Source organism: Oligoflexus sp., from assembly GCF_035638955.1.
Lineage (GTDB): Bacteria > Bdellovibrionota_B > Oligoflexia > Oligoflexales > Oligoflexaceae > Oligoflexus.
Genome location: NZ_DASQYZ010000161.1, coordinates 57,672 through 115,342, shown reverse-complemented (window position 1 = coordinate 115,342; position 57,671 = coordinate 57,672). Strand labels below are relative to the sequence as shown.

At 52.7% G+C, this 57,671-nt stretch carries 49 protein-coding genes, 1 tRNA gene and 2 pseudogenes (2 of these 52 cut by a window edge); 25 read left to right on the top strand and 27 right to left on the bottom strand.

Features of this window, described 5'->3' with window-relative positions:
* Positions 1-343 carry the 3' end of a glycoside hydrolase family 36 protein gene (locus VE954_RS15335; protein WP_324954247.1) on the top strand. It extends 1,547 nt beyond the left edge of the window, so only the last 343 of its 1,890 coding nucleotides appear in the window; its start codon lies beyond the left edge, outside the window; it ends in the stop codon at positions 341-343.
* Between the two features lie 104 nt (positions 344-447).
* On the opposite strand, the gene VE954_RS15330 is transcribed toward VE954_RS15335, so the two are convergent.
* Together VE954_RS15330 and VE954_RS15325 are read right to left on the bottom strand one after the other, a co-directional pair.
* Positions 448-1,614: a tetratricopeptide repeat protein gene (locus VE954_RS15330; protein ID WP_324954245.1), complete on the bottom strand. Its 1,167-nt coding sequence runs from the start codon at positions 1,612-1,614 to the stop codon at positions 448-450.
* Positions 1,615-1,747: 133 nt separating this feature from the next.
* Positions 1,748-4,651: a DEAD/DEAH box helicase gene (locus VE954_RS15325; RefSeq protein WP_324954243.1), complete on the bottom strand. Its 2,904-nt coding sequence runs from the start codon at positions 4,649-4,651 to the stop codon at positions 1,748-1,750.
* A 64-nt stretch (positions 4,652-4,715) separates the two neighbouring features.
* Between VE954_RS15325 and VE954_RS15320 the strand changes: the two genes are divergently transcribed.
* Positions 4,716-5,063, top strand: a complete 348-nt coding sequence (locus VE954_RS15320; protein WP_324954241.1) for a hypothetical protein — start codon at positions 4,716-4,718, stop codon at positions 5,061-5,063.
* A gap of 9 nt (positions 5,064-5,072) precedes the next feature.
* Here VE954_RS15320 and VE954_RS15315 read toward each other — a convergent pair whose 3' ends face one another.
* Positions 5,073-5,885 carry a J domain-containing protein gene (locus VE954_RS15315; RefSeq protein ID WP_324954239.1) on the bottom strand — a complete coding sequence of 271 codons (813 nt, stop codon included), beginning with the start codon at positions 5,883-5,885 and terminating at the stop codon, positions 5,073-5,075.
* Between the two features lie 107 nt (positions 5,886-5,992).
* On the opposite strand from VE954_RS15315, the gene VE954_RS15310 reads away from it, so the two are divergent.
* Both VE954_RS15310 and VE954_RS15305 read left to right on the top strand, forming a co-directional pair.
* Entirely contained in the window at positions 5,993-7,411 is a 1,419-nt protein-coding gene (locus VE954_RS15310) for a pitrilysin family protein (protein ID WP_324954237.1), read from the top strand.
* A 62-nt stretch (positions 7,412-7,473) separates the two neighbouring features.
* Positions 7,474-8,139: a response regulator gene (locus VE954_RS15305; RefSeq protein WP_324954235.1), complete on the top strand. Its 666-nt coding sequence runs from the start codon at positions 7,474-7,476 to the stop codon at positions 8,137-8,139.
* Here the strand turns inward: VE954_RS15305 and VE954_RS15300 are convergent.
* The gene (locus tag VE954_RS15300) at positions 8,122-9,987 is read right to left on the bottom strand and encodes a sensor histidine kinase (RefSeq protein ID WP_324954233.1); all 1,866 of its coding nucleotides are present in this window, start codon (positions 9,985-9,987) and stop codon (positions 8,122-8,124) included. The genes VE954_RS15305 and VE954_RS15300 overlap by 18 nt on opposite strands.
* Positions 9,988-10,288: 301 nt before the next feature.
* Between VE954_RS15300 and VE954_RS15295 the strand changes: the two genes are divergently transcribed.
* Positions 10,289-10,576 carry an RNA-binding protein gene (locus VE954_RS15295; RefSeq protein ID WP_324954231.1) on the top strand — a complete coding sequence of 96 codons (288 nt, stop codon included), beginning with the start codon at positions 10,289-10,291 and terminating at the stop codon, positions 10,574-10,576.
* Between the two features lie 120 nt (positions 10,577-10,696).
* Positions 10,697-10,770: transfer RNA gene (locus VE954_RS15290), tRNA-Arg, on the top strand.
* Between the two features lie 162 nt (positions 10,771-10,932).
* On the opposite strand, the gene VE954_RS15285 is transcribed toward VE954_RS15290, so the two are convergent.
* On the bottom strand, positions 10,933-11,706 hold the full coding sequence (locus VE954_RS15285) for a hypothetical protein (protein ID WP_324954229.1): 774 nt from the start codon (positions 11,704-11,706) through the stop codon (positions 10,933-10,935).
* Positions 11,707-11,873: 167 nt separating this feature from the next.
* A complete protein-coding gene (locus VE954_RS15280; RefSeq protein ID WP_324954227.1) occupies positions 11,874-13,286 on the bottom strand; it encodes a hypothetical protein in 1,413 nt (470 codons plus the stop codon).
* A 1,190-nt stretch (positions 13,287-14,476) separates the two neighbouring features.
* Here VE954_RS15280 and VE954_RS15275 point away from each other — a divergent pair.
* Positions 14,477-15,028 (top strand): hypothetical protein, encoded by a 552-nt coding sequence (locus tag VE954_RS15275; RefSeq protein WP_324954225.1) that lies wholly within the window; start codon positions 14,477-14,479, stop codon positions 15,026-15,028.
* 399 nt (positions 15,029-15,427) lie between these two features.
* Here the strand turns inward: VE954_RS15275 and tnpA are convergent, their stop codons facing one another.
* The 3 genes from tnpA to VE954_RS15260 all read right to left on the bottom strand — a co-directional run bounded on the left by tnpA (position 15,428) and on the right by VE954_RS15260 (position 18,639).
* The gene (gene tnpA, locus VE954_RS15270; RefSeq protein WP_324954223.1) at positions 15,428-15,712 is read right to left on the bottom strand and encodes an IS200/IS605 family transposase; all 285 of its coding nucleotides are present in this window, start codon (positions 15,710-15,712) and stop codon (positions 15,428-15,430) included.
* Positions 15,703-17,247: a tannase/feruloyl esterase family alpha/beta hydrolase gene (locus tag VE954_RS15265; protein WP_324954221.1), complete on the bottom strand. Its 1,545-nt coding sequence runs from the start codon at positions 17,245-17,247 to the stop codon at positions 15,703-15,705. The genes tnpA and VE954_RS15265 overlap by 10 nt, the downstream gene beginning before the upstream one ends.
* Positions 17,248-17,367: 120 nt before the next feature.
* A complete protein-coding gene (locus VE954_RS15260; RefSeq protein ID WP_324954219.1) occupies positions 17,368-18,639 on the bottom strand; it encodes an AmpG family muropeptide MFS transporter in 1,272 nt (423 codons plus the stop codon).
* A gap of 365 nt (positions 18,640-19,004) precedes the next feature.
* On the opposite strand from VE954_RS15260, the gene VE954_RS15255 reads away from it, so the two are divergent.
* Together VE954_RS15255 and VE954_RS15250 are read left to right on the top strand one after the other, a co-directional pair.
* On the top strand, positions 19,005-20,210 hold the full coding sequence (locus tag VE954_RS15255; protein ID WP_324954218.1) for a trypsin-like serine protease: 1,206 nt from the start codon (positions 19,005-19,007) through the stop codon (positions 20,208-20,210).
* 186 nt (positions 20,211-20,396) lie between these two features.
* A complete protein-coding gene (locus tag VE954_RS15250; RefSeq protein ID WP_324954216.1) occupies positions 20,397-23,210 on the top strand; it encodes a 7TM diverse intracellular signaling domain-containing protein in 2,814 nt (937 codons plus the stop codon).
* Positions 23,211-23,285: 75 nt separating this feature from the next.
* Here VE954_RS15250 and VE954_RS15245 read toward each other — a convergent pair whose 3' ends face one another.
* Positions 23,286-23,906, bottom strand: a complete 621-nt coding sequence (locus VE954_RS15245; RefSeq protein WP_324954214.1) for a DUF4142 domain-containing protein — start codon at positions 23,904-23,906, stop codon at positions 23,286-23,288.
* A 277-nt stretch (positions 23,907-24,183) separates the two neighbouring features.
* Between VE954_RS15245 and VE954_RS15240 the strand changes: the two genes are divergently transcribed.
* A complete protein-coding gene (locus tag VE954_RS15240; RefSeq protein ID WP_324954212.1) occupies positions 24,184-26,874 on the top strand; it encodes a 7TM diverse intracellular signaling domain-containing protein in 2,691 nt (896 codons plus the stop codon).
* On the opposite strand, the gene VE954_RS15235 is transcribed toward VE954_RS15240, so the two are convergent.
* From VE954_RS15235 to VE954_RS15210, 5 genes and pseudogenes are all read right to left on the bottom strand, one after another.
* Positions 26,871-29,114: a hypothetical protein gene (locus VE954_RS15235; protein ID WP_324954210.1), complete on the bottom strand. Its 2,244-nt coding sequence runs from the start codon at positions 29,112-29,114 to the stop codon at positions 26,871-26,873. The two genes, VE954_RS15240 and VE954_RS15235, sit on opposite strands and share 4 nt — an antisense overlap.
* Positions 29,115-29,248: 134 nt before the next feature.
* Positions 29,249-29,425 (bottom strand): annotated as a pseudogene (locus VE954_RS15230) (SDR family NAD(P)-dependent oxidoreductase); the annotation flags it as partial.
* 144 nt (positions 29,426-29,569) lie between these two features.
* Positions 29,570-30,742: pseudogene (locus VE954_RS15220) on the bottom strand (zinc-dependent alcohol dehydrogenase).
* On the bottom strand, positions 30,739-31,263 hold the full coding sequence (locus tag VE954_RS15215; RefSeq protein ID WP_324954202.1) for a hypothetical protein: 525 nt from the start codon (positions 31,261-31,263) through the stop codon (positions 30,739-30,741). Before VE954_RS15215 ends, VE954_RS15220 begins: the two are co-directional and overlap by 4 nt.
* A 72-nt stretch (positions 31,264-31,335) precedes the next feature.
* Positions 31,336-31,959: a hypothetical protein gene (locus tag VE954_RS15210; protein WP_324954200.1), complete on the bottom strand. Its 624-nt coding sequence runs from the start codon at positions 31,957-31,959 to the stop codon at positions 31,336-31,338.
* A 95-nt stretch (positions 31,960-32,054) separates the two neighbouring features.
* Here VE954_RS15210 and VE954_RS15205 point away from each other — a divergent pair, with 95 nt between their 5' ends.
* On the top strand, positions 32,055-32,891 hold the full coding sequence (locus tag VE954_RS15205; protein ID WP_324954199.1) for a hypothetical protein: 837 nt from the start codon (positions 32,055-32,057) through the stop codon (positions 32,889-32,891).
* A gap of 136 nt (positions 32,892-33,027) precedes the next feature.
* On the top strand, positions 33,028-33,510 hold the full coding sequence (locus VE954_RS15200; RefSeq protein ID WP_324954197.1) for a hypothetical protein: 483 nt from the start codon (positions 33,028-33,030) through the stop codon (positions 33,508-33,510).
* Positions 33,511-33,517: 7 nt separating this feature from the next.
* Here VE954_RS15200 and VE954_RS15195 read toward each other — a convergent pair whose 3' ends face one another.
* From VE954_RS15195 to VE954_RS15180, 4 genes are all read right to left on the bottom strand, one after another.
* The gene (locus VE954_RS15195) at positions 33,518-33,955 is read right to left on the bottom strand and encodes a hypothetical protein (RefSeq protein ID WP_324954195.1); all 438 of its coding nucleotides are present in this window, start codon (positions 33,953-33,955) and stop codon (positions 33,518-33,520) included.
* Between the two features lie 22 nt (positions 33,956-33,977).
* On the bottom strand, positions 33,978-35,606 hold the full coding sequence (locus VE954_RS15190) for a PAS domain-containing sensor histidine kinase (protein ID WP_324954193.1): 1,629 nt from the start codon (positions 35,604-35,606) through the stop codon (positions 33,978-33,980).
* Positions 35,607-35,736: 130 nt separating this feature from the next.
* Entirely contained in the window at positions 35,737-36,018 is a 282-nt protein-coding gene (locus tag VE954_RS15185; RefSeq protein ID WP_324954192.1) for a hypothetical protein, read from the bottom strand.
* Between the two features lie 130 nt (positions 36,019-36,148).
* Positions 36,149-36,571 (bottom strand): DoxX family protein, encoded by a 423-nt coding sequence (locus VE954_RS15180; protein WP_324954190.1) that lies wholly within the window; start codon positions 36,569-36,571, stop codon positions 36,149-36,151.
* 190 nt (positions 36,572-36,761) lie between these two features.
* Between VE954_RS15180 and VE954_RS15175 the strand changes: the two genes are divergently transcribed.
* On the top strand, positions 36,762-37,250 hold the full coding sequence (locus tag VE954_RS15175; protein WP_324954188.1) for a nuclear transport factor 2 family protein: 489 nt from the start codon (positions 36,762-36,764) through the stop codon (positions 37,248-37,250).
* On the opposite strand, the gene VE954_RS15170 is transcribed toward VE954_RS15175, so the two are convergent.
* Together VE954_RS15170 and VE954_RS15165 are read right to left on the bottom strand one after the other, a co-directional pair.
* Complete coding sequence (locus tag VE954_RS15170; protein WP_324954186.1) at positions 37,189-38,667, bottom strand: SIR2 family protein; 1,479 nt, start codon at positions 38,665-38,667, stop codon at positions 37,189-37,191. The two genes, VE954_RS15175 and VE954_RS15170, sit on opposite strands and share 62 nt — an antisense overlap.
* 20 nt (positions 38,668-38,687) lie before the next feature.
* Positions 38,688-38,996 (bottom strand): hypothetical protein, encoded by a 309-nt coding sequence (locus VE954_RS15165; RefSeq protein WP_324954184.1) that lies wholly within the window; start codon positions 38,994-38,996, stop codon positions 38,688-38,690.
* Positions 38,997-39,201: 205 nt separating this feature from the next.
* On the opposite strand from VE954_RS15165, the gene VE954_RS15160 reads away from it, so the two are divergent.
* The gene (locus VE954_RS15160; RefSeq protein ID WP_324954182.1) at positions 39,202-40,038 is read left to right on the top strand and encodes a hypothetical protein; all 837 of its coding nucleotides are present in this window, start codon (positions 39,202-39,204) and stop codon (positions 40,036-40,038) included.
* Between the two features lie 15 nt (positions 40,039-40,053).
* On the opposite strand, the gene VE954_RS15155 is transcribed toward VE954_RS15160, so the two are convergent.
* Positions 40,054-41,157 carry an AI-2E family transporter gene (locus VE954_RS15155; RefSeq protein ID WP_324954180.1) on the bottom strand — a complete coding sequence of 368 codons (1,104 nt, stop codon included), beginning with the start codon at positions 41,155-41,157 and terminating at the stop codon, positions 40,054-40,056.
* Positions 41,158-41,379: 222 nt separating this feature from the next.
* On the opposite strand from VE954_RS15155, the gene VE954_RS15150 reads away from it, so the two are divergent.
* Together VE954_RS15150 and VE954_RS15145 are read left to right on the top strand one after the other, a co-directional pair.
* Positions 41,380-41,886 carry a lytic polysaccharide monooxygenase auxiliary activity family 9 protein gene (locus VE954_RS15150; RefSeq protein ID WP_324954178.1) on the top strand — a complete coding sequence of 169 codons (507 nt, stop codon included), beginning with the start codon at positions 41,380-41,382 and terminating at the stop codon, positions 41,884-41,886.
* A 246-nt stretch (positions 41,887-42,132) separates the two neighbouring features.
* The gene (locus VE954_RS15145; RefSeq protein WP_324954176.1) at positions 42,133-42,690 is read left to right on the top strand and encodes a cytochrome c; all 558 of its coding nucleotides are present in this window, start codon (positions 42,133-42,135) and stop codon (positions 42,688-42,690) included.
* Between the two features lie 131 nt (positions 42,691-42,821).
* Here the strand turns inward: VE954_RS15145 and VE954_RS15140 are convergent, their stop codons facing one another.
* Both VE954_RS15140 and VE954_RS15135 read right to left on the bottom strand, forming a co-directional pair.
* Complete coding sequence (locus VE954_RS15140) at positions 42,822-44,717, bottom strand: ATP-binding protein (protein WP_324954301.1); 1,896 nt, start codon at positions 44,715-44,717, stop codon at positions 42,822-42,824.
* Positions 44,671-45,582, bottom strand: coding sequence for a 7TM-DISM domain-containing protein (locus VE954_RS15135; RefSeq protein ID WP_324954174.1), 912 nt, complete (start codon positions 45,580-45,582; stop codon positions 44,671-44,673). Before VE954_RS15135 ends, VE954_RS15140 begins: the two co-directional genes overlap by 47 nt.
* A gap of 248 nt (positions 45,583-45,830) precedes the next feature.
* On the opposite strand from VE954_RS15135, the gene VE954_RS15130 reads away from it, so the two are divergent.
* The 7 genes from VE954_RS15130 (at position 45,831) to VE954_RS15100 (ending at position 52,490) form a co-directional block, all read left to right on the top strand.
* Positions 45,831-46,676: a PA4780 family RIO1-like protein kinase gene (locus VE954_RS15130; RefSeq protein WP_324954172.1), complete on the top strand. Its 846-nt coding sequence runs from the start codon at positions 45,831-45,833 to the stop codon at positions 46,674-46,676.
* A gap of 53 nt (positions 46,677-46,729) precedes the next feature.
* Positions 46,730-47,029: a hypothetical protein gene (locus VE954_RS15125; RefSeq protein WP_324954170.1), complete on the top strand. Its 300-nt coding sequence runs from the start codon at positions 46,730-46,732 to the stop codon at positions 47,027-47,029.
* Between the two features lie 66 nt (positions 47,030-47,095).
* A complete protein-coding gene (locus VE954_RS15120; protein WP_324954168.1) occupies positions 47,096-47,545 on the top strand; it encodes a BON domain-containing protein in 450 nt (149 codons plus the stop codon).
* Between the two features lie 145 nt (positions 47,546-47,690).
* The gene (locus VE954_RS15115; RefSeq protein ID WP_324954166.1) at positions 47,691-49,130 is read left to right on the top strand and encodes a hypothetical protein; all 1,440 of its coding nucleotides are present in this window, start codon (positions 47,691-47,693) and stop codon (positions 49,128-49,130) included.
* Positions 49,131-49,266: 136 nt separating this feature from the next.
* Positions 49,267-50,229 carry a hypothetical protein gene (locus VE954_RS15110; protein ID WP_324954164.1) on the top strand — a complete coding sequence of 321 codons (963 nt, stop codon included), beginning with the start codon at positions 49,267-49,269 and terminating at the stop codon, positions 50,227-50,229.
* A gap of 104 nt (positions 50,230-50,333) precedes the next feature.
* Positions 50,334-51,356, top strand: coding sequence for a DUF898 family protein (locus VE954_RS15105; protein ID WP_324954162.1), 1,023 nt, complete (start codon positions 50,334-50,336; stop codon positions 51,354-51,356).
* A 3-nt stretch (positions 51,357-51,359) separates the two neighbouring features.
* Positions 51,360-52,490, top strand: coding sequence for a M48 family metallopeptidase (locus VE954_RS15100; RefSeq protein WP_324954160.1), 1,131 nt, complete (start codon positions 51,360-51,362; stop codon positions 52,488-52,490).
* Positions 52,491-52,507: 17 nt separating this feature from the next.
* Here VE954_RS15100 and VE954_RS15095 read toward each other — a convergent pair whose 3' ends face one another.
* The gene (locus VE954_RS15095) at positions 52,508-54,385 is read right to left on the bottom strand and encodes a sensor histidine kinase (RefSeq protein ID WP_324954158.1); all 1,878 of its coding nucleotides are present in this window, start codon (positions 54,383-54,385) and stop codon (positions 52,508-52,510) included.
* A gap of 55 nt (positions 54,386-54,440) precedes the next feature.
* Between VE954_RS15095 and VE954_RS15090 the strand changes: the two genes are divergently transcribed.
* Positions 54,441-55,067 (top strand): DUF523 domain-containing protein, encoded by a 627-nt coding sequence (locus tag VE954_RS15090; RefSeq protein WP_324954156.1) that lies wholly within the window; start codon positions 54,441-54,443, stop codon positions 55,065-55,067.
* Here the strand turns inward: VE954_RS15090 and VE954_RS15085 are convergent.
* Entirely contained in the window at positions 55,064-55,945 is an 882-nt protein-coding gene (locus VE954_RS15085; RefSeq protein WP_324954155.1) for a hypothetical protein, read from the bottom strand. The genes VE954_RS15090 and VE954_RS15085 overlap by 4 nt on opposite strands.
* Before the next feature lie 180 nt (positions 55,946-56,125).
* Positions 56,126-57,040, bottom strand: coding sequence for an MBL fold metallo-hydrolase (locus VE954_RS15080; protein WP_324954153.1), 915 nt, complete (start codon positions 57,038-57,040; stop codon positions 56,126-56,128).
* 171 nt (positions 57,041-57,211) lie between these two features.
* Between VE954_RS15080 and VE954_RS15075 the strand changes: the two genes are divergently transcribed.
* A protein-coding gene (locus VE954_RS15075) for a phosphatase PAP2 family protein (protein WP_324954151.1) crosses the window boundary here: on the top strand, positions 57,212-57,671 show its 5' portion. The gene runs 185 nt beyond the window's last position; the window shows 460 of its 645 coding nt (coding positions 1-460); it begins with the start codon at positions 57,212-57,214; its stop codon lies off the right edge, out of view.

Here is a 57,671-nt window from a genome sequence, read left to right as displayed (position 1 = left end):
TGAAGTGAACGCCGGGGTATGGGTGGCTGCCGCGACAGGAGGTGCGATGGTGCTCTCCGATCATCTCCCTCGCTTGGATCAGCAACGCTGGAGTTGGGGCTATGACGCAAGGCAAATGGACAATGGCCTGTCCGGTCAGCCCGCGCGTTTGCAGAGTTATTTTCCCGCCGACATCCCTGCCGATCTCAACAGTATGAAGGATCGACTTTTTACCGCGGAACAGAAGGTTCCCGAACTCTGGATTATGCCCGATGGTACGCGCGTGCTGCTCAATTTCAGTAATGGCAAGAAAACGGTTGAAGGCATCAATGTGCCCAAAAATGGGGCGCGCATTCTGCCTTAAGCGTGCCGATCGATGCCGGGAATGCTTAAAATAAAGCGCGTCCCGGCTTTTCCTTGGAATGCCGCAGCGACTGCATGGACTCGGTGAGATGGAGACGAACTCGCTCAGGCCGCTGAATTCCTTTTGCGAAGCTCATTCAGTTTTTCCCGGGCCCTGGGAAAGGACGGCGCATACTGCAAACAGGCTTCCAGATAGCGCACCGCAGCATCGTTACGTTTCATTTGAATCGAACACATCGCAAGGTTGAAATAAACGCGCGCATCGGTGGGCTTCAGGCGCAGGGCCTGCTCATAGCAATCAATCGCCCGATTGTGATCACCCATTTTTTTGAAGCACACGCCGCGGAGATTATACATCTCAGAGGTCATGTCAAAGGCACTTTCATGCTGCTGCGTGAATTCCAGCGCGCCTTCCACATCACCTTCATTGTAGCGATCCTTTCCCAGGCACAGAAGAAATTCAGGGCGCTCGAAGCCGGCTCGCATTGCGGCGTGGCACAGAGGAGCAGCCAGACGAAACTGTTGAAAGTCCATGAGCAGCTGGATAGCCTTGGTGTAGTAAAAGCCGTTGGGAATTTGAGCCAGTATCTTTTTCAAAAGATCGATCGCCGGATCCGACTGGTTTTTCTGCAGCAGTATCCTGGCCTGGAGCAGGGTTCGTGATGGCGAGGATTCATCACTGCGTGCGAGCTCTTCGAAGACCTTATCCGCTTGCGCCACCTGCTGGGCCTGCAGAAAGGCCTGGGCCAATCCCATGGAACTTCGCGGGCTGTTTTTCGTCAGACCTCGCAGTTCTGAATAGAGTTCAATGGCTTCCTTGGATTTATTCTTCAACAAGGAATCCTTGGCTTTGGTGTACTTGTTTTCCACGGTGCCCGAGGTGGTAAAGAGCGACAGCGTCGAATGAATGGCGACATCCAAATCCGAAGGCTGCACGGGAAACTGCAGATATTGAACGAGGCCATAGCGCTTCAGAACGTCATCGCTTTCCGGCTGCTCGTCCTTGCCAAACAGGATAACAGGAATGTTTGGAATGCGATCCGAGGTTTTGATTTCCTTGATCAGGAGCCAGCCGGAAATAAACTGAATGTTTTGATCGAAGATCAAAAATCCAAAGCTTTGCTCGGTCATCAACTGCAGGGCGTCGATGCCATTATCCATCAGCTGAATCTTGTTAAGTTCCAGTTTCTTGAGTGCCTTGACGATGGTTTCCCCGTGCTCTTTTTGCGCCGACAGAACCAAAACGCTCAGATCTTTATCGTAGTTTCCCAAGATGAAACCGCTCCTCTCGCATGGACTTCAAAAAGTCATTTCATGTTTGATATCGGCTGATTGCGGTCTTTTACTGATGGGTTTGCGGTGGACAAAGCCTGGTTTTTCCATAAAACCAGGCTCTTTGTCCTGTTTAAGCCAAGAGATGCAGAAGGTCGTCCCGCGTCAGGGATGGAATGACTGCGCCTTCGCCCACAGCGGCTGCTGCCAGGGCCCGCTTGACCGCTTGCAGCTCCAGAATCTTTTCCTCGACACTGTCGAGCGCAACAATCGGATGAATCATCACGGTGCGATCCTGACCAATGCGGTGGGCACGGTCAGCAGCCTGATCCTGGGCGGCCGGGTTCCACCAGGGGTCCAGGATAAATACGTGATCGGCCTGGGTCAGATTCAGTCCGACCCCGCCTGCTTTCAACGACATGATTAGGATAGGCGGCCCGTCGACGCTTTGGAAGGCATCCACTACGGCCTGACGGTCGTTTGTGCTGCCGTCCAAGCGTAGATAACGCATCCCCGCTGTTTGCAGTATCGGTTCCAAAAGATCAAGCAGGCTGGTCCACTGGGAAAAGACCAGAGCCTTGTGGCCTTCACTTAAAGCTGTCTCCAGATTATCGATCAACACCGTAAGCTTGGACGAATGCGCGGCTTCCTGATGGGGCAGGAGGCTAGGGTGACAGCACGCCTGCCTCATGCGCAGAAGCGCCTCCAAAGCTTCGATGACGGAACCGCCGGCTTGCAGTTTTTCCACGACATCCTTCCGCGTGGCCGTTTGAATTGCGGTATAAAGCTGTCTTTCCTCGGGCCAGAGTTCAGCATACAGAACTTTTTCAATGCGGGGTGGCAGTTCGGGGGCGACGTCACGCTTCAAACGCCTTAAAATAAAGGGTCGAATGATATGCCGAAGACGCTCCGCGACCACCTCCTGGCCATCCTCGATCGGGCGGCTGAAGCGTTCCCGGAAATCCTTGCGTCCTCCCAGGAGTCCAGGATTCACGAACGCGAATAGACTCCACAGATCATCCAATCGGTTTTCGACCGGTGTTCCCGAAAGCGCCAAACGGAATTTACCTTTTAATTTTTGAACAGCCTGCGCAATCCGGCTCTCTGGATTTTTAATGGTCTGCGCTTCATCGAGGACCAGAGTATTCCAGAGCGGCGTTGCAAAACGCTCCTCTTCCGTGCGAACCAATCCATAACTCGTCAGCACCACGTCTGCCTTGGGATCCCACTGCCTTTGCGGTCCGTGGTAAAGTGCCACGCGAAGATTGGGCCGGAACCTTTGCAGTTCCCGCTTCCAGTTGGGCAGCACACTAGTCGGGGCGATGATGAGGTTGCCGGACGACGCGAGCGTGGCGATAGCCTGCACGGTTTTGCCAAGACCCATATCATCGGCGAGCAGGGCGCCCAATTCCAAATTCTGCAGATGCTGCAGCCAGGCTACGCCCTGTTTTTGATAAGCCCGCAGGTCCGCTTGAAAATTCGTTGGCAGTCGCACATCAGCATTATGAAAATCAAAATGCCTGAGACGACGGAAGGCCTGAAGGTCGGGAGGACTCGCCTTGTTTTGCTCATCGAAGAGTTGAATGACTTGCGGCAGGGCGGCTTTGGGCAGCTGATTTTTTTCCTCCTGGGCCAGCAGCAGATCCAGGACCTGTTTACCAAAGCGGGCGAACCAGTCACGCGGCAGTTCAGCAAAACCACCGTCGAGCAAGGGCACCAGGCTATCACCGCGTTCCCAGGCTTTCAAAGCCATGGTTCCATCGATTGGCGAGGTTCCCGGTTGTCCTTCCAGTTCCATATCCAGATGCAAACGTCCGTCTTTCCAGGCGACATCGGCTTTCAGGCGGCCCACCTTACGGAATTGCCGCAAGCCATCCCCGCTTATGGATCCATCCCATTTTTTGAAATGTTCCACCATGCGAATCGCTTCTGGCGCTGCATACAGGCGGCCGTGATAAAGTTCCATGCCCCACTGTCGCCACAGGTCATCTTTCAGTTTACGCTCGCTATCGGGATCGCGAATCGGCACTTCAGAGCCCGTCGGTCGGAAGACTCCATCCCTGATAACGGCGATGGGGGGATCCCCATAGACAATGCCGGGCTGAAGCCAAAGTTCCGAGCCACGCGTTTCCAGATAAAGATCCAGGCGTGCCTCGGCATGGACGAACTTCGGCATATTGCGGGCGGTGTTCTCGACTTTGAATCGTCGTTCCCATTTAGGTAACGTTTCGCTGGAAAATTTTTCAAGATCGCGCAGCGGCACCACAAAACCTTGCGCCAGCATCTGCCGTTCCTCGGGATCCAGCTGCAATTCGCCCTGAGGATGCAATCCATCTTCGGCGAGGACGGCACCGTTACTGAACGTTTCTTTGATGCGCGCATCTTTTTTCCCCTGAACGTGGATGCCAATGCCTTCATCACGCACGACAATGACAAGGCCCAGGGGCTCGCGGATCACAGCGCATGGTTGGCTGTCGAGGGTGACCTCAGCCTCGACCAGCAGGGGAAGAATGCGCGCCAGCGTCCCAGCCTGCAAGCGACCGCGACGATCGCCCTGCAAGGCGGACTCGACCGCCAGATCCACTTTGGTCGGGGTCACTGGAAGATTGGTGACGCGCCCTGTGGAAATACTGGTCAGGGGAACCGTGAGGAGCTGCAGCTGACCATCCAGACTGATCACGCGTTCGAAGTGCAGGCCTCCCTGATCACGCGTGAAGGCGTGCACAATGGTGCCGGCTGCCGCCTTGGATTTGGGAAGTTCCTGGCCCTGCTCCTGGGCCCTTTTCAATGCTATAACCGCAGCCGTCACATGCGGACAAGGATCCACCTTGCAACCACAATCGCGATTCCAATCCAGATCGATCGGCAGAAGCGTCACGACTGCGCTGACACCGGTCTTTCGATCCAGCACGCGCAAGACAATTTCTTCGTCGCTGCTACGGTCACCAGTCACGGCATCCTGTCGCGCAAGTTCCACACCGCGTGACCAGGCATCCTTACTGGCGTTTTCGCGTATCGCTTCAAACAGATCTTCCATAGCTTCCTGCGACCTCAGTGTGTTAATATGGCTTTTAAAATCAGCCCATCCTGGAGGAGTAAAGATGCCTAACCGCGGAGTGTCTCGCAAGCCCTCGACGTTGACTGTTCAGCTTGATGGCACACTCCTGGCGCAGCTTGAACGTCAGGCTGCCCAGTCGCTGATCACTGTGGATGAGCTGGTCCGTCGGGCTATTCAACAAAGCCTGGCTGCCGAAAGTCCGAAGGCTTCCAAAAAAACGCGGCCGAGTGCCACCCAGCACGACGAGGCGCCTTTGGATGCCTTTCTGCCCGAGGGTGTGAATCCCTTTGCGCCGGCTGATGTGGTGACCGGTCTGGCCTGTAATTTTGAAGAGATCCAGGCCCGCATGCGCTTTGCAGGTACGCCAGCGTTGCTAAGAGACCTGGGATAAACCGCGACTTTAGCCCGCTTCGAGATAGTGCTTCAAGCGTTGATAGTGGGTCTGCAGAATAACAAAGTTCTGATCGTCCCCGCCACGATCCGGATGATGGACGAGCGAGAGTTGCAAGAATTTACGCCGCAGGTCCGCGGCACCCGCATCGCGCAATTCCTGAACATCACGCACACCAAAATAATCCATGGCCTGGGCCAGATCCTCAGTCGAATGGATCCGATAGCGTTTCCAAAACGTGCCCAGCATGGTTTCAAGATCCGCTTCGCCATACAATGAGAAATTTTTGAGATCCGCATAATAGCGAAACATGATCGCCTGCTGCGTTTCGCCTGCTATCGAGAGCCAAAAAGCTTCAGCGGCATGCGGCTCGCAAAAAATTTCGGATGTCGCTTGCCCACAGAAAGCGAGCGAGAGCGCATCGAAGGCGCGACACAGTCCCACCCGCCTTGAGCTCGCATAAATGCCCAGCGGGGAAAAACCGAAAAGCGGCAGAACGTCCTGGCCTCGGGCTCTTTGCCAGCTTTCGAGCAAACATTGTCTCAGGTCAGGTTCCACATCCTGGTACGACAGATGAAAGATCTGCTGGAGCTGAGTCGCGCGATGACGCAACGCAAAACTCAGCGCGTGAACTCCCATCCAACCCGCTTGCATCGCTTCTCGATAAAGTTCGGCTGGAACAAATTTTTTTAAAAGGATCTGGTCGGGAATTGCCGGCGGACGAGCCATGGGAAGGTCAACATTTTCGTGACCCTGATGAGAGTCGACCAGGACGGCAAAGAGCTGCTCGATATCCATCCACTGCAAGAGCGCCGCGATCATAAAGAAGTCCCCAGTTATTTCCGTACATTGTATCACAGACCGGTGGCACGGGACCTGCTTCACTTCAGCTGTGCGAACATGTGGACGGCTGCTCCCTGGGAAGTTTTATGCTGCATAATATGATGATAATATTCACACTTTTGGCGTTGGCAGGCAGCCCCACGGTCCTCATGAAGGCTGACGAACTTTCCGTCAAACCAAGGCCTGCACCCTTCACGCTGGATCAGGTGACCGCTTATACTCTGCCTAATGGCTTGAAAGTTTTGCTCTATCCTGATCCGTCCCAGGCGGAATTAACTGTCAACACCGTGTACAAGACGGGAGCCAAACACGAACATCCGGGCGAATATGGAATGGCTCATCTTCTGGAGCATCTGATTTTCAAGAGCACCCGGAATCATCCTAATATTCCACAGGAACTGGAACGTCGTGGCGCCCGATTCAACGCCAACACCAACGCTGATCGCACCAGCTATTATATGTCCCTGCCTGTGACGGCGGATACCTTGGACTTTGCCCTGGCGCTTGAAGCCGAACGCATGACCGGGGCCATCCTAACTGATACTGCCCTTCAAGCTGAACTTCCTTTAGTGAAAAAAGAATACGAGCAAAGCCATGGAACGGGTTTTCAACCCCTGCTCAAAGCCATGCTGCAGATCACCTATCCGCATCACGCTTATGGGCGCGACACGCTTGGGATCAACGAGGGCGTGCTGCAGACCCGTATTGAAAATTTGCGGGCGTTTTACCAGAGGCGTTACGGACCCAATCGTGCGGTGCTCAGTCTGGGAGGGCGCTTTGCCCTTGATGATGCGAAACGTCTGATTGAAAAATATTTTGCCTCCGTCTCCAGTCTTGCGAAAGATCCGGATGTCGAGCCGCCGCCACCTCAACCGCAACGAAGTGAACGGCAGATCATTGTGCCTCGACCGGGTGGTCCAGCGTATGTCGGCGTTCTCTATCGCGCCATGCCAGGTGCCGATTCACGATTCGTCGCCGCGCAGGCTTTGGTGCATTGCCTGGCGGGTGGTGCACACAGTATTTTACACAAGGAGCTGGTGGATCGTGGTTGGGCGGGCGACGTGTTCGGCTTTGTCCAGCAATCCGTTGGCGAGGGCTTTATCGCCTTCATGGCTCAACCCGCACCGGGCCGGGATCCCGTTCAGCTGATGCAAAAACTCGCCACCAGTTTGGAGACAGGATCGACCTCGTGCAAGGACCATGATCTGGCTCATTTTCAAAAAGAAAACCATAGCGGCTGGTCGACGCTGCTGCAGGATTCCCGTTCCCTCACCATCCAGCTGGGAGAATATGAAGTGCTCGGTGATTGGCGCATGATAGCCAGTGAACAGCAGACGGGACTCAAGCTTCAGATGCGTGACCTGAACGAAGCGGCACGCTGGATTACAGCCCACACACGCACAGCGGGTGTGCTGGATCCTCGCCCTTTAGTGCCTCTGCCTGCAGGTCTGCAGTCCAGCCTTCCACCCAAGCCCGTGGGTTCGCGCCTCTTCCGACAGCCTTGACCTTGTTTCTAGACGTCCCACTCATCCCTATTCTATAATCGGACCAACCAGGTGGGTGGTATATGGAACAAGGCCGCGTTCTTCTGCTCGATGATGACCGGGAAATTCTTGAAATCTGCAGTGAAATTCTGACTGTTCAGGGTTTTGAAACCAGTCTTTTTGAAGATCCGCAAGAGTCTATCCAGGCTCTGGTCGCCGGGCAGCAGACGGATGTGATCATAACGGATTTTCGCATGCCTGCCATGAATGGCCTGCAATTTCTGGAGCAGGTGACCCGCCATCATATTCGCAAGCCCGTGATCATGTTTACCGGGGTCGCCGATAAAGAGCTGGCTATCAAAGCTTTGAATGCCGGCTGCTATGCGCTGCTGGAAAAACCCGTGCGGAATCAGGAACTCGTGCATTATACCGAACAGGCGATGATCTCCAGTCGATGGGAAAACATCTCGACCCGCTTGCTTCATGAATGCCGGGATCTGATTGGTCTCTTGCGGAATCTTTCCACGGTTTATGAAACCCGATTTACGCAGGCCGAGAATATTATTTATCATCATAAGGCGGGTGTTCAACCCAAGCCGGCTGAGATCCAGGGCTACCTGAAGAATGTCGCGCAGGGGGTATCCATTGAAACGGAAATTCAACAGGCCAACCAGCTGGTCGAGGCGTTGAGCCGGGAACATGCGGCGCTGCAGGACCGCGAGAGTCGCTCATCAACCGGCTCGTTTTAGAGTCACGGTAAACTGGGTCCAATGATCATCTGGAAAATCTTCCTCAGCCTGCGACTTCACTTCGATACAACCACCAAATTTTTGAACATAGCGCTGCGCCAAAGGCAGGCCGAGTCCGGTGCCTTTTTCGCCGACGGTTCCTTTGCGGCTGGTCTTGCAGCTATGCGAGAAGAGCTTGAGAATCAATGTTTTAGGAATGCCAATCCCATGATCTTTGATCTGAACCGCGATTTTTTCCTGATCCGTCATCACGATCGAAATATCAATCCGGTTTTCCGCCTTGGAAAATTTGATGGCGTTCATAAGTATGTTATGGAAGATGGTATTTTCCAGCACCGTACGCTCGGCCAGCACCATGACCGTGGCTGGAATATCGGCTTGCAGCGTGATCTGAATCTGCTTGGCATCGGCTTTGGATTTCAGCACGTCCAGAGTGGAATGAATCGTCGCCAGGAGGGGGACTGGTTTTAAAACCAGATCCAGTTTGCCCGCTTCAATGGCTTCGAGTTCCTTGACCACTTTCAGGATGGATTGAGCCGACAGAGCAGCTTTGCTAATTTTTTCAAAGGACTTTTGGGCTTTGGGCTCCAAACCGGCCTTGCCGGATTGCAGTTCGGCCATGGATTGAATGATGAAGAGAGGGCCCGACAGATCATGGGTCAGCACCTGCAGCAAAGCCTGGGCCTCCTGCAGCTTATATTCCTTCTCATCCTTATCCATGGTCAAGGAGCGCAGCCGGTCCTGGATCCCAAAAGGCATCAGGAGGAGTTGCAGAGCGGCGCCGGTCATGATGCAAAGTACGGGATCCAGAGGGTCGGTGTTGATATCGAGGGAACCCAAAAGTGTGACGGTGGACCCCAATAGAAAAAGCCCCAAACCTCCCACATAAAACCGGGCCGAACGGATGTCCTGCCACGAGAGTCGCAGTCCGATGGTCACGAGGGAAATCAGCGCCACGATCAGGGATATCTGACTGAGGAAGAGCAGACTGCGGTCGGTATCGAGGCAGGCGGCCACCGCCACCAGACCCAGCGCGGCCAGGGATTGTCCGCGCAGGATCAGGTAGAACCGGCGCTTGTGATATCGTACGTGGAGAACCAGCATGGACAGTTCCAGGAGGCCCAGGATGGCCATCTGCGCGGTCAGCATCATATGACGTTCGAACCAGTCGGTCAGCTGTGGCGAAAGAATGGATCCGAATAATCCGCTCAGGTTCAGGAGCAGCGGCAGCAGGGTAAAACTATAGAAGGCATAGACCAGCAGCATCTGATGCCCCAGGGTCGCAAACAGCAAAAGGGCAGAAACCATCATGATGGCAATGCCGCCCAGGATCAATCCCGCGAGGAACGTAAATCGACTGTCCTCGATTTCCCTTTGAGTTGACGGAATGAGTTGAAAGTTGGCCATATCGAGAAACGAAGAAACACCCAGATAATAGGTCGTCATGCCTGGAGCCAGCGTCAGGTCCATGCGCATCCGGCGAAATTCGGCGTCCGGCGAGCGATCCCTGCGGCTGATCATTTCCTGCGGGGATGGGTTCGCAAGATCGGACGAGGGTTCGACGAGGACCAGCCTATGGGTGGCGGGATCCAGCGAATTGAGTTGCAAGGTCGCGGCGGATGATGTGCGGTTATCCACACGCAATCGGAACCAGCGTAAGGGGGAGCCCTTTTCATCCTGGTCCTTGCGGGCTTCAAAGGGATAAGCGCCCAGGGCTTCCAGCTGGCCGGTGGCAATGAATACGGAAGGTTCCAGACCGTCCCAGATGATGATGGAATTTTCACTTGCCGCCTGGGCCCGAGTGCCCAGAATTAGCAGGATAAAAATAATTTTTTGGAATGACATCATCAATATTCTCCCCCAGTGCTGTCGACCAGTTCCTTGAAAAGTTCAATGAGTCTTTGGTAAGATAATGCTTTATTACCGAACAAAAAGAGTTGGCGTTTTATTTTGCGATTGTTCTTTGACAGAAGCGTGATAGAATAATAAGAAAGCCAGAGTTCAATTGGAAAAGTCGCCTCGCAAGCGTCCTCATGAAGGTCAAGCAACCGTTGTCTCTTTTTCCCTTATCATTATGAATTCAGGTTTTCCGTGAAACTGTCCCCACAGTTTTCGCTTTTTAAGACTCTTTTGTTAAGGTTTTGTTAGTATGAGTAAAAAGTTGTTTATCGGTGGCTTGAATTTTAAAACCAGCGAAGAAGGTTTGCGGAACGTGTTCGAATCCATCGGTCCGGTTGACGAGGTGAAGATCGTCATGGACTACGAAACGGGTCGTTCCAAAGGCTTTGGTTTTGTAACCTTTGCTGATGCTGCTCACGCCAGCGAAGCCATCGCGCAATTTGATGGTCAGGAAGTCGATGGACGCCAGGTCAAGGTCAATGAAGCCATCGACAATAGAAAGCGTGGTCCACGCGACGCGCGTTCCGAACGTTTTTGATCGAAAGTAGTCTCAGGATTATTTTTGTTTCAAATATTCAAGAGGCACAGGGTCAGTCCCTGTGCCTTTTCTCTTTTCGGGTTGACCCAGAGACGCTGTTCCGATAGGGTTAGCGAAATTGGTCGGTTAGCTCAGCTGGATAGAGTACCTGGCTTCGAACCAGTAGGTCGGGGGTTCGAATCCCTCACCGACCGCTTTTTTCTTTTTTTATACCCTAATTAAGTTGTATAAATCTGGCGTATTGCCAGATGCGATGCAGACCCCGGGCAGCGAGATGCTGGCGGGGTCCGGCTCACACGCCGCTTGCGTTTCGAGCACGAGACTCACCCTCAGGTCTGCACGATTATGGATGACCATCATTCTTTTGAGAGACTTATGGAGCCTTTGAGGTTCCACTTTTCCGTTCTGGAATCCCTCACATAATATTTTCCAATCAGTCTCGCGCCTGAAGCTTTCATCTGGAAAATCCGGCCGGCGGAGTTCCCCTTGAAAGGCACGCCGTCGTCAAAGAGAATTGAATTCCCATCTGGCATAAGCCGAATAAAATCGAGTTTTCCGCTGCGAACGAAAGTGTCAGTCATACCATTGGGTCTTTCAATGTTCATGGACTGTCGCCCTGTGAAAGCTGCTTCGCGTATTTCACCTTGCAGGCTGTATTCCGCAGGAATGGTCTCCCCGGTGATAAGAATGATGCTTCCACGGTATGTCCCACTCAATTCTTCAACGAGCTCAGGTGATGTTAGGGGTCTTGCAGTGGTCCAGTTGAGCTCGGGGTCTTCGAGTGTTGGAAGTGCTTTGTTGTCCATCTCGTTAGGATGAGGGCTTGGGGTTGACAAGGGTTGCGGTTCTTCTTCTGTTCCCTGGCCTGCGGGCGTCATGGCTTCATGCGAGGATCCGCTTGGGGCTGCAGAGCCATGGTCAGCTGCTGCGGAATCCTGGATCCGGTTTTCTCGATCCTCTGGCTTGGGCTCACTTAACTCTGATGCGATCTCATTATTTTCATAAGACTGCCTTTTCTCAGCAACGGCCAACTCTTTTTCAGGACCGTCGGTTTCATCTGCGCGATTGAAGTGATAGACGCCCCACACGAGGCCCATGACAACACCAGTGAGAATAATGAATTTATACATGAACTGCCTTCATCTCGAGATTGTTATGAATTCGGTTGTTGTAGCCGAACTTGGAAGCCTAGGGCAAAATAAAAAACCCCCAAACCTCGCGGCTCAAGGGGCGTTCGACAGTCTTACTTTTCTTAGCTTAACCGAGGCGTTCGCACAACTACAGCCAACATCCGCTATTAATTGCGACCGGGACGAACAATAATCTTATCATCCGAATCGTCAGGCGATGTCTTTGGAGTATGGCTGAAGTCGATAGGAGTCTTGTCTTCATAGTCTTTGGGATTGCCAAAATCCATCTTTTCAAGGTCCTTCAGTTCATCAAGTTTCGTTGTCTTTTCATCCTGCGGATCTTGCATCTGACCCCCGGTAAGCTTGAATGTCTTATGCTTCTGGCAGAAAGCTGGACCAAAGTATTTCGCATTACAGATGCCTTTTCTCAAAAGACCCTGGGCTTCCTTCTTGCGCTGTTCTGTAGTTTTGTTGGGGCCGTCAGGGTTATATGACTTGTTTGTATCCCTTGAGACCTGTTCTTTGTACGTTTCAAAAAGACATTTTTCCACAGGGTTGAGACCAACCTGATCGTAAGACGCCAACATCTCTCCAGGCTTCGTCACTGGCGAAGGGTCTCCAGCATAGGAGCCGACGAATTTATGATCGATTTTCCCAGTCTTATCAGAATTACTGGAAGGCGGTGGGGGCGACTTGCTGCTTTTGTCGGAACTGCAATGGGAAGTGCATTTGGAATCGTCTTTGCTACCTGTATCAGACGACTTTTCATCCGACTTTTTAGGTTTAGGAATGAAGTCTTCGTTGATAATATCGCGCGAGAAGCTGCTTCCGCACTTGGGCTGGTCTTTCTCACACATAATGTCTGGACTGACAGTTGTCACATTGGGATTCGCTGCGCCCAACTTATAAGCAACGTCATAAATTTTCTTGGCTTCTTTATCGCCTATCGGCCCTGTTTCAACCGATGTTCCTTTTGATGTTCTATGATCCACTCCAGCTTCGTGAGCAAGGTTTGCAGCTCCCTTTATTCCAAAATCCAATCCGAATTTTCCTAAGAAACTTGTTTCGCTGGCGGCCTCGGTCGTCGTCTTAATTCCAGCAGCACTGTCCTTTGCCTCACGAACAGCTGCAGTACCATTTTCTCGGCCAGCTTTATCCCTTGCCGCAGCGCCCCAGTCATGGCGGTGCCAGCCGTCCTGTTTGCTATAGCGATATTCCAAGTGCCAGTAACCACCTTCAGTCGAAGTAGGTCCACCGCCTACTTTATGTCCATGAAGCTCAATTTTTAAATCAACCAGATTCTGCAAAGCTTCATCAACACATTTTCCCGCAGACTCTGCCATGCCAAAATTCAGAAGTCTTGCGGTACAGTTCGTAATGTCAGTGCGGCTTGTAAATAGACAGAACGCCGTTGCTGCCGCTGTCTCCTTTTCTTCCTCAGCGCATAATGGAATTTCTTCAACATCAGCCTCTTCATCAGTATTCGCACAATGGGCTGCACCAAAAGGAACCTTATGAGCAAAACCTGTTACAGGCATGATGCTGAGAATTGCTAGCGGCAAATATGCAAGTCGCTTCATGGCGTATCCAGCTCCTAGAGCAGTTTAGAGACAGCAGTCGCCAGGTTAATATCGCTCGATTGAAGTATTGTCAAAGAATATGACCGTTTAACCGGCAAAACATGTACTCCTCACCTTCACAGTCTTAATTGCCTTACGTCCTCAAAGCTGTATCAAAAACGAAGGTATTTATTCCAGCGCCAAATTTGAGCACGCTGCTTCCAGCTCCATGTTCATCCATGGCTCCTGCACGCCGAACAGAAATACACTTCACCAGCCCTTTTACCATCTCATGCCTCAATATCCGCAAGCCTCCCGACTCCTTGTGGGGCAGGGTCACTAACCAGAGAGGATTTATGAGCGAGCAGTAGCACCAGTCTAACCCGAACACCAGGCCCAAAGGGTACCTATCTCAAGGTTATGGAAGTCAAACGAAACTCACTCGACATGGCAATTGCTGAGCTTGATGAAACCATTCGACAACGCGGTGACTATCTTATGTGGCGCAATAATAAAGACAAGAATGAAAAGAAAGTTAGTATGTCAACAAGAGCCATAGTGGCCAACGGCGCAATTTTTCTTGCTCATTGGATTTTATACTTTTTCACTATGCAAATTGCTCAGCGGAACCTGGAGTCGGCCGTACATCGGTTAATAATCTTGGCTTTAGGCTTTTTTGTGGTGACATACGGGTTAATGGTCGTACGTCGACGATATAGTTCTCTGTTCGAATAACCAGGCCCGGTAGTAATTCAGTTGGTCCGTAAAGCTATCTAGTATCCAGCCATTCATCGTTCCTATTCCAGGCACAACCAGGTTTAACCACATGCGTGAGAACATGGGGGCAGGCAACGTCCAGTTAAGCGCCGAAGACATGAGAGAGCTCGAAGAAGGTTTCTCGAACATTCAGATCGTTGGGAAACGGGCTCCAGAAGCATTGATCGCCGTTCACGATATTGGCGTAAATATAGGGTCAAGTTCCAAGGGAACGCATGGAGTTTCACCGCTTCCAGCAACTAAAAAGTAGAGATTCTGAATATCAAGGCACCGGTGATCGTGCTGCTATCTCGAACGAAGTCGGATGTGGGCTCCTGAGTGCAGGTGCTGGTCTCCCCAGGGGGGTTTTCCCCTGGCCCGTTTCCTGCAATGGCATTTGCCGATGCTGGTCATCTGTGAACGGCATTGTAAACATGGATAGAAGGGGCATTAATATGCAAACAGAGACCACAACCCCAGGTGCCAAAAAACAGAAAAAAGCAGGGAAAACCGACAAATCCCGCCCAACGCGCAAAAAAGTTACTGCGGCGAAAGACGGTAGTAGCAACTCAAAAAGATCAGGCGCATCTTCTGCAAAAAAATCGTCCGTGGCCGCCTCATCCGCGGCGTCAACTCAAAATAAACGGAAAAAAACTAGCAGCAAGAATGCTCGAGCGACCCATGAAAAGCATTCTGCGAAAAATGCGACCCAGGACCTTTTGGAATCAATTTCAGAAACTCAGGAGACTCCTTCCCAAAAGCAGCAGCCTCATGAAAAAAATCATTCGCAAAATGGTAAAGGGAAGCTTGGGAGTTTGGAATCCTGGCCCCATCTAAGTCTCACCTTACATAACTTTGAAGATAATGCCCGTAACTCATGGGAGCACATCTCGGAAAATTTGCGAGGGAAACTCTACGATGTTGATGGCACGATAAAAAAGAAGCCCTATGCCTACGTCATAGGGGCGCTTGGCGTTGGGATTGCGTTTGCGACTGTCCTTTTATAATGACAGCAGTTGGGGCTGGGAAGATGGGCACACCACTCGGACCCACGATCTATGCAAATTCCCGAAGCGGCGAGTTACCAAAGTTCGCCGATAGGGACTGCATACAGACTCTGCCTGAATATTTTATGCTCAGGTGAAGATTACTTCTTGATATGGTCAATAAATGCGCGAAGCTTCGGCAAGACCTGAGACCCTTTAGGATAATACAAATAAAAGCCGTTTCCTTTACAGGCATATGGCCTGAGTACGACTTCAAGTTGTCCCGTCCTTAACTGATCTTCTATCGGATTGTCGGCAAGTACTCCAGCCATAGCCCGTCCCGAGCCGGCGAGGAACCAGACGGGTTTGGCTGGTGGTGAAACAGGGCTGCCGTGATCCGAGCCAAGCGAGGTGAGCGGCCTATTCCACTTCGGCCTGATTTTCAATGTATTGCTTGAGCACTGAAAGTGGAGCGCCGCCAACGGTCAGAAGGCAATACGTCCTGCTCCAAAAAATCGGCTTCCAATAATATTTTTGAATGTGTTCGGCAAATTCCTTGCGGATAATGCGGGAGCTTACCGTTTTCAGATTGCCCACGAGTTTGGATGGCTGCGCCTTTGGATTGAGTGCCATCAAAATATGGACATGATCAGCCTCGCCATTGAATTCCAAAAGACAGCAATCGGTGGAGCAGTTCATTGACATGAAAACGATTCGTGATGGTCGACGTTACCTTTACCATTCCAGCGGGCGCGCTCGGGATAGGGGCAAAGCGGGCGGGTTCTTTGCACCTTATTTTTTGGATTATCGCCCTGAAATTGAGTGGCGATCAGAACGTCTGGCGCTCGTCCCTTTTCCACCCACTCCAAGAGCGCTTGCAGGGCATCATGTTGCGGGTCTTCCGGGGCCCCTTGATTATCGACGCCATTAAAGATGTGAGGGCCGGCTCCTGTCAGGCAATGGCCCATGCCCGGAACCATGAAAAGCCGATAGAAGTCCTGCGCCTTGGGATACTTTTTTAACACCTGCGTGTAGTAATCGATCGCATGCTGCGCGGGAACAGCTGCATCCGCCCAGCCGTGGTAATGAATGATTTTGGAGTGCGTGGGTGAAAGTTGGGTGCGGTCGGCATTCAGGATAGCAGCCAATTCCCGATCGGCCTTGGCCACGGCCTCCCTGATAGGAAGCTGTAGAATATCCTGCCTGGGATTTTGATACACCATCGGTCCGAAGAAAGCGTAGGCGAGGCCCTTCGCAAGAGGCTCAGGTGCGCCCCACATGGTGGGTCCGGTAAACCAGGTCGGCCATTGAAAAGCTCCAGCCTCAAAGCCTTGTGTAAAACGAAAACCATGAACGCCCGGGGGACCATCGTAAATGGCCTGCACGGCGGCGATTTGAGTTTTCGACAGACAGTCTGTTGAACCTGGGCACAGAAGGCTTTTCAAGTTCGGCTGACAGGTGGCCAGAGGATCGATGATCCCATCCTTTAATCCATCAGCGGCATCACATTGCCGGAGAGCCTCACGACTCAGGGCCTGGATGTGGGGCTGCTGCAGCTTATCAGGAAGTTTGGCAAGGACCTGATGGACGTGAAGCAGAGCGGTGAATCCATGCGTCCAACGCAAGGCCGCGGCGCCGGCAAGGATGCCATCAAAATCCTCGGGATAACGCTGCGCTTCCATAAGCCCCTCGCGCCCACCGTCCGAGCAGCCCGTCATATACCGATAGGTTGCGGCTTTGCCATAGAATTTTTTCACGATGCCCTGGGCGACTTGATTGGTTTCATGCACAGCCCGATGACCAAAATCCACGATTTTTTCAGGCTGTCCGATCGACCAAAGTGTGTCGTCATCATAGGCCTTATGCCCGTTGTCAGTCCCGGCGACGGCAAAACCACGTTTGAGATAATGAGCGAGCGTATGATGATGGATGGTTCCGGCAAAGCCACCATTACCAATCTGCAGATAGCGACCATTCCAGTTTTTTACCGGCAGCCAGATTTCGATGCCTATGTCGGATGCTGGTCGAGGCCTGTACTGCAGCAGGAGCCGACAGAAAGCGGGTAGGCCCGTAATCTTGAGCTCGCTGCGGAAGGTCGCTTCACGCGCCGGGATGGTCAAGGACCCTTGTTCAATGCTCTGGAGGATGGCCGATGGATAGGCTTGCAAGGTCTCACAGGCCGCAGCTGAGGCTCCGGTTGCATGGGCCCACAGCAGAACAGTAAGAATGAAAGCGCGCATCAGGCACTCCCAAATCAAAGGTGATGAATTTTGATGCAATCTCCCATCTTGTTCGATCTTATAACAAACTAAATTCAAGATATGAAGGCGGTTTTAGAACCGCCATTTTGAATAATTTGTTTAAGAGAGTGAAGAATTTGTGGAGGCCTGGGGGGGAATGGCGGCGACGTGATCGCGGCGCCAGGGAGCGAAACGGGCTAACAGGATCATGCCCGGAATGGCAATGACGGTGCAGAAGGTAAAAAACCAAAACCAGCCGAAACTGCTTGCCAAAAACCCTGTGACGGAACTGAGGAGCACCCGCGGCACACCCATTAAACTGGTAAGAAGCGCATATTGTGTGGCGGTAAAACGTTTGTTGGCCAGACTTGCCATGAAGGCAACGAACGCCGCCGTTCCCATTCCTGACGCCAGGTTTTCAAAGGAGATCACAGCACCGAGCGTAACAATATCATGCCCACGTGCGGCGAGGATCGCAAAACCTGCGGTCGATGCCATCTGCAGAAATCCACAGAGCCAGAGCGCGCGGTTGATACCGGTCTTCAAAAGAACCACGCCTCCAAAAAAGCCACCAAGCAAAGTGGCCCAAAAGCCGAAGAGTTTCACGATCGCACCCACCTCAGTCTTGCTGAAACCAAGGTCCAAATAAAAAGGTGTCGTCAACGCGGCGGCAAGATTATCGCCTACTTTATAGAGCAGGATAAAGCACAGCATCAGCCAGGCTTGATCACGGGCGAAGTATTCTTTGAAGGGTTCCACGACGGATTCACGCAGAGTACGCGGCGGTGTTTCGGTCACCACGGGTTCGGGCGTAAATAATGTGTTGATGATGGCGGGAATGATGCAACAGCCCATAATAAAAAAGACCATGGGCCAGGACAGAATATCGGCCAGAATCAAGCCGCCGCCGCTTACGGCCAGCATGCCGAGGCGATAGCCGTAAATATAGTAGGATGATCCCAGACCCAGTTCGGCTGTTCTCAGATCCTCGCGGCGAAAGGCATCGATCACGATATCCTGACTGGCACTAAAAAATGTCACCAGGAAAGCCATCCCGACGAAGAGCCACAATCCAATGGTTCCCTGAGCCGGGTTGGTGAACCCCATACCCCAAATGGCCAGCATGAGCAGCACCTGCGTGGTCAGGATCCAGCCTCGACGACGACCCAGAAAGGGCAGGGCGTACCGGTCGAACAGCGGTGCCCAGATGAATTTCAAAGTGTAAGGCAGTCCGACCAGCGACATCAGACCGATATTTTCCAGGCTCACCGACGCATCTTTCGCCCGCGCCTGCAAAAGAGTAATCGTGATCAAAAGCGGCAGGCCCGAGGCCATACCCATAATAAAGGCCGTGATGAGGCGGCGATTGACAAGCTGGTTCAGGGGCAACATAGGCCGTCTTTCAATAAATGATTGAAATTTCCATTCTACCAAAACTCCCATCCAACGGAAAGTTTTCGTCAGAAATATCTGCCAACAGGTTCCCAGGCCTGTGTCAACGGACGAGACACTGTCGGCTTTATCTCCGCATTTTCAACGCTGGAACCAGCCAGCATCATACTCCGCTCTGACTATAAGGCCAAGGGAAGAAGAATCGCAGCCCATCCTGTCGTGAGTTGATGAACTTTACAGACCGGAAAGAAAACCCCGGCTTCCCTGCGACCATGCCTTCCAAGGCTTCGGGCGCCCTGCATCCGTTGTGACGGCGGTGTGCATATTGCACAGGCAAAAATTGCAAGCTATCGAATGGAGGCACTATGAAAGTCGGATTGAAGCATTTGAAGGGCGCCGTGCTTATGGTGAGTATCGGCCTCGCCAGTTCCCACTGCAGTCGACCCGGTCCGGAAGATTCTGAACTTTTGATCCGCAACGGCGGTCAGGTTGCTGAAAACAGCACGGGACCCGAACGTGTGTCAACGGTTGGTCTTTCGATTGGTTGTACTGGTACCGTCATCGCGAGCAATCTTATCCTGACAGCTGCTCATTGTGTTTCGAACAAAGCCATGAGCGTGGTCTTTCGAACGAACATGTATCAACAAGGTACAGGCGTTGTGATTCCTGTGGAACGCAAGGTCTATCATGCCCAGTATAAACCCACAGGCAAATTCATTGTGCCTTATGATATTGCCATGCTGAAGTTAGCCTCGAATATCCCTGCCACGTATAAGCCGGTCAAGCTGCTGCCAGCCGGTCAGCCTTTGAAACCCGGTGAAGCCGTCGTGCAGGCCGGTTACGGTGAAACCATCCAGCGGGGTGGAGGCGCGTTTGGTCGCCTGCGTGCGGTGGCGAACACTTATTCCGGTCGAGGCTCGTTTGGTCGCGTGATCGTTTCCAATCAAAATTTGAAAGGAACCTGTGCCGGTGATTCGGGCGGTCCTGTCTTTGTGAAACGAGGCGCGGAATGGTATGTGGCCGGAGCCCTCTCGGGCGGAGCGGAATCCCAGCAGCATGGTTGCCTGGGCGGCGGGACTTATACGGGCGTGGCGGAATTTCAAGACTGGATCATACGAGCGGGCCAGAATTTGTCCGGTAAGACCAATCCCTTCCCTGCGGCGCCTGCTGCGGCTGCACCCATTGCCCCCAAGGTTTTGAACTTTGGTCCTTTCGGCAGTAACGAAAGCAAACTGCTGGCGACTCTTGAAAGCCAGGATGGAAAATTCGTGAACTTCACGATCACCATCGACACAGAAACCCATCCCCAGTGTGCTTTCGATCATGTCGCCATTCAGGATGCTGCGGGCAATACCCGTAAAATCTGCGGCAAAGGATCCTGGGTTGCGAAAAATTTCCTGACCCCCGTGAAAGTGATTTTTAACTCCGACCCTTATGAAAATTCGAACACGGTGAAGGTGAGCGCCATCAATTATTTTGATGTCATGGCCCAGGATGAACAATCAAGTTCGTCCGATGTGACGGAAGAAATTCCAGTTGAGTCGCCCGATGGATTCAAAGAAGAAAGCTGAAAATATCAGGGCCGCCCCTTACGGGGCACCTGGCTTCCCCTTACGGGGCACCCGGCCCCGCCGCACCTGCGGTTTCCTGTAGCCAAAGCACCTTTACCTAAAGGCCATTTTTAAAGGTTTTTGTAGATTTTAGTTCACTCTGAAACTGGATGTGTCGATAGATAAGACAGTGGAAAGGGTGATTTCATGTTGTGTAAAAAAACAATAACTACAGGGTTTTGGCTCCTGCTGAGTCTGCTCACGAGTCAGAATCTTGCAGCGATATCGAGTCCGCCTCTGGTTATTTCAGACGAAATGCTGAGACAGCAGGACCCTATCGGGAAATATGTAATCACGGCCTCGGATGACAAGGCAGAGATGACGCCAGCCGGGATCATGCGTGGTGATTTTGATGCCAGGTTTACTGCCCATGGCGACAAGAAAACCATCTCGTATGGATACAATCGTCGCTGGCCGCACTGGGGGTATTTCGCTGTCACGAATCCGGATTCCACAGCGAAGAAGCTCTACCTCGAAGCAGGTTACAGCGCCATCGACCAAGTCAGTTTTATGAAAGTCAGTCCTTCGGGTGAGGTGATCAGCCAGACCATACTGGGTGATAAGCTGCCATTCACCGACCGGCCGATTGCCTACCGCCATCCCATTTTCGAAATGCATCTGGACCCAGGCGTCAACTACTTTTTGGTAAAGGTTGATACCACCTCCGGGGTTGTATTTGACTTTACGCTTTACGATGAAACTCTGATCAAAAATGCCAAGCTGAAAGAACTGATCATCGTCGGTCTTTTGCTCGGCGGTATCCTGACCATTTTCCTTTATAACCTGTTCCTGTTCGTGACGACTCGCGACAGCAACTACGGTCTCTACATTATCTATGTGGCCAGTTACTTTTTCTTTGCCATGGCCTATTTCGGTATCCTGCCTTACATCATGTTTTCCACCTGGGCCGATGCTCCCCTCACAGGCTGGGACCTCTACCTCATGGTCGACGGCATTTCCGTTGGCTCGGGCTTGTTTGCCATCGGGTTTCTCAGTCTGAAGCGCGAATCGCCCTTCTTTTATCGCTTTGTCATGGTGCTGGTCGGTATCTGCGCATTGAATGCCCTTAGCAACCTTCTTTTCCTGCATGGGCGGTTTCACCAGCTGCTCAGCCTGTCGATTGCCATGTCGTTCTTTTCGGGAATCTGCCTGGTCGCCGTTGGTGTGCGGATGTGCATCAAAGGCTATGCCCCTGCGGTCTACTACACGATAGCCTGGTCCTTTGTGATCGTCGGCAACTGTATGGTGATTCTGTCCGGTGTTGGTATCCTGGAACGTAACTTCATTACGAACTGGAGCCAGCTGATCGGCGCCAATGTGGAAATGATTCTTCTGTCCTTTGCTCTGGGCGCCCGCATCAACCTGATCAAGAGCCAAAAGCTCAAAGCCGAGCGGCAGATGCTGAGAGACGCCGAAGAGAAAAAGCAGCTCCAGGCCTCGCTGATTGCAACTCAGGAAGACAATATCCGTACCCTCGACGGTAAAGTCCGGGAGCGCACCCGGGACATTCGTGAGATACTCGCGAATATCAATCAGGGTATTTTTACCTTTCGCGAGGATATGAAACTGGGTGCCGAGATCTCGGATCACCTTCTGAAGATGATCGGTCGGAGCAACCTTACGGGGCAAAATTTAAGCGAAGCCATTTTTTCGCATACCAATCTCTCAGCCAATCAGGTGTCCCAGGTGATCACATCCCTGGAATTCTCGTTCGGGCAGGATATTGATATGGGATGGGAAGCCAACAAATCCCGGCTGGTTCGCGAATTTCAGCTGCAGGATCAGGGCAGGACGCTCCATATCGAGGCGGAATGGGGTGCTATTACGAATGAAGACGGCGAAGTGGACAAAGTCCTGGTCGCCTTGCGGGATATCACCGAGCTGAAAGAGCTGCGTGCCAAGGCGCAACGCAATGAGCTTGAAACGGCCATGCTGCTCGAGATCCTGGCCAACGATATTGAAAAGACGCAGAAGTTTATCAGCCGCACCATTCATGCCTGGCGGGAAATCGATCCCAACCTGAAGCGCTTGGCTACGGAGAAGGATCTGGCCTATCCGATTCTTTTCCGGACCTATCATACCATCAAAGGTAATGCTCGTTCGCTGGGCTTCGCGCGTATTGCTGACAGCGTGCATGACGTGGAAAGCCTGCTGAAAGATGCCGGGACGGATCCACGCGGGGAAAAACTTGAAAAACTCGTGGCGGCTTCGAACGCGTGCCGTGAATTCGTCGAATCCTATGAAACCATCTTTAACGAAAAATTTTCCAAATTCTTCAACCAGAAATCGACCCCCAAAGGACGCCGTCTCGAAGAATTCTTTGCCGACCTCGTGGCGCCTTCGCTCGAGAAAGTCGCCAAGGATACCGGCAAACCCGTGCCTCAGGTTGTCATCAATAACCCGAATGGCTTCATGATCCTGAATGACGAAATCGAAGACATCGCCCAGAATATCTTCCATCACCTGATCCGCAATTCCGTTGACCATGGGCTTGAGAACGCTGAAGACCGGAAGCGGTTGGGTAAAAGACCGTTTGGCGAAATCACCATTGATGTCTCGATCGATTCCAACAAGAACGCCAGCGTCATCTTCCGCGATGACGGCCGAGGTCTGAACCTGTCGCGCGTTTATCAGGTCGGCCTGGAAAAAGGCATACTATCCGAGTCGGCGACCGTGGACGACATGGTCGAGGCCATCTTCCAGCTCGGCTTCTCAACCGCCCGGAAAACCACGCTCATCTCGGGTCGCGGCATCGGTATGGACGCCGTTCGGCACTACTGCCGATCGCTTGGCGGGAAGTTCCGGGTGGTTCTGGACCACGAAGTGGACGAGGTCATGTTGAAGCGCATCAAGTCCAAAACTGAGCATGACGTTCATGCGACCTTCTCGTTCCGATCCGAGTTCAATCTAAGGCTTCCCGTCGCTTCCCATGAACAAGCACCAACCGCGAAACTTGCATAACCATGCTTAAGCTGCAATATGCAGATGAAGACCGAAATCTTCATCTGCACGCAGCGTGTTTAGGATAAAAATCCGTTATTCAACTGGCATTGGTTGTGCAGGCTGAGTGGGTTGCGTAGGCTGAGTTGTGGCGGTTTGCAGCGCCTTGATATCATCCAGGTGCTTCTGGGTGATGGGGCGGAACTCAGCGATGGCGATTTTCAGACCTTCATCGGTGGTGACTTTCTCAACTTCTGTGTAAAGTTGCAGAGCTTGCTCATACTTTTTGACCAAAGCTTCGATGACAGCAGGGCGGAACTCGCCTTCTTGCTTTTGGGTCAGGGTTTGCAGTTCTTGCGCCATCTGCGATTCAATCATTTGCGCATTTTCAGACAGTTGCTCAGGAGCCAGGCTCACGCTCATGTTGGACGCCAGCTCTTCCAGCCTTCTGTTGAATTCAGTTATGTCTGTGGAGAGTTGATCGATGAACTTGACCATCGCCTCGTCAGGATTTCTTTCCCGCACGAGATCGATGATTTTGGATTCAGAGCTGACGCCCACATGGAGCACCTGAATCACTTCAGAGGGACTCGAAAAGTCGACTGTGGGCTGAGCTGGCTCCTGGACGGGAGTTTGGGGTTGAGTTTGGGCGGCATATGCGGACATGCCAAGGGTCGAAATCAAAAGGCCAGCGCAGATTTTTGTAAAAACAGACATAATGGGTCTCCTCAATGTTCATAAAAGTGATGTCGTTACCATTTAAACCTTTCCACCCTTTTAAAGGGATTCTTCTATAAAACATATCCGGGGTATCCCTCATCGCAGAGATTTTTAGAAAAAAATGTCTTCGTTTTCGACGTGTGGGAAATAGGATGTATTTGTATGCGGATAACGACAAATCTTTCCTTATGAGCATTTTCCATAGGATTCTTCAGACCTGCATGGAAAGCGCCGAACAGGAGAATTGGAATCGTATAATTCGAGATAATGCTTGATGACGCCAAGGCTTCCTTTCAACCTCTTCTTGATGTTCACCCTGCTGTGGCCAGCCCAGGCGTGGGGCCATGCGGCTCATTGCCCGCAGGTGGACAAGGGGCTGCAGTATAATCTGGTTGATCAAGAAGGTGTCCCCAATATCCCGCCCACGAACAAAGTCGAATGGAAAATCTTTCGCGGTCATTCTCTGGATCTTAATTTTACTTCGCAAACCCTGTGGGTAAAAATTCAATGGTTGTCGAAGGCTCCAGGCGAACAAAAATGCATTCTCGTCGTGGATTATCCTTTCCTGGATAAGATCACGTTGTATGAGTGGGATGACACGAATTGGGCTGCGTATCATTCCGGCGATAGGAGTCCCACGAGCGATGCCATCGCCTATGCCCGGCATCCTTCTTTTGTTTTTCAAAGTGCGCCTGGCCCCAATGTCATCTATTTAAAAGTTACAACCCGCGGCCTGCTGCGACTCCCCCTTGAGGTGTATGATTATGAGTCGGGTCATCAGTCGTTTGTCACAAAATCGATCATTTCAGCTGCATTGCTTGGGGCAATTTGCCTTATCATTGTCTACAGTCTTTCCCTGTTTTTGACCTCCCGAGAACCTAGCATTTTTTTCTATGCCATTTTACAAACCTTGGTGCTCTATAAAAACGCCTGCGATTTAGGGTTCACACGCCTGCTGTTTCCCGATTCATGGCTGTCGTTTCTGAATAATGAGCTTTATGTCTTTGATGGCTCGGCGACACCGCTGGCAGGCGTGATATTCAGCCTTTCCTTTTTGGAGCTCAGAAAGCGCAGTCGACGTTTGTATTACTGTGCTGTTGGTATTGGTGGGCTGTCTCTGCTGGGCATACTTTTGCTGCCGTTTTCCTATCGGGGCTCGGCAATGCTGGCGATCGTTTCCATCCTCCTTTGCAGTATTTTTCTCACCGTGGCCGGATTAGTCATGATGGCCAAGAACTACCGGCCTTCCCGCTTTTTCACACTCGGCTGGCTGGTCATGATCCTCGCGTCCGCGGTGTGGGCGCTGACCAACCTTGGGATTCTGCCTTACTCAGCGTTTTTTGAATGGGGAACGGCGATCGGTGGGGTGGTGGAAGCCTCACTCACGTCGCTGGCCTTGGGTGATAAGATGCGCGACAATATTCAGGGTGAAAAGCATAAAGTCAAAATGCTCAACCGAAGCCTGCGTGAGCTTAACCTGAATCTCGAACACGACGTGGAACAGAAAACGCGGCATATTCGTTCGATCATGGCGCATATCAAACAAGGCATTTTTACGATAGACAGCGACTATAAGATCGGTCGGGATTATTCAAGATTTTTGGAAACTGTTCTGGCCCGCCCGGGTTTGCAGGGATATTCGCTGATCACGGCCCTGCGTGCGATTGAGGCACCGGAGGCCTTTCTCGATCGAATTCAAAATATCCTCTTCATGATCTTCGATGAACCGGTTGTGGCCTTTGAATTGAATGAATCCCATCTGTTGGGTGATGTGGTCATGCGCGATGGCAAAGTTTTAGAGTTCGACTGGTATCCGATGCTCGGAACGGAAGGCCGGGTTGAAAAAATGCTGGTCTCGATCCGCGACGTGAGCGAGATCCGACGCTTAACGCTCGCATCCGAGTCGTACAGCGAGACCATGCATGTCGTGGCCGAAATCCTGGCGACCAAGGACTATGTTTTTGAGCGTTTTGTGGATGAAGCGGAAGCGCTGCTGGGGGACAGTCTCAACGCTCTTTTAATGCCTCTGAGCGAAGCCTTGAGCGCCATGCCGGTCCTGAAGATCAATGTGCATACGTTTAAAGGTATGGCGCATTCTGTTAACTTTTTGGCCATGATCCAGGCCGCCCACGAACTCGAACAGAGCCTGGTCGACTGGAATGGATCAGCGTCCCAGCAGTTGGCCTTACAGCATCAAACTCGATCCCTCCTGGAGCTGGTCAAGCATTATAAGGAGACGGCCCAAAATCAACTGGGTCGTCAACTGGATCATTCCGTCCTACAGGTTCCTATCAGGACCATTCATGAATGGCTTTACGCCAGGTCGCAGGCTGAAGTGTACGAGAACCTAGTGGCGATGAGCACGGAGTCGCTCCATGACATCATACAAGGACTTGGTCGTGACCTGAAGGCCCTGGCTCGGGTGTTGGGCAAGCCGAATCCGGATCTGGTGATCGAAGGGGATGATGAAAGGCTTGAGCTGCGCATGGCAGCCCGACTGCGGCATTCGCTCCTGCATGTGGTTCGCAATGCACTGGATCACGGGATTGAAACCGCAAGGGAGCGCCAGGAACAGAGCAAGAGTGCCAAGGGCCAGATCCGCTTCCAGATTCAACGCAATGCGGGTCGCATCACCTTGTGTGTCACCGATGATGGACGCGGCCTGAATCTCGAAAAAATTAGAGATCATGTGGGCCGCCCTGCAAGCGCAGGTCCGATGCCTGAGAGTCTGGAAACGATGGCTTCCTGGATCTTCCTGGACGGGGTATCGACGGCCCCTCAGGTTTCTCACATCTCAGGTCGTGGCGTGGGCATGAGCGCCGTCAAACACTTTGTGGAAGAAATGGGCGGTCAGGTCTCCATCCGTCTCGACCAGCCGCTTGCCAATGGCTGCTACCGCTTTTCCCTGATTATCACCCTCGAGGGTGAGGCGCTGCGGCAGCAGACCTGGTCCGTTGCCAGTTAAAGCGACGAGGCACGTTGCTCAGCGGCTTCCCACATTTGCAGATAGGCCTCGGCCGAACGCATCAGCGAAGGCACCGCGTCGGTACCCTGTCGCGCATCCAGTTGTCGGATCTCTTCAATCCATTCAGGCAGCAAACCGTAATGCGCCACCCCTTCGCGATCGAAATCAAAGCGACGGTTGCCGGTTTGCGGCGGCAGGAACTGGACTTTACCGTCAACCGATGGGAACGGGTAGGTGATGGTCACATCATCTTCGCCGCTGGCCTGGGATGAAACACCCTGAATATCGCTCCCGATGCCAACGCCGGACGAAGGGAAAAACTCGCCACGCTCCCGTTGATACTGCAGAATCGTTTGCACAATATCCCGGGGCCGACCGTTGGAAGCTGCCATCAATCCACCCAAACGGAACATGCGTTGCCGAATTTCGGGAAGATTTTCAATCCAGCCATGCGATGAAACAAAGCCCGGATACTGAAGGGTTTCAAGCGTGCCCAAGGTATCCAGCAGGGTCGGGTAACTCAAGTGATCGATTTCGAGGATCATGCCCTTTGCAGCCAGGCGTTGGATCAGATAGCGGCCGATATCCTGCAGTGGGCGTTTGTTACAAGCGGAACCATTGCCTTGGAATTCGGTATATTCGGGCAGAGGTTTCAGCTTATCGATGAACACCCAGCCCAGGAGTTTGGCGGCAATGCCACCTACGATAGGAACCTTGCTGACCGTATCCGTCAGGAAACTAAAGTCCTCTTCGATAAAGCTTTTCATGCTGCGAATGCCTTGGGTACCGACCACGCCGCTGGGGCATTTTTCGAGTTCCCAATAGTGTCCGCCGATGGGTTTAAACAGGAGTTTGGCCGGATTCAGGAGGTCACCCAGGTGCTCCACGTGACTGGTGCTGAGCTTGCTGGTCAGATGCATCCATGATCCACCGGTTCCGCCTGCGGGGCGCGTGCCACCGAAAGCGTTATCAAAGCGATGGATGGGGAATACCGAGCGAACGCCCATGTTATACAGCTCGTCGACTTTTTGATCGATGTAGGCTTCATTGCACTTGGATGAGGACTCCGTACAGTCGAAAAGAGTTCCGTATTCGCTGCCCAGGACGACCGCCAGCTTATTATTTTCGAGCACGGTCCGCGCTTCCCGAGCCGAGCCTACGATGCGGAACCAGCCTTTGCCGGGACCACCTTCCTGGGCATCGATATAGTCCTGAAGGTCACGGATATAACGAACCTGCATTTCTGTATCCGCATCGCTTTTGCAATCACCTTCGGCCTCCAAGGGGTGAATCACAGCCAGCAGCTGGCAAAACGTGGGATTGCCCGTGGTATTGGTCACCATTAAGCGAAGGCCGGAAAGATAAGCCCGTTCGATCCAGCGATAGTAAGCTTGGATATGGGTATTGGTCGTTCGATTGGGCCAGTAGGGGAAATCAGGATACCCCTGGACCGCATGGCCGGATCCATCTTTGGTTGATGTTTGACCTTCCAGAAGATCCCATTCGCCATTTTTTCCATGAAGCTTGGAACATTCACCCAGGGCTTCGGTAACTCCAAAAGGATGGAAAATTTGACCTGACATGGCCGTGGCACCCAGCGCTTTGGGAAAAGCCAGATGGGTATGATAATCCACAAAACCGAATACGCCTTCACTCGATGGCTCACGTTGATCAAAATCCGGGCTGACCTCAGCGTTCAATTCAGCTTCGGGAAAGGCCCGGCAGGCCGAAGCGTCGAGTTTCACAAATTCCAGGGCGACTTCCTCGGGCTTCAGAATATCGAGGGGCTGCAAAGCCAATGAGCCCTGACGCATGGTTAAGCGGGACTGACTCGCAGCAGCAATCATCGTATAAGCACCGGTGTATGTTTCACCTTCGTGAACCACTTCGAGTTGGCGAATGGTCCATTCGGCTTTTTCATCGGCGTGCCAGCGTCTTTGCAAGGCGCCGTGCTCCGCCCCCAGCAGCGCACCTTCCGCGTCTGACAAGAGAAAACGGCCGAGGCCTGTCGGCTTCAAAAAAAAGGCCGAGCCTGCCGATCGTTCTTCATCCGCCAATAAACGATAGCTGGATCGGCCGCTGGCGCCCAGCCTTTGTTCCGTCAAGGGTTTGCGAATGGCAAAACATCCCTGAGCCAGTTCATAAGCTGGAGGCCCTTCCTGGGCCGGTTGACAGCCACTGATCAATCCCCCGAATGCAAAAAAGAAAAGCCAAGGTCTGCGCTTTTGCATCACCAACATGTTGTGTCCACCTGCATTGAGTTTTTAAGAGATTCTTAAGGCTTGATAGCTGAAATGCAGGCTCGGGACAAGTGAGGGTTAGGCCTATGCAGAGGAGTCGCATATTTTTTCGGCCGCTCGCAACGTCACGCATTCATACCACGGAAGATTCCATCCAGCTCGTCGCGGTTGGCCCGACTGACCTTGCTACCCAGGTCCGTGTTCACGGTTGGGGGAATGATCTCAATCACTTCGACGGAAGTTTTCTGGAGCGTATGCCGCAGGGATAAGGTGAAGGAATGAAGGGCCGCCTTGGTCGCGCCGTAGACCGGCATGGACGAGGCGGCTGGCAAGACCTACACCAATCCCCGATCCGCCGCCTGTGATGAGTATGGTGTTGCCTTGAGTTTTCATCCTTATCCTCTGCGATGGGGTTCTGCGTTTTCGGTTCTTATACCATGCCGCCGTTTGACCTGTTAGGCCGGAACAAAGACTGATCTTACGCAGCCGTTTTCCTTCTTTTTGAACATCTCATAGCCTCTGGGCGCTTCCTCCAGCGAGAAGCGATGGGTGGCCAGATACGAGGGGTCGAGGGCTCCACGGGCTGTGTAATCGAGCAGACGTGGCAGATATTTTTGCCCGTGTTGCTGGGCCGTTCGAATGGTCAGGCCTTTGTTCATAATGGACCCGATGGGAAATTTATCCATAAGACCATAGATGCCCAGGATCGACAGCGTCCCGCCTTTACGGCAAGCCAGGATTGCTTCACGCAGGGCGTCACCGCGATCGGTTTCCAAATGAAGGGCCTACTTCACGCGATCATAGGCATAGCCTATACCTGTGCCATGGGCCTCCATACCCAATTCATCGATACAGGCATCGGGACCACGGCCTCCCGTCATGTCTTTGAGAGCCTCCACGACACTGTCGACTTCAGAGTAATCGATCGTTTCCGAACCAGCTTTTTCACTGGCCATCTGGAGGCGCTCGGGGAAACGGTCGATCGCAATCACGCGTTCGGCGCCGAGCAGTCTTGCGCTTTGCTGAGCCATCAGACCCACACCACCGCTGCCCCAGACGGCGACGGTGTCACCTGGCTTAATGGAACAGAAGTCAGCGCCCATAAAACCAGTGGGCACGGCATCCGAAAGAAAAATCACCTGCTCATCACGGAGGCCTTCGGGGACTTTGAAACAATCCTGATCAGCATGCGGCACGCGCACATATTGGGCATGGGCACCGGCATAACCACCAAACGCATGACTCGCGCCATAGGCTCCCGCAGTGTGATAACCCAGCATTGGTTCCTGCAGTTCGGCATTGGGATTGGTGTTGTCGCAGAGCGAAAAGAGATTGTGTTTACAGTACCAGCAGCCGCAGCAGCAAATAAAAGACGGCACAACCACGCGATCACCCACCTTCACTTTTTTCACGGCTGCTCCGGTTTCGACAATCTCTCCCATGAATTCATGGCCGAGGATATCGCCCTCACGCATGGTGGGAATATAACCATCAATAAAATGCAGATCCGACCCGCAGGTCGTCGACATGGTCACCCGCAGGATCACATCATGAGGGTTGACGATCGTGGGATCCGGTACGGTCTCGACGCGAAGGTCATTGACCCCATTCCAGCAAAGAGCTCTCATAGTCTGGCCTCCTCGGATGTGTGGCGGCGTTTGCGCGCGTCGGGATTGTGGGCAAGCGTCGGCATTTCGCCTGATTCAACAAGACTTTTAATATGACGCAAAACTTTGCTCACAGCGATCTCGGGGGCAGCGCTGAAGGTTTTCGCAACTTTAGCGGCGGCGTGCACGCCGGGATCGAGATGAACGCTCAAGCGAACTTCGGTGCCGAAGTCACCCGGCGCAGGCGTAAATTCCAGTCGAGCTTCCAATAAAGCGGAATCACCGCGCCAGGTGAGGACCTTGGCCGGAACGTCTTCCACCAATTCCGCATCGCCTTCGAGCAGGATTTTGCCGTGGTCTTTGGCAGGAATTTTCCAATGAAGATGCGAAGGGTCCTGAATGTTAATGTCGATGGCCGCTGCCACCGATTGGGCCAGGTGCGTGGGATCCTGGCAAAATTCATAAAGGGCGTCGGCGGAGGCCAGCACAGTCAATGTGCATGAAATGGATGCGGGCGAGTCATTGCGGTGTAGAAAAGGCATCGGAGTACCTCCTTTCCATGGCGTGCGATGCTCAGGAAAGAGGTTCAATTCCGGGTCCAGCGCGTGGGACTCTTAGCGCTTGGATGTTTGAGTCTTTTTCAGCACCCAATATTTCCAGCTGCGCGGATGCGGTTCAAAACTGAGAGTCAGCCGTTCGTCCTTGATGCAGTATGAGGCTTGAAAATCAGCAAAATTCAGCACATTGGATGATGCCGTATAGGTGACTTTATCCACCGATGGTTCATCTTCCACACGTGAATCACAGACACACAGGTCCTTTTCCAACGTGCAGCTCATCAGGGGCGGACGGGAAAGGGCCGCGCATCGTTCGGCCGGCAAACCAGCGTCGGGACGGACGGCCGCTGTGCACAGATCGGTTAATGTATAGCGGGCCACGAGGGCATCCTGGGTCTGGATATGCATGGTTTTTTTGGTGAAGCTGATCTGACCTGTTCCATCCCAGTGGCATTGAACCGTATTCCCAGCCCCTTGACAGGCGTCAATATTATCAAATGGGAATTCGCAGGGAATGGCTTCCGATGCGTCCGGGCATTGGGCTTCAAGGGACCAGGACCCCTGGAGGGAACCGCCACAAGCCTGGAAATTTTCCACCGGGCAGAAAGGTGGTAAAGGATCGGGACTTAGCGGGAGTCCCGTGACGAAAGCAAATGCGGCGAGGGAAATGGGCTTTTTCATGTATTTTCTCCTGAGGACCTTCGATACATTTTGTTTGTAGATTAGTCCAGGACGGAGTAAAGGAGCTGTCTTAATTTTATGAAGGACAGGTTCCCATGCGTCTTCGAATTTTCGTGCTGGCTGGCATCATTCTGGCTTCCCCTGCGGCCTTCAGTGCGGTTCACAATAAACCTGAGTCGTCGTCCGCAGAAAGGGATATCCATTCACTGCCTCTGAAGCCGGCCGAACTGTACCGCCTCAAGGCCAAGGTGCGCAAAGCTTTGCGGAACTCTCTTGGAATCGAAGCGCCCGTGTTCATCACGGCTCTGCATGATTTGGACGGTGTGACCTGGGTTGAAATTCCAGTGTCGGAAGGCAGCGTCCGCTTGCGCCTGGATCCCAACGCGGACGCGGACTTGATGGATGCGGTTTTTATAGTGCAGCCGTCTATCGTGGCAACGGAGCAGGCCGAATATTTCCAGGAGGTGTTGGCCAAACTCCATGCTCCAGGAAAAATTCTGGCCCTGGGTCAAGTCAAGAGCCAGGGTGATAGTGTTCGCCGCATGCAGCTGTGGGTCCAGCAGGGTGCTGATGAAAGTGCGCGGACAATGTTGCAGCTGGAACGTCGGGGCAGGGCCTGGTCGCTGGTGCCTTATCGCTATAATGAAGCTGCCTTTCGTGAACTTGCGGGACAGGTGGCGACCCAGGCTGCGCTTGATCTGACCACAAGTTTTGAACAGCCTTGGAATCGGCTTGGTGCGTTGGAAGTCACCCTAAAAAGTAACCAGCTGCAGCCCAAGACTTTTGATTTTGTTTCGTATGACGATTCTCCGATCGGCTTCGATATTCAAAACGAAAAGCAACTGAGCCTGCCGCCTTTGGTAAGTGATAACGTGCCTTATGTCACAATTAACCCGACCACCGGCGCCATCCGGGCTGAACTTTTCAACTGACATTGCATGCTGGCACACCTTGTCGGGTGTGCTGGTCCCGCCCGTATCAATCTTATATTTTTCAGAACCTTCATCCTCTATCGTAAGATCAGGCATATCCCATGCCGGTGTATCGCAGTTGATAAAGGATGGCGCTATGATCAAATCAATATCCCTGGCCTTGTTCCTCGCAGCCCCAGCCTCACTGAATATGGCCCACGCCGCGGTCAAGCCCACTGTGCATAAAGGTGTCATGGTTCTGGAAGCCAATCAAATTCAAGCTGAAGGCCAGGCTGATTATAGGATTGAATCGAGCGGGCGCCTTCTGGTCAAAGGTTATGCGGATGCGCCTGCGCTGCACATGAAAGGTTTGAAATTTGATCAAACCTATCATGTCGCGCCGGAAAACCTTTTGTCATCACAGTATCAAAAGGTCGGCAACACCATTGACTTCGATAAGGTGAAGCTGAAGGTGACGGCGGTCGATAAAAATCGGAAGCTGAGTACAGCCGGCGGCACCAACGCCAAGGGCGAGGTCACCTTCGTGTTCGATACATCGAAAAAGATGATCGATCTGCAGCGTATCTCGGTGACCAGCCGCACCATGCCGATTCCATTGAGTATGAAACGCGCCGGCTGATCCTCGCTCAGGTATTCGGCATGAATTTTTCCAGGCCCTCCATACGCTGCGCCTTTTCCTCGTCGGACATCGACTCCCATTGACGTTTAAGATTCTCAAGGTCGGCGGGAGGAATGTCCTGCATCATGCGGGCAATCTCAGCTCGCTGTTCTGGAGACATTTGCTGAAAGATCTGCGCCGCCGTCTGCTGCAGATCAAAGTCATTGAGGCCCGCGTTTTCGGTCAGCGCCTCTGTGAAAATCACCCGTTCCTCGGTGAGTTCAGTTTCAACGCCCTGCTCACGAAGGATGTCGCGTACTTTGTTGAAGGAAAATCCCCTTTGACTGGCAGACTGATACATCTTTTCCAGTGGGAATGAAACGGCCTTGTCGGGAAAACCATTTTTAGTCAGGTTGGTCAAGACGAGGCTTATGAAGTCATTGATGTTGGAATCATTACTGTCCATAACCAGCTCCTTGGGTGAGTGCTCAAGGCGTTTGTCGCCGGGGCAAGTCTAAAACGAAACAGGTATTCGGACAGGATGTGTCCAAAACTAAATGACCCTTATGAGCGTTGGCAATGGCGACTGATATACTGAGGCCAAGGCCAGTTCCATGCTCCAGGTCTTTGGTCGTGAAGAAAGGTTGCATGATCTGCTCGCGCAACGGTTCGGGTATACCTGAGCCGCTGTCCGTCACGTTCAGGGTGATGCGTTCCGCATGCGCTTTCACGCCGATGCGAATCCAGCGTTCCGTGAGCGATTGAAGGGCGTCGTAGCTATTGTTCAGAAGATTCAGAATAACTTGCGAAATCTGCACGGCGCGACATTCCAAAGTCAGATCCGGGGGCACGTCGTCGACTTCAAGTTGGATCCCGTTATTCAGGATTCTCTCGCGACACATTTCCAAAGTTTCCTGCAAAATGGTTTGAAGACTTGTATCCTGAAAGGGATCATTCTCACCATCACGTGCAATCGCCCGCAGGCCCTTAACGATTTTGGTAATCCTGAGGGCCCCCGACTTGATGGCCTGAGCCATTTTTTGGACGGATTCACCGTTCAGGTCGTCGCTTTTCACAAGATGTTCCAGCTTTTGCGCGTAACCCTGGATGACGGTCAAGGGGTTGTTGATTTCATGAGCCACGCCGCCGGCCATTTGTCCAAGCGCTGCCATCTTTGAGGATGAAACCAATTTCATCTGCTGCTGCAGGATAATATCCTGCGCCTGCTGACGCTCAATGGCAAAGCCCATCAAACGAGTGGCCACGTCGACCAGAGCGAAATCCCGCGACGTGGGCTGACGCAATTCACGCCAGCACATGCTTACGGTTCCCAGGACCGATCCATCCTTGCTGAGAACCGGGGTCGACCATGCGGACCTGATGCCGTAAGAAAGAATCCACTCTCGATAGTCACCCCAGCAATCGTCCTGCGTCACATCCAATGAGACGATCCGTTTACCGAAATACGCGGCGGCCCCGCATGAACCGGCTTCAGGACCAATGCGGGCGCCATCAACGGCGCGCACGAAACTCTCGGGCCAGCTGGGAGCGGCTCCCAATCGCAGACACCCTTCCTGATCGATCAGATAAATGGTGCTCAGGACGCCGTTGGCCTGCTCCTCAATCAATTGGACAATGCGGGCCAAAGTCTGATTCAAAGGTTGGATCCGGGCAATGCATTCCAGAACCTGACTCTGCTGGTGCAGGAGTCCTTCATTAAGCTTGCGCTCCGTAATGTCCTCGAAGATGCCAATGTAATGACTGAGGTCGCCTGTAGGGGCATAGACGGGCGTTAGAGCGGTACTGAGGGCAATGATTTGCCCATGTTTGTGGCGGATGAGGGCCTCATCCTTGATGTTCTGATAGGGGCGCTCTCGTAACCTTTGGGACCAGGACTGCGCATGCTCGCCATCGGATGGCATCAGTTCAAGAAGGCCAATTCTACAGAGTTCTTCCGTTTCGTAGCCGCAGATTTGTCCCAGCTTGGAATTGACGTGAAGAAATGAGCCATCGAGGGCGACCCAGCCTATGCCAATGTCAACTTTGTCATACAGAAACTGGGAGCTCACGCCGCCAAAAGGCAAATCGAAATGTAAATTTTGCAGTATTTTACTCATACCCCAGGCAACGTAGGAGTTCTCATTTGAATGGGATCTTAATCCTGGATTTGATTTTTGTCGCGGAAAACTGCGAAGGGGGCTTGAGGGCGCTGGATGGTCCAACGCCCCACAGCTGGGATGGTTTTCATTAGAATATCGATTGATCCCTTTGATCCGAACCAGCCACCTTCACCAATTTATTGTAGAGTCCAAGGATCAGCAAAGTGGGTGCCCACTGGCCTACAAAGTTACTGGTGTTTTTCTGGCCACGAACCTGCAGAACGGCGGATGCCGCTACGGATCCCAGCGCAAGCCACAGGAAGAGGTCAGACGGAAGCCGAGCCGTTTGCTCTTCGATGGCTTTCGCGACCGGACCTTCGGTGTGATCTTGTTCGTCAGTACCCATCAGATTTTTTTTAGCGAGTGACATGGTTTTTCCCTTTCCTCGATTGTTTCAAAAAACACAGGAAAGTCAGAGTGCAAATACATTGCCAAACAAATTCAAAGGCAGAACCCGATTTTTACTGATCGTAAATGACATGGGTTTGAACGCGCGAGGGTTAAGGTTCACGACGGAAGATCTTATCGTCCAACGCATAGCGGCCTGGTCCCGTCAGAATAAAAAGTAAGGCAATCACGCAATACACCGAGGCGAGTTCATAGGAACCGCTTGGTCCAATGAAGGGATCACCCTTGACACCAGCGTGAAAGTAAACCGCGACCGCCATGGTGATAGCAACCCCCAAGGATGCCAACGGCATGACAAGACCGAGCACCCATGCCAATCCGCCTCCAAATTCAGCCAGTGCCGCGAGACCCTGTAAAAACCCTGGGACGGGCGCATCCGGACCCATCCAGCCAAAGGGTGATTGTATCTTGCTCCAACCATGCATCATCATCGCAACTCCGACGAGGAGGCGAAGCAGAAGCAAACCCAAAGATGTGGGGTCGGGAAGAGTCAGCGGTCGAAAGATTGCCTTCATGAGCCTTGTCCTTTTCATGTCCTAAGTTACGTGTGTCTGCCCCCCTTATGCCTGATAGCTGAAGAGGACAGCAAGACTTTTGAATATTATCCCCCAAACAGTCCCTCACTTATTTTTACCTACTGTCCCGGTCTGGAGAACTGATCTATAGTGACTTTCGGCACAATCGATTCCAAGGAAGGAACGACTTATGACGGAGACGACACCATCGGCAAACCCACAGCCTGAGCTGAAACCAGCGGGACAGGAGTCGAGCAGGAATGCCCCGGAACGCAGCAGTTTTGAAGAAGCTGGACACCTGTGCAAGCTTTTTATCAGCACGCTGCATCAAATCGAGCAAACGCCGAATGTGGATCTCATGGCGAGTCTGTTCGATGACAACGCGGAACTCTGGCGGCAATCGTTCCGGGAACCGTACCATGGCATCCCTGGCGTCAGAAGGTTTTGGAAGGAATATCTGGATCAGTTCGAGCATGTCCACTCCAACTTCCATCGCGTGGTGCAGCGTGACAAAATCATTATATTGGAATGGTTGAGTGAGGGCGCCTTGCTCGGTGGACGACCCATTCACTACGCAGGCGTCTCGATTTTGGAAAGCGGTGCCGATGATAAAATTGTCAGCTTCCGCACCTATTTTGATTCCGCTCATTTTCTAACACCGCAAGCTCTGGCTCATTAACGGCCTTGAGGATATCCAGGATCGCCTGCACCCATTGGTCCACGTTGCGTTCGCTGTCGGCCAGCTGCTGATAAAGGGCCTGGACCTGGGGCGGCAGGCCCCAATCATCCCAGCGTTCCTGCACACTATCCCAAATCTCTTTGGCCGCATGACCGCTGACCGCCAAGGGAATCGGAATACGGCCGAGCGCCTTAGTGAGAGCAAATTCTTCATGCACGCCCTGGGCGCTCATGATGCGATTGGATCGTTGTTTGTTGCCCGCAATAAAAATGGTGGAGCTGCAGGTCGAGATCAAGGAACGCCGATAAAACGTTAAGGTTGCCGGGACCTCGTCGGGACTGCAGTCATGAGGCGGGAAGGGACGCAAGAGGATCCGCTCTTCCACTTTCTGGCCAAGCGATTTCAAGCAGGCGCGTATGGCTCCCGTCACCACCTGGTCGCCGATGCCCGGGCTCATCGCCGACACCAGATTGTAACCATTTTGAATCAGGGCTTCGCCGAGGGACGCCGCCAGCTGAAAAACTTTCTCCTTGCCGAGTGGCTCGTATTGCGAGGCACTGGTTGAAATGAAGACACTCCGCGTCGCCACATATTTCTGGATGGTTCGCAGGATCGTGGTGATTTCCGCGTAATCATCGATTTCCACGGCATGGATTCCATAGCGTTCCAGATCCTTGATGCGGTATTGAAATTTCCTCCGCTCATATTCCCACTCCTCGTCCTTATGCCGTCCAGGCGAGGGCCGTTTGACGATCCAGAAATGCGGGCCTTTGAGATCCCCAAAGAGAATGCGCAGGCGTCCCAGCACATAATCAATATTGGGGTCCATGAAATTGAAGCCGAGGAACAGAAACGTTTTGGAAATCAGGTCCCCCTGCAGGTGCCGCATAAAGAATTCCCGCTGGAGCTCATAGCTCTCGTAATCCTCCTTGGTGATCACGACGTCGTCAGGGCTCTCCGCATCGCCGTGCATCTTGAAAAGGACAATGTCGCGTCCTCGCACCGATCGCGAAAAATGCTCGCGATTGTACTTCCGGTCAATCCGCTTGCCGCAGCGTTCAAAGGCTTTTTCTATCAGATGATCGTAGTTGGTCGTCCAGACCGTCTCGATGGGGAGGCTGGCGATCAGGTCATGATTCTCGGTGGGCTGCGCATCGCGAATGAATTCGGAAACGAGAATTTCGTTCAGCGTACTGCGGTCCATATTGAGGCTATTGACGTGGTATTGGGCGATAGCCACCAGGTCGTGTTCTTTTTCAATGTCGAGTTTCAGGTCATCAGCGATGCCTCGCATCATGCCTTTCCAATCGACGAATCCGGCCGCAGCAGACAGACCGGCCCCTATAAAAAGGGCCGACTTGCCTTTGAGCACCTCATCTGCGAATATCCGACAGAACGTGTCTTTGCTGTAAGTCAATGTCAGCCTGTCTCCATCATTCACTCATCAAAATCTTCATCTTCGTCGGCAACGATCAGCAGATAATTGTTCCGCTCTTTCTCGCTGGCTTCTTCGTCGGCTGCCAGACAGAACCCAAAGTCCGCCAGGCAATCCGATATCTCTTCCATAAAATTCAGGTAAGGCCCAGGGTGTGCCTTGGATTTGGGTCGCAACGCGGCATTGTCCCAGACCAGGAGCAATTCATCATTGTCGTTGTTTTCAATGCGATGAAGCGAACCAAAGAGTTTATCGTTTTTTAAAACTCTTTCCACTTCAGCTCTCAAATGAATCAGAGTGCTCGAGTCCATAGGCAGCACGTCTCCAAAGTTGCTATACTGGCATCACTGAACCCAAACGGCTCAACCGTGACACCCGTGTCATTCCCGGAATCCATCTTAAGAAGATTACGCAGGAACTCAAGGGAATCGATGAAAAGAAAGCAAATCCTGGGCCGTCTGCCTTTGTAAATCAAAATGACATATGAAACGCAATGCCAGCATGAGGAACCAGCCTTTGAAGTCGAAACGAAACCTTCTGTTCGTGATAACGATTGTTCCTGCGGTTGCGGGTCTCGGCTACCTTGGCTATCGCTCTCTTGGTGCCAGGTCAGGCGATGATGCTGCGCCCCCCATTGAAACGGTCGAGCCCTTGCCACAGACGTTCAGTCGCGAGGATCAGGGCTTTGTGGAGTGCCCCGAGGATTTAAGTGAAGATGATGAAGGCGGCAGTGAACTCATCCAGCCGCCTCAGGGGACTTACTGCATTGCGGACCTGCTGCCATGGGGCGTGGCCCCGAGCCCTTTCCAGCCAGACAGCTCGTTGGACAGTCTGCAAAAGATGTGCGGTGATGTGTTTGCGGATTTTTTATTTTATCATGGCGAGGGTCAGTGCCAATGGGGAACGGCGATGTTTCACGGCACAAGTCGGGAAATTCAGATCGCCTGGAACAACTGGGCTGATAAAAAACAGCCGGCGGCCCTGCGCTTTGTAGGAAGCGACCTGCATTTTGCCCAAGGCGTGAAACCAGGCCTGTTGGTCAAGGATCTGGCTCAAATCAATGGCAGGCCGCTGACACTGGCGGGCTTTGGTTGGGCTGAATCGGGTGTTCATCGCAGTTTCCAAGGCGGAACTCTGCAGATGTTCGATGCCCCGAACACGCCTTATTTGATTCACTATGGTTTGGATTGGGAGTTATTTGATTCCGCCGGCGAGGATGAACACGCCAGCATAATCGTGGGTGAGTCTGACCTGGAATCGACGACTCCGGCCTTGGAAAAATTCAAGGCGCAGGTCGAATATATTGAGTATCGCTTCCCGAGCGGGCCAGCGTCGCAGCCGCTGACCCCCTAAGCCGCACGATCCGGATCACCTGGTGTCGGCCCAGTGGAGGAGTCGCGGTTCGATGACCTCTTCATAGAAGATCTTCACGCAGGCCGTGATGGGAATGGCCAGGAGCAGACCAAAGAAACCTGCAATTTCGCCCCCAATAAAGACCGCGATCAAAACGGTTGCGGCGCTCATATCCATTTGATCACTCTGCACCCATGGACTCAGGACCCAGCCTTCCAAAAACTGGACAACGAGGAAGACCACGCTGGGCCACACCAAAATCGCCAAGAGACTGGCGCCGCCGTCGCCACCCAGCGACTCCATGTATTTGACCAGGACCGCCACGGGCCAGAAAACTCCTGAAGCAAAGGGAATAATATTCAAAGCGCCGGCAAGGATGCCCAGGATAAACCAGTACGGAACATCAGCGAGAAACCAGCCCACCGAGTAAAGAGCAGCTACCATGACCGAAACGAGCATGCGCCCTCGGAAAAATGCAGCTGTCGCGACGTCCATCTTTTTCACGATGCCTTCCACCCGAGCCTTGCGAGTCCTGGGAATAAAACGGTCGAAATAAGCCATGATGTCGTCGAAGTGCCAGGCAAAGAAAAAGAAGTAAAGTGGGATCAAAAGAAACAGAAGCAAGGCATAGCCCGTCGCGCCAATAAAACCTTTGATCATTTCAAACGCGCGTCCGCTGCGTGACAGGACTTCCTTGATCAGGCCCATATTGTCACCACCATTGGCCTGGCTGGTCCATTTATCGAGCTCGGTGTTGAAGTCACCGATTTCAATATTGCTCCGTTCCGCTGCTGTTTTCAGATAGCTCGGAAATTTTTCCAGGAGCGATCGGCTCTGTTCTGCTGCAATGGGCCAAAGCCATACAAAGAAAGCCACCAGCAGGAGCGTTGCCGCCGCGATGATCATCCCCGCCGTCAGGGGACGCGACCAGTTCCATTTTGCCTTAGCTCTATGGAGTGTAGGATTAAAGAGATAGGCGAGCATCAGCGCCACAAATATAGGCATAAAGATGGGCCAGAGCCAACTGATCACATTAAACAACGCAACAATCACCGCGATAATAAAAATGTCTCTGACAACGCGAATCTGCCAAAGATGAGGTCCATACAGATCTTTCACAAAACAATTCCTCCCAGGCGGCTGAGCCTGAATCTGAGCCTAGCAAGGTCCATACCCAAGCAGGACCATGCGTCTGGCGCGACCACGATCGCAGTTGGGCAAGTGGGGCCCTCTGAATTCCGACGAAGTGGAACGATGCGCTGACTTTTAACTTTCATCAACCAAAGTTTTTTCCTATGGTCGCTTCCATCTCGATTATTCATCGACAAACAAGGAGGCCTTATGCGCCTGCCCATTGCATTTCCATCGGTAAAAACCTTGTTCTGCTTCACCTGCGTAACGGCATCCGCACCTGCCCTAGGACACGGATGGATCACGTCACCACCCAGCCGTCAGGATCATTGCGCTGAGGGCCGCACCGCATTTGATTGCGGGGCCATCGCTTATGAGCCGCAAAGTGTGGAGGCCCCAAAAGGCTCCATGCAGTGCAGCGGGGGAAGTCAGTTCAGTGTTCTTGATACAGTGGGACCTTGGCCAGTGACGTCAGTTGGAGACGATGCAACCTTCACCTGGCAGTTGACGGTGGCGCATCGGACCCAGAGCTGGGACTATTTTGTGGATGGGATCGGGTTTCTGTCGGTGGATGATGGTCATCAGATCCCAGCCCTGAATGTCTCGCATCGATTAACAGGATTACCCAGGGGACGTCACACTATACTCGCGCGATGGAATATAGGTGACACGGGGATGGCCTTCTATAGTTGCGTGGATGTTCAGGTCGGGAGCTGATCGCGATTTGAGAGTTTAATTCCATCAGGGAAGGGACCGGATTCGATCTCGTGCCCGTCGAGTCTGGTTTCTTACCTTGGGTCAATATTCCTTCCAGGTTTGTGCTTATGGCCATATTCTGTGTATAAAACTGCACTGTTTACTGCCGGATAACCTATGAAAATTACAAAATAAAATGGAACGGCTAAGGAAAATGCTAAGCCGTTCCGATACGTTTTTTGCACATTGATTGAAAGGAAACACAGCATGGCATCGAATTCGCACATTTTCCTGCAAGTTGTTCTTCTCATTATCATCGGCGCTTGCGCGCGAAAGAAGCAAAGCAGCCCGGCCCCCAGTGCCCCGCTTCCTGCTGCTGCATCGTCGGATGATGCTGTGGCGAGTGAGGACGCGACAGTGGGTTTGGATACGTGCGAAAAAGAAGATGAAATAGAGGAAGAAGAAAAAGAAGAAGAAGAAGCGGAAGTTGAAGACGCAGATGATGACAGTGCGGACGAGGCTGCCTTGAAAGACAAAGACAAGGCCCCAAAAGTTAAGAAAGACTGCGTTCCAGCCACAACCGGAACCACACCTGCGGCGTCAACCACGGGCGCTTCATTAGCTGAAGGGCAAAAAATCTATACCGCCAATTGCCAAGCCTGCCACGGAGCCCTGCCGGGTGCGAAGCAAGGAGCCTCTGGGGACACCATACTCGCATCGTCCACGCTAGGCCCCCACAAAGCGGTCACGCCATGGCCTGCAGGTCAAGCTTCCACGCTTTCAGCTGCGGCGGCTGCGGAATCTCTGTCGATGGCTATGAAGTAAGAAAGAGATTAAGGCGGGCTGTAAGGTTTAGCAGCCTGCATCTTGTTTCGGCGGGCTGTAAGGTTTAGCAGCCTGCATCTTGTTTCGGCGGGCCGTGAGCTTGAGGCGCCTGCTTCGGCTGAGCAGGCTGTTTAAGAAGCCTGCTCGACCTTCGGATGGGCTGTTTGTGCCAGCTTCGGACGCAATTGTTTTGGCAGTTGGATACTGAAGCTGAAAGGCAACGCCTCCCGAGCTGGTCGCGCCAGAACAATAGCTATGCTGCCCCCAATATCATCCATCATCTTTCTGACGGCAAACATGCCGATACCGCGTCCTGAGATATCGCTCATGGTTGCAGCCGTGGACAAACCCGGCAAAAACATCAGATCCGCAATCTCGGCCTGAGTAGGTTGGGCGTCGCTTGCCAGGGCGCCTTGAGCCCGCGCGCTCTCGATAAGACGATCCACCAAAAGACCTCGCCCGTCATCACTGAATTCAATCCGGATGAGATCCCTGTCCTCTTTGATTTTGAGCGTGAGGTGGCCAACCGGGTTTTTGCCGAGGCTACGGCGCAGCTCAGGATCTTCAATGCCATGATCCATCGCATTGCGGATCAGGTGGAGGAATACATTCCGCAAGGTGATGTCCTGCTCCGGAGTCAGCAGGAGGTGCTCCCTTTGAACATCAAAAATAGGCTCAGGCTTGTGCAGATCACGAGCCAGGCGCCGCGCTCCGGCCTGAGCTTCTTCAATAAATCCATCCACGGAAACCAGACAAAGAGCTTCCAAAGAAATTTTCACAGCCTCCCAGGCTGCGTATTCAACCGGCGCAACAGGAGGCGGAAGCCGCCGGAAATTTTGCAGGACGGTGGACATTTCTATCTGCTTCTGCAGGCTTTGGCCGTGGTGACTGCTGTGGAGACTTTCCGACATTTGCCGGTAGCGATCCACCAGATTCTGGAAAGCCACAAATGAAGGCGGAAATTCCGTACCGGTCAGTTCACCTTCGATTCGATGAATCAGTTCGGTCATCATCCCAAGATTCAGGGATCGAGCCAGACCCTTCAGTGTGTGGGCAGGGATCAAAAATTCATTCAGGGACGGCGCGCGGCCCGCATGAATCAAGCGTCGGTAGCTTTGTCCATGGAGGACCAGCTCAGTAGCTTGCTCAATGAACCTGTGGAAAAGCCTAGGTTCGATGCCCAAAAGCTCGCTCAGAATCTGGGAGTTTTCCGTTTGCCGCGCGGTCTGCATCAGGAGCTTACGGGTCTCGGTGACATCCCGGATACAAACCAAAATCCGATCGATGAGTCCCTGGGTATCCAGGATAGGACTCCATTCGCACTCCAGGATTTGAGTTTCTCCTGGTGAAAGCTGCCGCGTGATCTCGGTGGGGAAAGCGTCTTGATTCAAATCGAAGGCCACCTTGGGCTCGCCCAGGACGACCAGGATTGCGCTTCGGATCTTGTCCATTTCGTCTTGTTTGCCCGCTGTTCCTTGATAGAGAAGAGCAACAGGATCGCTATCGATGCGAGAAACCTGGAGGACCTGTTCCAAAAATGCGGAATGTTCCGGGTCGATGCTCAGGTTGCGATTGATGGTAAAAATGCCTTGTTTGATGTTTTCCATGATGGACTGAATCTTGGCCGTTTTAGCCGCGACGATATCTTCGATATTCAAAATGTGGACCCGCAGGTCCTGGTTCAGCTGATCTATTTTTCGTGCCGAGGCCTCTTCCCTGAGCCTGGTTTCCTTGCCCACAGCCATGGATAAACTTATGGCAAATGCTGTCATGCCAATGGGAACTCCCAGTTCCTGGAACGAGAGCAGGGGCAAATTAAAACCTAGCAAGGCCATCTGATAAAGGTTTCCTGCCACACCGGGCGCAGCGCCATAAACAAGGTAATAGGCGTGTGGGTGCTTATGTCTGAGGCCATGAACGAAGGCCAGGATTGCAATCGCATTGGCGAAGAGTGGCGAGGCAAAGATATAGATAAACGACTTATGAAACGGGACAAATTGGATGGTGACGAGCACCAGGGCGTTGATGGCGAGCCAGGTGACATAAGCTGTTCGCAGTCGGGGTGCGAACTTGATATTGATGTGGCACCATGGTCGATGCCAGCAGATAGCTGGAATATATCCCTGTGGTAAAAATCCATTCCAGAGCGGAGCTTGGGACCACCATTCTAATGGTTCCCGTCGAAATAAAACTCGACACCCATACTGATGAGATGGCCAGAATATAAATGAGACGCAGCCGATCAAAACCGGTGAGGAAGAGCAGAAGCTCATAAATGATAAGGACCAAGGGGAAGGCCATAAACATCATGAGCAGCGTATGTTCATGCAGGCCGCGGCTCATAAAGGATTGGTGGTCCCAAAGGTAAAGTTTAAGGCGCTTGGGAATACCCTTGATTTCAATCCAATACCGATTCTTGCCAGGCTTCACATCCAGCTGAAAGACATGGAAATGGTAATTCTGCTTGAACTCACCTTGAAATGTTGTCAAGGTCGCGAGCTGCGAGTGACCGGTATCATCAGCGGTCAAACGTATGAAAGGAACGAAGACTTCTCTGTGCTCCAAAAAAATGCGGCGGGTATCAGGGCTATTATTTTGAATGTCAACGCGCAGCAAAACCCGGCCGTCCACGAAACCCGCATCCAGGTAGCCTCCCTGGTTCGGCTTGAAGACGAGTTGATTTTTATCGAGTTCGGCTAAGGGTTTGGCATCGTCGGGCAGCAGAACCGCTTGCAAAAACTGACCAAGGGGTTCCGCAATATGAGTTTCCTGGAGAATCAGGGCATCCTGCGCGAGCAGCCCCTCGCAAGGCCAAAGACCAAGGGCGACGGTCAAACCACGAAGAATGACGTGATTCCAAACCATGATCCAAATGTGATACGGGGACCGCATGCTCGACTTTATCCCAACTGCCATTTTGCGAAAGATTCCAGGGGTCTCATCGGCAAAATTGGGGCAGGACCAAGCCTTGAGACCCGCGGCACCGTGTCGAATGCAACGCGCGTCGGATCAAGGTCAGGAAATCCGTACACATTTTTAGCAGGTTTGGCATAATTTAAAATGGCCAACTTTATTGATGCGTGTTTTTATGGTATGGGACAGGTGTATCGTAGACGTTTGATCAACTCCAAATGGGTCCTATGAAAATACCGAAGCGTTTGAAACCACTCGTCGATGCCCTCATGATTGAGGAAATAGTCGGCCAATTGCAAAGCGGCAAGGAAGCCGAAGTCTATATCGTGCGCGCCGAGGGACATCTTTGCTGTGCAAAGGTCTATAAGGAAGCGCAGAATCGGTCATTTAAGCAGAAAACGCAGTACACCGAAGGTCGGAAAGTTCGCGGTTCACGTCGCGCTCGCGCGATGGAAAGCAGCAGTCGCTATGGTCGGCAGGAGCGTGAGGCCGAGTGGCAAAACACCGAGGTCGATGCGCTGTATCTACTGGCCGCAGCGGGCGTGCGGGTGCCGAAGCCCTTGGGCTATTACGAAGGCGTTCTGCTGCTGGAAATGATCACCGATGCCAATGGACAGCCGGCCCCACGACTGAATGATGTTCAGCTCACGGCCGACGAGGCCCGCAGTTATCATGCCGTCCTGGTCAGGGAAGCCGTGAAAATGCTGTGTGCTGGTCTCGTTCATGGCGACTTGTCCGAATTCAACGTGCTGGTCGCGCAGGATGGATTGGTGATCATCGATCTGCCTCAGGCCATCCAAGCCACAGCGAACAATGCCTTCGGTTTATTTGAACGCGATCTGGTTCAGCTCGCTGCTTATTTTGGTCAGTATGCGCCCGACGTTCTGGAAACGAAATACGCCAAGGAAATTTGGAAAATATTTGAAAATGGCAAGCTGAAGCCTGACACAAAACTCACGGGCCTGTTTGAAGAAAGTGGCAGGAAAGCCGACGTCAAAGCCGTTCTGGATGAGATTGAAGATGCCCGAGAAGAAGAAATGATCAAGCGCGGGTTTCGAAAAAAGCCTGAATGAGGCCTCCTGAATGTGCTAGGATCATGCTGAACCTAGGAACAGCGGAGAGGTCCATGCCAGTCTATGACGTCGAATGTAAAGCCTGTGGCTATGCGGGTACGGCCACCATCACCATCAGCGGCTTGACTGAATGGGATCAGCAGGCTGCATGCCCGTCGTGCCATGAAGGGAAGTCCAGTTATCGCCGCATCATTAAAACGGCTCCCTCCAGCGTAGGTGGCGCTCGGCCCACCGTGCAGAGCAAATCCAGCGACACCGATGATATGCGGCACAAGGCACTGAAACGAAGAAATCCGGATCAGGTGGCCGCCGCCGTCGAAAGTGTACGAAAGGGTGAATTTGAGGGTTTCTGATTACGGATGAGGCATAACTCCTGCATAGGTGAAGGCAGTCAAAATTTCACGAATGCTGGAGTAGATATGTATTCGAAATCATCAATTCTGTTTGCAGGCGCGGCTCTTTTGTCGGTAACTCTTGCGCGGGCCGAAAACAAAGTGCCGGACGCCATGAATAAGCCTATCTCCTCCACTTCAACCCCGACCGACACCACTGGCAAGAAAATTCAGGACACGAAGCACGGAGATGACAGCCGTCGCAACGCCATCCATGACGGCAAGACTGCGGTCAGCGCGAGTCAGGCGAGCAATGATCCAGCGGATGTTGAGATCACCCGTAAGATCCGTCAGGCTGTGGTGAAAGAAGATGGCCTATCCATTTACGCGCAAAATATAAAAATCATCACCATCGAAGGCCGCGTGGTCCTGAAAGGGCCGGTTCGCACCAATGATGAAAAAAAGAAAGTGGAAAGCATGGCCATGCAAGTGGCGGGCAAGGATAACGTCGTCAGCGAAATCGAAGTGACTCACTAAGATCGACGAAACGTTCCTCATCAAACTTCATTATCTTAAGGCGGCCTGACCGGGTCGCCTTTTTCATTAAAATAATTGCAACATGAGGCGAGGCCAACCGTCTTTGAATAGTCTTTATCGCGTTATGTTTAAGGAGATGAAGTTTATGAGATTCAATACAGTGGTCCTGGGTCTGTTGGGAGTGGCGGCATTCCATGTGTCCTGCTCGGAAACCCGGGCGGAGTTGAAAGCGGGCCGGGATGTCCAATCGTTTCAGAAACTGGACGACGGAAGCTATGCCGTGGTTTGCAAGGATGGTCTCGCCGAGACTGTGAGTGAGAAGGACCTGCTGGCCAACGCGGTCTGTCAAATCAATAAGTATCCCTATGTCCTCAAGAGTCGCCTGGCCACCTTCCTGTTTAGCGAAGATGGCGAACAGGCTAATTGCATGCTGGGCGCGGATCAGATTCTGCGCTTTGGAACTCAGGATCAACCTTTGAGCGTGAGCGAGGATCATTTTTTAATTCCGATCGCCCCGAGCAGCCTTGCTGATTGTACACTGGACAAAGGTCTGGTGCTGAAGTCCCATGTGCAGCTGGGACGACATGTCGGAGCCAAAGTTATTTGGGATAATGAAGCGCCTGAAGCTGGTGTCGCGGCTCTCTGGAGCGACCCTGAAACGGTGACTTCGTCCAGCTCGGGAACGTTACAGCTCGGGCCCGTTGACGATATCGTTCCTCTGAGTTCCGGCTGGCTCCTGGCGGGTGACAGTCGCACCAATAAGGTTATGAAGATCAATGCCATCACGGGCCAAGTCGCGGAAGAATATCAGCTTACAGTGGCGCCTGGTCGCATGCTTTTGGATGAAACGACAGGCATCCTGACGGTCGCGACCCGTTCCGCCAATAAACTGGTCCGCATCAACCTTGTGTCCCGCACCATGGAATCCCAGTCGGTGCCGACACCGGTGGTCGATATGGCTTTGGCAGGTCACGGTCAGGTCTTTATCATCGGCAGTAAGGATTCGTTCACGGGACAAATTCTGCTGGTCAATGGTCAGGGTCAGGTCTTGAAAGAATGGACCACGGACCGTTCGCCCAGCGCCGTGGCCTACGATAAAACGGGAAAGAATTTGTTTGTCTTCAGCGGTCAGCTGCAACGCTATGAATTTGATGAAGCCACTTTGAATTTGGTCGCAAAGGAAAAGGTTCAAGCCGGAAATGTGGGTGTGCTCCTGGTCTCGCCCGATGGCAGTCAGTTGGCTGCGCCGGCCGGCGGTGGCAATGGCAATGGTTATTCCATCTTTGACTTTAATGCGAAGAATCTAAACGAAAAGAATGGTGAGTGGAATGTCGGGGCCTATCCCACCGGCGCTGCATTTTTCACGCAGAAGGATCTGTTCGCTGCTCACAATCGTGAGACGGTCAAGATCTTTAACAAAACCACTCATGCGCTGGTCAAGGAAATTGACGTGAACGTGAATGGCTGCAGCTACGACGACGCCCGAGGCATGGCCGTGTCTCGCCAGGAAAATATGGTGTTCGTGCTGTCGCAGTGCGGATTCGATCGCGACAGCGGCGCCTTATTCTGGGCCAAGATCGACTGATCCAGCCCCTTTCTTTATCCCTCCTTGCGCTGATGCGTCGCTCGCATCAGCCTATGAAAAAAAAATCACCTCCCCTGCAATCCGCGGCGCTTTCGCACGTCTCCGTGTCGTCAAAACGATGATTCGGAAGAACAACATGATAGCGCAACGCCAAACACATCAACGAACGTATCCAAGAGTTCTGCTGCCCCGTGATTTGGGGCGGATGCAGGGACTGCTGCTTAAAGTCCTGCTGACCCTGGGTTTGGGGTTGGTGCAGGGACAGCTGCAAGCTGCGGACTTTGGTTTTGGTACCGCCCGCGTGCATGGAGCCATCGGTGAAACAGGACATCTGTTTCTGGTTCCCAAGGGCCTGCATGCACGTCCCCTTTACAATGACATCTTTGGTCAGACCGATAAACATCTGAGCGGTGAAGCCCAGCTGGGCTACGTCGCAGCCGGGCCCGACATGTCATGGGAAACGGTAGGCAGCTGGCGCTTTCTAACTCCATGCTTCCGCGAGGATTTTTCGAAAGATCCCCTGCCGAATCCGGTGGGACGTTATGCCGACTGGCTGGAATTGCAGGGAGCCTGGGCCGGGGTGGTCGATTGGTCTGGTTATCAGGTGCGGTTGCAAGGAGGCTTGGGCTACGGGGATATCAGTGACAAAGGCGCGCGCTCAGTTCATCGGTTGATTCACACCAAAGTCGGTTCCACTGTGGAAGGACTGGATTACATCAATCAACCGACCGGCACTGGCATCAGCCGTAACCTGGAAATGGGCCTGATTCAAACCTGGAAACTTTGGCCTCAATGGAAGACCGAAACCCTTGTAAATATGGGTTATTCCAGCAACCTGATGATTGAAGAATTATATATCAACGTCAACGCTCTTGCGTCCAAAACGGAATCCTGGGCGTGGGCTCTTGAGGCGAATTTGATTCAGCACGTGTCCAGTCGCGCGTATGGGGACGGCGTGCATGATCAACGTTGGGAGGCGGCAGTGGGCTGGCGCTGGGGTTTCTGGCGGCCGACCTTGAAGTTTGTCTCACCGTTTCTGAAGGGGGATCAGGTCGGTCAGGTTTATTTGGATCCCCTGGCCTTCGCGGTCGATTTTTAGCTTTGAACCCCCTATACCGGTCGGGTTAGGTGCAATAAGCAGGGCCGGCCGCCGTCCTTTCGCACGAGTGTATGTCAAAACCCTCTTCATGTGAGATTGCCAAAATGACTGATATCCGAGTCGAAGGCCAGGACGAACAGGTTGCCACACCGATCCAACCCGAGAATCAGGCCACGTCCCTTGATCTCACTATGAATTTCCATGGCCAGGCCGTCGATTACCTGCTCATCCTTCTGAAGACCACATTTTTCATCATCATCACCGCAGGCCTTTATTATCCATGGGCCCGCGCCGCTCGTCTGCGTTACCTTATCAATCATACGACACTGGGTCCGCATGCGTTCTCGTTCAATGGAACGGGCAAGGAAATTGCTGTGAGCTATTTCAAGGGACTTTTCATTTATGGATTGCTCTATGCGGGTCTGATGTACAGCAGCCGCGTTTCGCTGGAATCACCGATGCTTGGTGCCGCATTGTCGTTTCTTTTTCTGAACCTTCTCTATGCCCTGCTGCCTCTTGCCATCTGGGGCGCCAAGGCCTATCGCCTGTCCCGCATGCGTTACCGTTCCATTTATTTTTCCATTGATCGTCGTCGGCGCAAAGCCTTTCTCAAGCGCTACTTTATCGATTTCCTCTTGATGATGGTAACACTGGGTTTTTACCTGCCCGTGCTCATCTATAATATGCAGAAAAATTTGACCAATGCCACACGCTGGGGCAACGTACCCCTTCACTATACCGCGCGCCTGTCCGACTCCTACTGGCTGTCGATTAACAACTTCCTGTTGTGCCTCGTCACCTTGGGCCTCTATATGCCTTTTGCTTTCGCCAAACGTCTGAATTTTGATGCCAATCATACCCGCGTGGGTGATGAAATATTCGTGCGGGCTCAAATCACAGCAGGCGATGTTGTGATGCTGGTCGTGGTCCCCTTGCTGCTGACGACGCTGACACTTGGCCTCGCGTATCCCTGGGTCACGGTCTGGGCCAGACAGCGCATTTTGCAGCGTTTTGCCGTGATCGGACGCCTGGACCTGGCCAGCGTTCGTCAGAACAAGGACCTCGCGTCGGCTGATGGGGAAACCCTGGGCGACCTGTGGGGCGTGGACATGTCGATGGGAGTCTGACCAATGCCTCACTCTTATCGCGGCCTTTTTTGTGATGGCTTGACGCCTCTGGATGAAGAGGTTGAAGCGCTGTTTGCTCATGGCCAATGGACCATTCAACGTTCCAACGGCAGTACCGTTTACTGGCCTATGACGGCATTAAGCTGTGAAAAGCAGCCGACGGCCGTGCTCTATACCCATCGTAACACAGACGCCACGCTCCTTATCGAGGGCATCGAGGCGAATCTATTGGATCTGCCTGGCCTGGATGCGTCTGTTAAAATTCGCGGCTTGCGCCGCAACTCAATCGTCGCTGTCCTGCTCGTGTCCGTGCTGGCTTTGATTACGCTCATCATCCTGGGCATGCGCCCTTTGGCTATCATGGTGGCTCACAGTATCAGTCCCCAGCAGGAGCGTGATTTTTTTGGTTCCTTTCTGCCCGAAACCTTTCTTGAAAAACATGGTTGTCACGATATGGAGGCCAAGGAAATTCTCACGCATTTGGGTGAGAGCCTGAGCCTTGACGACCGGCGCGTGGCACCCATCGACTTTATGCTGCTCGATTGGGACATGGCCAATGCGTTTGCACTTCCGGGACGCAAGGTGGCGGTGACCACAGGGCTGCTCCGCCGTCTTCATAGTTCCGAGCACCTCGCGGCTATCTTAAGTCATGAGTTGGGTCATGTGCACCTGAGGCATAACCTGAGTGAATTCATTCGCGCCTCGTTCGCCACGTTTGCTTGGGGGCTTCTGGTGCAGGATTTTTCGGGGTTTTTTGTCCTGGATCCTGAACTCATGAAACAGGCCGGTGAACGAGCGTTGTCGCGTGAAGCCGAGGCGGATGCGGATCGTTTCGGAGCGGAGCGTATGGCCGCGGTCGGACTGAGTCCACAGGCTTTGGCCTCCGGGTTGGAAGCCATCACCATGCACGACGGCGACGTCGAAGATGATAATTGGTTTCTGCGCTTGATCAAGCCTGTGCTGGATATCTTTTCCACCCATCCCGAAACTCAAAAAAGAATCGCGGAGCTGCGGAAAAAATATCCGCAGGAGGAAGGCAAGGAGCCCTTGAGCACAAGATCCTGGAATATCCTTCGCAGCGCATGTTCGTTGGAATCCGCAGATTCCGACGGCACGGATGCAACGCAGCCCTAAGCCGTCAGAACTCAAGGTTATGCCGCAGCGGATTCCAGGATAATGCGAAGGGTCGTGCCGCAGGTCTGAGTATCCTTTTCCATGGGAATGCTTTCAGCCTCAATCACGCCGCCGTAGGCGTGAACATAGGTCTGGGCCAGTGGCATCCCAAACCCAATTCCCTTTTCCCCTTGGGTACCCGGGCGACTTTGCTTTTTGGTGAGATCGAAGAGATCGGCCAGAATCTGAAGATCCATGCCCACGCCACGATCCTGAACGGAAATCATAACCTTCCCATCGCGGCGGAACGCGGCACGAACTTTGATCTCGGCACCTGGAAAAGAGAACTTGATGGCGTTTGAAATCAGATTGCCCAGGACCTCGTTACTGAGGCTGACACTTTCAGCCCACACCGTCATGTTAGGTTGTTCCAAGTCGAAAGTCAGTTGAATGCCTTTATCGGTCGCTCGATCCAAAAACAGAAAGGCCAGATTTTCAAAAACGCGCGCTAACGGTACAGGTCCCAATTCCAGTTGATCACCGCTTTCAATGGTTTCCGTTTTGCGGATGAATCCCACAATGTCTTCGATAATCTCGGCCGCTCTGGAGATTTTATCCAGCTTCATGTTCTCTGGAGTTTCTTTCTTCAGATAGTAAGCCGTCACCTTCACCACCATGAGAGGGGTGGCAATATCATGGGAAATGATGCGTAAAAGTCGGCTTTTGACCTGAGCTGTGACCTCGGCACGGGTCTTCGCAGTTTCCAGCAATTTAATGCGCCCACCCAGGGCAAGGGACATCAGGACCATCTCCAGAGCCTGGCCTATGAGATGCGCGTGATCGGTCAGCGGATGGGACGGGATGAAGCTCGCCGATTTACAAAGAAAAATAAACATACCCAGCAGGAATGCACCTGTACCAGCGAGATAGTAAGCCGCGGGAGCGAAACCTTTTTTCAGAGAATAGCAGCCCGCGAACAGCAGAAGAATGACACCGCATAGGAAGTAGGGATTTTGCAGACGCCAGCTCAAAGGACGCGATGTCATGAGCGAGACCACCATAAGAACGATCAGTCCAGCCATATAGAGGAGCAGAATCCTATCCAGCTTGGGAGCATGGATGCGGGTCTGCAGAAAGGAGCGGGCAAACAGAAAGGCTGTCATAGGGGCCAAGGGAACAATGAAAGTGGCAAATGACAACCAGTTCCAGCCCAGCCATGTGTTGATGGACTGCGGAAAGGCAATGGACAAAAGATTGAGGTGACTATTGACGACGGCAAAAAGCAGGTAGAAGAGATAATTGCGATCCCGAAGGGAAAGATAAAGAAACAGGTTGTAGATGATCATCGCCAGAAAACAACCTGCGACGACGGACGCGAATATGATGCGGCTATAATTTCGCTCGGTGAGCTGCTTTTCATTCATCAGCTTGAATTGTAAATCCAACACAAACATTGTATGAACGTGGAGGTAGAGCGTGGCCCGTGTTCCGGAGGGAACGTTCAGGCGGGTTGCGGCCAGGTTATAGGCCCGAGTGGGAGCCAGCGCGATCGCGTTCGGCTCAGATGGATTCATCAGGAACACCTGCATGTCCACGTTTGGGTATTCCGCAGTGAGGTACCAGATATCCTCCGCAGTCGGATTGTCCACGATCAGCTTGATCCAGGCGTGGTCCTCTGTATAACCTGCATTGAGGCTGCTGGCGCTGATGGGAACGAACTGCTGCTCTCGATCTTTCTGCACTATGTCCTGGATCGTGAGGCGCCCTGTTTCATCCCAGAATATGACAAAGTTCGCTGCTACAGGAGTCTGCCCTGAAGTGTTGAGCGCAACAAGAGGTGCATCCTGCGAAGCCAAAGCTTGAGTCGAGAGGATAAGCCATAGGAAGAAGGCAAAAACCAAAGCATATTCCTTCATTTTTTCAATAGTCGCTTCCTGTCAAAACGGAAGTGCAGATGGTCGAGGAGAGCCTATGATACCACTGTCACAAGATGAAATGGATCGACTTCCTATCCCCCAGGACGGTTCACCCCTCCGTGTCCTTTTAAGTGGCTGCCTGGCTGGCCGTCCCTGTGGTATCGATGGCACATCGTACGGCGTCTGGCCTTTTTTAAAATTCCTGCAAACTCACCCATACGTCCAGATTGTGGCCTTTTGTCCGGAAGACTGGGCCTTTGGGACACCGCGCGAACTTTGTAATATTCATGGAGGCAACGGCTTTGATGTTCTCGCGGGGCGGGCGCGCGTTTTAACGGAAGTCGGCGAGGACTGGACCCAGCCCATGCTGGCTGCTGCTGAGACCATGCTACAAAAAGCCCGAGAGCATGACGTGCACCTGGCCATTCTTATGGACATTAGCGCCGCCTGCGGCTCGCAGGTTATCTATGACGGCCACAGGACGACCCCCGAGGTGCGTTATCAGCAAGGGCCCGGGGTTTGTGCGGCTTTGCTTCGCCAACATGGTATTCCGGTTATCAGCCAGCGCGATCATCGAATTTTAGAGCAGATCCACCTTAAGCTCGATGCTTCGCATGTTCCAAACCCGTCGGCGATCGATCACCATGAAACGGCCTGGTATCGGGACTATTTTAAAGTTTAATTCAGATCTCCGTATACAGGCTCATTGGATACATCCTGCTGTCTAGAAAATTCGAGGTCACGCCTGGTGTGCTCGAGAAGTTTCCGGGCCTCCTCAATCACGTGGGCCACGTTGGAAAGCTTGCCTTTCCGTGGCATCGAACGGAGCAGTTTGGAGAGGGCGAGCGCGGCCTCATCGAGTTCGGTAGGCAGCTCGTCGGAAAAGGTGACGTCATCTTCATCGAAGTCCGTAACGGCTGCGTCGAGTGCCATTTCGGGTCCTTCCTCATCCACGGGAGCAGGCGCCGGACGAGCCGGAGCTTTTTTACTTTCGTGGCCCGAGGATTTTTTAGCCTCGGCTTTGACCTTGCGCACAGCAGCTTCAATCTCGCGTTTGCCGCTGGTGGTCAGATTGATTTCCTCGGTGCCGACGCGCAGAATTTCCTTTTTGCCGGCTACCAAACTAATACTGTCCTGAGGCGCCTTGCTGAGGGCTGTGATCGAATCCAAATCATGAAGGTCGATGACCTTCGGATGCAGGGCCGCCGCCGCGGAATTTTTGATGGTGCGGACAACCGTGGCCGGTGCTGGTTTATCCAAAAACTTGATCGCTTTTTCTATTTTTTTCAGCAAATCTGGCATGACGAGCCCCGAGAATTCCTGAAGAGAAAGGCAGAGCGACAGAACCAATCGCGCATCGTCATGGCTGCGATTGAGGGTTCGTTCCAGAGCACCCACGATCTGTTTGGCAAGAGAGGTATGTTCGGGCGAGACGTCGATCGCGTCCAGCAGCTTTTGGCTGAATCTTGAGGCCGTCGGCTCGATGCTGATGCCTGCTGCTTGGGCTCGATCCAGAAGGTTTTTGATATTATGGTTCACGCTTCCCGTAGAAGAGCTCATGATGATACCTGTTTTGAGTGAGTGGAGCTGGATTTTAGCCTCCGATCCTGTTTGCTTTCAACCTCTATTTTTGCAGAGTTGGACAGTTGAGGAAGGGCCAGGGCTTGAAGCGAGGATGGGCGGGGGTTAGGGCCCGATTCTTATCACCAGCATCGGGCCGGTTGGAGCCGAGCGCTCGTCCTAATGAAGGTGATGTTCCGCCGAATAATCACTCGCGAAACTTAATTCATCGCGAGGCAAGGCCCGCACGGGGACATCCGCAGATCGTTCCGCCAGACGAATAAATTCGGCAACATCATGAGCACAGAAGACATCAACTTCCGAACCGTGAAATTTGATGAGCTCACGCAGACGATTTTGATTCCATAGGCGACTGCGCCGATCTTTTTCCATCATCATTTGATACGCTTTCAAGCCTGGTGTGCAGTGAGGTTTTTCGACGTTCATTTCGCCTTCATAAAAATAAGCGTCGCCAGCATAGAGCAGCCAACCTTCAGAACGTTGTATGGCGACGCCTGCATGCCCTAATGTATGGCCAATGAGAGGGAGCATCAGGATTTCAGGCGGAATCCCTTCCAGAGCATGGACTTTGGCGAAACCGAACCAGCTCTCGCCCGATTCAGCATGATAGGAGAGCCAGTTCGGTTCTGTCGACCACTGCTGGGGGCGAAAACGTTGGCGGTCCAGCCAGTTTTTTTGAGCTTTGGCGCCGTGAATTTCACTTTGCATCATGTGCACTTTGGCTGAAGGAAAATCGTCAAGTCCTCCCGCATGATCAAAGTCGAGATGGGAAAGGATAATATGTCTGACATCCTCGGCTCGAAAGCCGAGTTTCTCAATCTGACGGAGGGCGGTCATTTCCTCTCGGAAATCAGGTTTTAATTGCTTCAGGAAGAATTCGCTCAGACGGCTATGGGGATCATGAACATCGTGCAGGCCATATCCCGTATCGACGAGAACGAGGCCGTCGCCTGTTTCAATCAGCAAACAGTGGCAGGTGAGCTGCCCCCGCTGCAGGACGGAAGGCGAAAGACCATCCATCAAGCGTCCCCCTAACGGGCAGCTGGAAATACAGTTTAAATGATGAATTCGCATGGCGTTTTCCTTTAGATTCAATTCGCTATCCATTCAGCAAGTTGCGGGCCACCGAAGCTGCCGACGTTGAATACGTACTGCAGGGGAAGAATCTGCAGGCACCTGCCCTTTATTTAGATAGTTGCGGAATGATCCGATAGAGCTCCAGGCACCCTTAAGGCTGGAGCCAGTTTGCTTAAATTAACTTTGCCATTGATAAAGCAGCGGGACAGAACGCGCGTGATGATTTGGGGCGCGTTGATCTTTGCTTTGGTTTATATCGGCCTGGGTGTGTGTCCGCTTGGTGAACCGTCCTATTTGCCTTTGACGTCGATGGATCGGGCGGTTCCTTTGCTGCCATGGACTCTGGTGATTTATCTGTCCGATTATGTTTTTATTCTGTTCGTCCTTTTGCAGCTGAAGCGCCTTGAGGATTTCAGCTCGGCCTATTATCGCATGATCGCCGGCATCATGATGAGCTTCGCGGTCTTTCTGATCTTCCCCACAGTCTATCCAAGGCCGGTCGTCCCAGCTGAACCAGTCTGGTCGGATGTCTTTTCTTTTCTTCATTTTTTGGATCAGCCGACGAATTGCTTCCCCTCGCTGCACGTTTCCATGACCCTGATCGCGGCAGCGTCGCTGCCAGGCTTCC

Coding starts and splice junctions, on each gene's coding strand:
- VE954_RS15325 (WP_324954243.1), bottom strand. CDS start 4,651: ATGGAAGATCTGTTTGAAGCGATACGCGAAAACGCCAGTAAGGATGCC.
- VE954_RS15320 (WP_324954241.1), top strand. CDS start 4,716: ATGCCTAACCGCGGAGTGTCTCGCAAGCCCTCGACGTTGACTGTTCAG.
- VE954_RS15315 (WP_324954239.1), bottom strand. CDS start 5,885: ATGATCGCGGCGCTCTTGCAGTGGATGGATATCGAGCAGCTCTTTGCC.
- VE954_RS15310 (WP_324954237.1), top strand. CDS start 5,993: ATGCTGCATAATATGATGATAATATTCACACTTTTGGCGTTGGCAGGC.
- VE954_RS15305 (WP_324954235.1), top strand. CDS start 7,474: ATGGAACAAGGCCGCGTTCTTCTGCTCGATGATGACCGGGAAATTCTT.
- VE954_RS15300 (WP_324954233.1), bottom strand. CDS start 9,987: ATGATGTCATTCCAAAAAATTATTTTTATCCTGCTAATTCTGGGCACT.
- VE954_RS15295 (WP_324954231.1), top strand. CDS start 10,289: ATGAGTAAAAAGTTGTTTATCGGTGGCTTGAATTTTAAAACCAGCGAA.
- VE954_RS15285 (WP_324954229.1), bottom strand. CDS start 11,706: ATGTATAAATTCATTATTCTCACTGGTGTTGTCATGGGCCTCGTGTGG.
- VE954_RS15280 (WP_324954227.1), bottom strand. CDS start 13,286: ATGAAGCGACTTGCATATTTGCCGCTAGCAATTCTCAGCATCATGCCT.
- VE954_RS15275 (WP_324954225.1), top strand. CDS start 14,477: ATGCAAACAGAGACCACAACCCCAGGTGCCAAAAAACAGAAAAAAGCA.
- tnpA (WP_324954223.1), bottom strand. CDS start 15,712: ATGTCAATGAACTGCTCCACCGATTGCTGTCTTTTGGAATTCAATGGC.
- VE954_RS15265 (WP_324954221.1), bottom strand. CDS start 17,247: ATGCGCGCTTTCATTCTTACTGTTCTGCTGTGGGCCCATGCAACCGGA.
- VE954_RS15260 (WP_324954219.1), bottom strand. CDS start 18,639: ATGTTGCCCCTGAACCAGCTTGTCAATCGCCGCCTCATCACGGCCTTT.
- VE954_RS15255 (WP_324954218.1), top strand. CDS start 19,005: ATGAAAGTCGGATTGAAGCATTTGAAGGGCGCCGTGCTTATGGTGAGT.
- VE954_RS15250 (WP_324954216.1), top strand. CDS start 20,397: ATGTTGTGTAAAAAAACAATAACTACAGGGTTTTGGCTCCTGCTGAGT.
- VE954_RS15245 (WP_324954214.1), bottom strand. CDS start 23,906: ATGTCTGTTTTTACAAAAATCTGCGCTGGCCTTTTGATTTCGACCCTT.
- VE954_RS15240 (WP_324954212.1), top strand. CDS start 24,184: ATGACGCCAAGGCTTCCTTTCAACCTCTTCTTGATGTTCACCCTGCTG.
- VE954_RS15235 (WP_324954210.1), bottom strand. CDS start 29,114: ATGTTGGTGATGCAAAAGCGCAGACCTTGGCTTTTCTTTTTTGCATTC.
- VE954_RS15215 (WP_324954202.1), bottom strand. CDS start 31,263: ATGCCTTTTCTACACCGCAATGACTCGCCCGCATCCATTTCATGCACA.
- VE954_RS15210 (WP_324954200.1), bottom strand. CDS start 31,959: ATGAAAAAGCCCATTTCCCTCGCCGCATTTGCTTTCGTCACGGGACTC.
- VE954_RS15205 (WP_324954199.1), top strand. CDS start 32,055: ATGCGTCTTCGAATTTTCGTGCTGGCTGGCATCATTCTGGCTTCCCCT.
- VE954_RS15200 (WP_324954197.1), top strand. CDS start 33,028: ATGATCAAATCAATATCCCTGGCCTTGTTCCTCGCAGCCCCAGCCTCA.
- VE954_RS15195 (WP_324954195.1), bottom strand. CDS start 33,955: ATGGACAGTAATGATTCCAACATCAATGACTTCATAAGCCTCGTCTTG.
- VE954_RS15190 (WP_324954193.1), bottom strand. CDS start 35,606: ATGAGTAAAATACTGCAAAATTTACATTTCGATTTGCCTTTTGGCGGC.
- VE954_RS15185 (WP_324954192.1), bottom strand. CDS start 36,018: ATGTCACTCGCTAAAAAAAATCTGATGGGTACTGACGAACAAGATCAC.
- VE954_RS15180 (WP_324954190.1), bottom strand. CDS start 36,571: ATGAAGGCAATCTTTCGACCGCTGACTCTTCCCGACCCCACATCTTTG.
- VE954_RS15175 (WP_324954188.1), top strand. CDS start 36,762: ATGACGGAGACGACACCATCGGCAAACCCACAGCCTGAGCTGAAACCA.
- VE954_RS15165 (WP_324954184.1), bottom strand. CDS start 38,996: ATGGACTCGAGCACTCTGATTCATTTGAGAGCTGAAGTGGAAAGAGTT.
- VE954_RS15150 (WP_324954178.1), top strand. CDS start 41,380: ATGCGCCTGCCCATTGCATTTCCATCGGTAAAAACCTTGTTCTGCTTC.
- VE954_RS15145 (WP_324954176.1), top strand. CDS start 42,133: ATGGCATCGAATTCGCACATTTTCCTGCAAGTTGTTCTTCTCATTATC.
- VE954_RS15135 (WP_324954174.1), bottom strand. CDS start 45,582: ATGCGGTCCCCGTATCACATTTGGATCATGGTTTGGAATCACGTCATT.
- VE954_RS15130 (WP_324954172.1), top strand. CDS start 45,831: ATGAAAATACCGAAGCGTTTGAAACCACTCGTCGATGCCCTCATGATT.
- VE954_RS15125 (WP_324954170.1), top strand. CDS start 46,730: ATGCCAGTCTATGACGTCGAATGTAAAGCCTGTGGCTATGCGGGTACG.
- VE954_RS15120 (WP_324954168.1), top strand. CDS start 47,096: ATGTATTCGAAATCATCAATTCTGTTTGCAGGCGCGGCTCTTTTGTCG.
- VE954_RS15115 (WP_324954166.1), top strand. CDS start 47,691: ATGAGATTCAATACAGTGGTCCTGGGTCTGTTGGGAGTGGCGGCATTC.
- VE954_RS15110 (WP_324954164.1), top strand. CDS start 49,267: ATGATAGCGCAACGCCAAACACATCAACGAACGTATCCAAGAGTTCTG.
- VE954_RS15105 (WP_324954162.1), top strand. CDS start 50,334: ATGACTGATATCCGAGTCGAAGGCCAGGACGAACAGGTTGCCACACCG.
- VE954_RS15100 (WP_324954160.1), top strand. CDS start 51,360: ATGCCTCACTCTTATCGCGGCCTTTTTTGTGATGGCTTGACGCCTCTG.
- VE954_RS15095 (WP_324954158.1), bottom strand. CDS start 54,385: ATGAAGGAATATGCTTTGGTTTTTGCCTTCTTCCTATGGCTTATCCTC.
- VE954_RS15090 (WP_324954156.1), top strand. CDS start 54,441: ATGATACCACTGTCACAAGATGAAATGGATCGACTTCCTATCCCCCAG.
- VE954_RS15085 (WP_324954155.1), bottom strand. CDS start 55,945: ATGAGCTCTTCTACGGGAAGCGTGAACCATAATATCAAAAACCTTCTG.
- VE954_RS15080 (WP_324954153.1), bottom strand. CDS start 57,040: ATGCGAATTCATCATTTAAACTGTATTTCCAGCTGCCCGTTAGGGGGA.